The following is a 41,208-nucleotide window of genomic DNA, read 5'->3' on the forward strand; positions in this document are numbered from 1 at the left end:
AAAAACACTACCGCTAACAATGCCATAAAGCGATGGAAACGGATGACCATATCCAAGCCAAACGGACGACATATCGATTTCAATCGCGCAACGATAAGGGGTTGCAACCCGAGTAAAGCCAGTCCGGCCAAACCGAGCGCTTTCGCGAATTCTTCGGCGAAATTGTCCCCTCCTGGCACAAACGCGCCGGCCACGACAAGGGGAATAATGGCAACCCCAATATAGGCCGCGATAAGTAGGACTCCTCGTAGCATAGGCTCTCCTGTGTTCCTGATTGACGGATTCTCACACTCTATGCCCTCTGAGAACGATTCTGGCAAGCGTCTCTCCAAAGCTGTGTGAGAATCAGGAATCGCTTGCTTTTCGTGAAGGTCAGCCAGTTGCCAAGCGCACAGAAACAATGCACGTAGAGCGAAGACGGCTTGTGGCAGCAACCTCCCGACATGTCGGCATGGTCTTTCCAAGACGTCTTCGTCTGTTATGCTGTTTTGATTTTATGCAAAGGATACCTTCATGACATCACCATTGATTCGAATTGCCGGATTGCTGCTTCTTACGCTCTGTTTCGGCTGTAACTCCGCCTATTACACAGCTATGGAAACATTGGGAATTCCCAAACGAGAGCTGCTGAGTGACAATATCACCAAAGTTCGAACAGCTCAGACCGAAGCCGGTCAGGAATTCCAATCGGCATTGGAAGCATTCCTCAGCCTGACCGGATACCAGGGGGGCGACCTCGAAGCCATGTACGAACGCATGAGCGACGCCTATGAAGACAGCGAATCGAAAGCCACGGAAGTTCGCCAGCGCATTCGGGCCGTCGACAATGTCGCCCAGGCGTTATTTGATGAATGGGAAGACGAACTCAATGAATATGAAAACTCCTCACTGCGCCGCCAAAGTGAAACCAAACTCAAACAGACCCGCCGGCGCTATGACGAGCTCTTGCGGTCCATGGAACGCGTAGAAAATGCCATGGTTCCCGTCTTGGCTGCCTTCAAAGATCAGGTGCTTTTTCTCAAACATAATCTGAACGCACGAGCGGTGAGCGCTCTTTCCACGGAAGCATCGAATATAGAAGCCAACGTCGCCGACCTCATCAAAGACATGAATGCGTCCATTGCCGAGGCCGATCGCTTTCTTGGCGAGCTGAACGCGAAAGAGCAATAATCTCGGGGGTTGCTTCCCTCATGCCCTCAAAATTCGCGTCACGACAGGCACTTTACAAAATTCTCATTCCCTCCTACATTCTCTATGAGAATTTCACTGTGAGGTGCCCGTGACGACAACCAAACCCCACATTCCGCAATGGGCTCTCTGCCCGGAAAACCGCATTGCAACTGCATCGGATGTTCTTGAAGTATGTCGAGATCTTCAACGGCTTGTGAGAATTCTCACTCGCTTAACAGGGATCGACCTCTTCATCATCAATGCCGAATACGTCTGTGTCGCTGGTTCAGGATCGTATGAAGCCGCTGTTGGCTGCATGAGTCCACGCGACACGGCAATTGGATACAGCCTGGCGAGCGGCCGACCGACCATGGTGGCCGACCCCCGCGCCCACGACGCCTGTCGCGAGTGCTCACAACGGCTGACCTGCCGGGACGTCGCCAACTACACGGCTCCCATTACCGTTCATGAACGCACTGTCGCTGCAGTGCAGGCGGTGACGTTCGACGCCGCCCAATGCACGCGTCTGGAAGACAAAGCCGCCGACCTTGCCGAGGCGATAACCTTATTTCTTGTCCAAACCTGTGAGGCTGATGCTCGACTGTTCACGGCGTTGGCCGGTTCAGCGGAAGAAACCGATAGCGCCGGCCTGGAGCGTATTGTGGGTGAAAGTCAGGCTATGCGTGCTCTCAAGGATGATATTATCCGCTCTGCCCCGTTGGATTCCACGGTATTGCTGCAAGGCGAATCCGGGACGGGCAAAGAACTTGCCGCCCAGGCCATTCACGAACTCTCGCCACGAGCTGCCGGTCCATTCGTTGCGGTCAATTGCGGTGCCATTCCCGAATCCATCATTGAAAGCGAGCTGTTCGGCTATGTCTCCGGCGCCTTCACCGGTGCCCAACGTGGTGGAAAGCCCGGATTATTCGAGCATGCCGCTGGCGGCACCTTGTTTCTGGATGAAATCGCCGAACTGCCCCTGCCGTTGCAGGTCAAGCTTCTGCGCGTGCTCCAGGAACGCAAAGTCATGCGTTTGGGGGGCCGCAAGGAACACGCCTTTGACGTCCGCATCATTGCAGCCGCCAATGTGGATGTTGCCGAACAAGCCCGCAAAGGCCGCTTTCGTCAGGATCTCTATTACCGATTATCTGTCATTCCTTTACGTGTTCCTGCTTTACGTGAGCGTGAGGGGGATGTGGACTTGCTTGTCTATCATTTTGCCAGACTCTACGCCCGTCGTCGGGGTGAACCCCCACCGCCGGTCGATCTGGAACTCATGGAACGGTTCAGGGCATATTCCTGGCCGGGCAATGTGCGAGAGCTGAAAAATTTTGTCGAATATGGCGTCAATTTCCGTAAAGGCCGAAGTCTCGACTTGAACACACTGGCCGCCCGGTTTGAAGCAGCCGAAAATGTGTCAACGATATCGACGAGAGAGTACCGTATTCTGGACAACGGGCTTGTTTGCCCTGGCCATCCTCAACATCCAGCGCTATCAGATACTATGCCCGATGCTGCAGTGCACAACACCGCAAAATCGGCTCCCGACGATACCACGGTGTCCGAGCAAGACACCATCCGTGAAGCTCTGGCCCGCTTGGGATCGGATTTGGACGGGAAACGACGCGTTGCCGAAGAACTCGGCATGAGCTTGGCGACGCTCTATCGTAAGATCAAACGATACCACCTGCTTGATGCCTATCGTTACGATATCGGCAGCCAAGCCACCCACCGATAATAGATCCCCATCAACATCTATAAAAAACGCCGGGAACGTCATTTCGTTCCCGGCGTCTTGCCGCATATTATTGCAGAGGCGCGCTTTTAAACGTGCGTATGACCACCAAGATATGCGGCTTCGAGACGATTGTCCCGCGCGAGTTCATCAGCCGGCCCTTCCATGATAATGGCGCCACCTTCCATAATGTAGGCATAATCCGCCACGGAGAGTGCAGCTTTCGCGTTTTGCTCGACGATCAGAATCGCCGTTCCTGCCTCTCTAATACGAACGATGAGGTCGAAAATACATTTGATAACCAAAGGAGCCAGGCCAAGCGACGGTTCATCAAGTAACAACAATTTCGGTCGTCCCATGAGTGCCCGGCCAATGCACAACATCTGTTGTTCTCCGCCGGACATGGCACCGGCTTGTTGTTGAAAGCGATCTTTCAAAATCGGAAACAGATCAAAGACACGATCAAGATCTTCCTGAAAGTGTGCTTTGTCCTGGTGATAGGCTCCCAAGATGAGATTTTCCTCCACTGTCATATTGGAGAAAATTTGACGTCCTTCCGGAGCCTGACACAAGCCGAGCTTGACGACTTTATCCGATCCAATATTGGCGATATTTTGCCCCTGAAATACAATTTCTCCGGCAGTCGCCTGATAAATATTGGAGATTGCCCGCATCAACGTCGTTTTCCCCACGCCGTTGGAGCCAAGTACAGCCACTACCCCGTTTTCTTCAACCTTCACATTGACGGCACGCAAAATTTGCTGAACCCCCATGCGAACATCAAGATTTTTGACCTCTAGAATTGACATTCTTCGCCTCCCAGGTAGGCCTCCAGGACGGCCGGGGCTTTCTGAATAACAGCAGGGGTGTCGTCAGCAATCTTTTTTCCCAACGCCAGAACCATAACCCGATGACAAATGCTCATGACAAGCCCCATGTCGTGCTCAACAAGGAGAATCGGTAAACCTTCATCGTTGAGCTCACGGATAAAACCGGCCAATTGCGCAGTTTCTTGCTCATTAAGACCGGCTGCGGGTTCATCAAGAATCAATAAATTGGGATTGGTTGCCATGGCACGGGCAATTTCAAGATATTTCCGCCGACCATACGAAAGGTTGGCCGCGAGCTCTCCGGCCTGGGTATCCAAGCCAACGCGTTGCAGGATATCCCAAGTACGACGGCTAATGGCGTTGTCCGTCGTACACCGAAACGGCCACAGGGCACGCCGCAATGAATGCCCGAGCGAACCAACCGCTCCAATGGACACATTGTCGAACACCGTCATATTCGGCATGATGCGCAAATTTTGAAATGTGCGTCCAATGCCGCGCTTGGCGACCTGATAGGGCTTGAGGCCTGTAATGCGCTTCCCCATGAAGCGGACTTCCCCTTCGCTCGGCGGGTAAAACCCGGTCAGGCAATTGAAGAAGGTACTCTTCCCCGCGCCATTGGGTCCAATGAGTCCGACGAGTTCTCCCGGATTCATGATCATATCTACACTATCCACGGCCGTCAGCCCGCCGAATCGCCGGGTCAGGGCGCGAGTTTCCAGAATCATCTCGGCCATTACTTCCACCCCACAGACTGACGGCCGCCAATCCAGGCCGCGTTGAATTGACGTCTTGCCATGTCAATGGCCGATACTTCACCGAACAGTCCTTTCGGTAAGAGCAGGATGGACAGAAACATGACCACCCCGACAGCAACCATGCGCATATCGCCCAAGCTCCGAGCAACCTCGGGCAGCAAAATGAGCAACAGAGCGCCAAGCAGCCCACCGGGCAGCGATCCGAGACCACCAACAACAACCATGGCTAAAATCAAAATGGACTCGCTGAATTGGAAACTGTCCGGGCTGATATACCCGGCACTGTGAGCCATGACGGCTCCAGCCAAACCGGCAAAAAACGTACTCGCCGCAAAGGCTTGAATTTTGAGTTTGACGACATTGATACCCATGGCTTCAGCACACTGATCATCTTCACGAACGGAACGGAGTGCATTGCCGAAATAGGAATTTGTCATGCGCCAAAGTAGGTAAATCGAGATACAGGCCAGGACGGCAATAATGTAATAGATGGAAAGCAGACTACTGAATCGGTATCCAAAAATCGTGATCGGTTCATAAATCTGCACGCCCATGGGGCCGCGGGTCAACGAAACCCAGTTCAATAAGGAAACGTGGATAATCTCCCCGACCCCCAATGTCGCGACGGCAAAATAAATGCTGATAAGCCGCATTGTTGGGAGAGCGACAAGAACCCCGGCCACCCCAGCGGCCAATCCGCCCAATGGCAATGTCACAAGAAACGGCAGCCCGTAATTCGATGCAAGCAGTGCTGCTGTATAGGCTCCGATGCCATAAAAAGCGGCATGCCCCAGACACAACAAGCCTGCGGTTCCCGTAATCAGATTCATACTTGCGGCCAAGATGCAAAAAATCAATGCGGAATTGGCCAGTTGGACATAATAGCTCTTGCCGAGGGCCGAGAGGATGGCCGGAACCACGGCAAGAACGAACAGCAACAGTCCTGCTGTCAACAGCCGTGACCGCCAGGGGCTCGTGGTGGAAATGGAATCGGTCATATCGTACGCCTCGGAGTTACACTCGTTCCCGTCGGGCACCGAAAATACCCTGGGGGAAGAAGATCAAGGTCAGAATAAGGAAGCTGTACGCGACCATGTCGCTCCAGCCCTGGGTCATAAAATCGGTCGCCAACGCTTCGCATACACCGAGAATCAACGCACAGATTACGGCTCCGGGAATGCTCGACAAACCGCCCATGACCATCGCCACAAAGGCTTTGATTGAGGGCGCAAAGCCCATGGTCGGGAAAATGGCTCCATAATAGAGTCCGACCATGATACCGGCGGCTCCACCGAGCATGCTGCCTACGGCAAACGTGGCAATAATGGTCTTATCCACGGACAAGCCCACGTATTTGGCTCCCAAAGGATTGTTGGAAATGGCTCGAATGGAAAGGCCGATTCGTGTGCGGTAGAGAATATATTGCAGGCCTCCGAGCATAACGATAGACGATCCTAGAATGAGAAATTGCCCTGTCGAAAGGGATATCGATCCCAACTGAATAGGCTCATTGAGTAAGTATTGGGCCGGGATCGTTTGCATCTCGGCACCGAAAAAATGCTGAATGAGTTCTTTGATGATGATGGAAACAGCCAGCGAAGAAAGCAATGTCGCTTCACGCATGGCTCTCGACTTCAGCGAGGCCTCGTCCTGAAAACGTCGAAACGGTTTGAATGCCAAGCGTTCCAGACCAATACCGGCCAATCCGCCGACGACAAGAGCCACGAGAATAACGAACGCCAGCGGCCAGCCAAGAAGATTGATACAGACCAGTCCCGCAAACGCGCCAATGGTGTACATTTCGCCGTGCGCGAAGTTGACCACGTTGAGGACGCCGAAGATGAGGGTGAATCCAATGGCAATGAGCGCATACACCATGCCCACGCTCAGGCCGTTGATGACTTGCATGAGAAAATATGTGTCCATGAGAAGCCCGTCGTGTGCTGTCGGCGGGCCTTCTCGGCCCGCCGGTGATGCCGGGAAAGATTCGCCTTAGTCGACGAGGTGGAAGGCACCGTCTTCGATGCGCATCCGAGCCAGGCCCTTGACCGGTTCACGGGTCTCGGGATCAAAGGAGGTGGAGCCGGTGACGCCGGGATAACCCTTGGTCGCAGCCAGAGCGTCACGCAGGGACTGTCGGTTCACGTCGGCACCCACACTGGCGATAGCGTCAAGCATAATACCGACGGCATCGTACGCCTGTGCTGCAAACATGCTCGGGTCGTCGCCATAACGCTTCTTGTATTCAGTCACGAATTCGACAACGTTCGCTTCAGGGCTGTCGGGCATAAATGTCGTCGACAGCAAAAGGCCGTTGGCGGAATCGCCTGCCAGTTCCAGCAGTTTGGGCGAGTATAGCGACGAGGTGCCGAAGAACGGGATATCGATACCGAGCTGCTTGCGCTGCTGGAGAATCATAGCCCCTTCTTCATACATCATACACAGATAGATAGCTTGGGGTTTGTCGCGGGCAACTTTGGTCAGGATGGAACGGAAGTCGCGGTTACCGGGGTTGAAATACTCGATGTCCGTTACTTCGCCACCAAGATCTTTGAGACCTTTAGCAAAATTCTCAGCTGCGGAAATCCCCCAGTCGTTCTGAATGGCGACGATGGCAAATTTCTTATATCCTAAGCTCGTAGCCCATTTCGCAACAAACGGCCCTTCAAAAGCTTGCGTCGTAATATTGCGAAATTGAAAATCCCCAATTTTATTGAAATCGGGATGCGATGCCGTTTGCGAAAGCTGGGGCATCCCTTCCATGGCATAAACACGGCCAGCGGCCATAGAAACGGTGGACGTGAAGTCGCCAAGCACACCAACCACCCGCTCATCATCGACGAACTTACGAGCAATATTGATGGCTTCTTTGGGATCGGACTTGGAATCTTCGTAGAGGATCTCTACGGTTGCTCCTGGCAATTTTCCGGATTTGTTAAATTTCTCAAGTTGAATTTGCGCAGCATTGCGAAATACTTCCCCATATTTCGCATGGCTTCCGGTCAATGGGAGTGAATATCCCAAAACGATAGTTTTTTCGGCCTGTGCAGCAGAAGCCGCAAATAGGATAGCCAAAGCGGCCAATGCAACAAAAAGACGATTTAGTTTCATGGTGTGCTCCTCCGATGATACGAGGTTGAACGGAGAGTCGTACCGGGCGGACCTTCGTCGCCGGACTCCCGAAAATGGGAGAAATTCCGTCATGGTGCTCGGATGGCAGTAAGCAATCGGCATGCCATGATGGGGCAACGGTGAAATCGGACCGGAACGCTTGCTTCGGGACATTGCGAAAGCCGCGAGAACAAAAGAACCACTGAAAGCAATTCTTCAAAAATGTCAATCGGGGGAGAGGGAAGGGAGACTTCTCAAAACGACCAATGTCAAATTGACAAAATCCTCAAATCTGGCTCTCATTTCTCATCTTGCTTGCGAATTTCGCATTATTGGCAGCCCAAAATGAGAAATGTTGACAAATTTTCACGAGGACCGACTCCCTGAACGGCTTCGGCCCTCGCGAAAAACAATACTTATTTTTTACGAATCTTCAGGTAGCACTTTTCTTTGCTTCCTTCGGGCAGCGCCGTCATTTCGAAACCAAAACCGGCGCCTTCAAACGTGCCGTAGTCAATAATTCCGGCAACTTCACACATCGTAGCGCATTCTTCGTCGGACAATCCCATCTTGCGCCAGGAGTTCTTGAGCGGGCAATTGTCGAACTCGATATCCAAGCCACCGTCGTCACACCGGGTCACGGTAGGGGCAAACATCTTGGAATCATCAGCAATATGGCCAATGAACGCATCACGCAGACCAGGAAAATCGCCAGCATCAGCATACTGCTTGAACTGCTGGCCGATTTCTTGACCACGTTTGTAAATGCCTTTTTTCATGACTTCTTTGGCTTTTTCCATACCAAATTCTTCGACCATGGCATCAAAAATAAATTTGTAGAGAATGCCCCGGTTTTCATTGGCTGCGTACAGCTCTTCACGTAATTTGGCTTCACTCATCTGTTCATACTCCTTGTCTCCGGCGAATTCTGAGCCGGTTGCGGTTTGTTCGTGTCCGCACCTCCTGCAAGAGGCACACCGGCGTTCTCGTTGCGCCGCGTTGGCACCATACTTGATAGGGTAAAGCCAGACAAGTCATGTCAAACCCGATTCCGCGGACCGTTTGCCGGGCCGCGCATATGAAAGGATGAAAATGGATCTGCACGCATTTTTCGCCAACGAGGTCAAACCCGCCCTCGGTTGCACCGAGCCCGGCGCCGTTGCGCTCGCCGCCAGCGCCGGTGCACGATATCTTTCCGGCCCCCCCAGGCATATCCATCTCCGTCTGTCGGCCAACATCTATAAGAACGGAAGATCGGTCGGCATTCCCGGTGCCCCCGGCCTCAAAGGCAATCTTCTGGCTGCGGCTCTCGGTGCCTTGGGAGGCGACCCGGACAAGGGACTCCAAGCGCTGGAAAATATCGATGAAACAATGATCGCCCAGGCAACGGCCATGCTCGAAGCCGGGAGCCTGACTGAAGAAGTTTTATCGGACACGCCAAACGTCTATGCCGAAGTCGAGTTGTTGCGTCAGGGAGAAAGCGTCACCGCTGTCGTGGCCCATGCCCACGATCAGGTTGTCGAAGTGAGCCGTAACCGTCAGACCGTCTATGAAGGGCAAGATGGAGAAACCGGTTCGGGACGTATCCCGGCGTATATCTCCGAACTCATGCGCGCAGATTTCAATGATCTGTGGGCATTGGCCGGTTCCATCGACGACGCAACGGTCGGCTTTCTTCTGGAAGGCGTTGCCATGAATCTCCAGGTGGCCGAAAAAGGACTCAAAGAACCATGGGGATTGGGGACTGGCTATGTTGCCGCCGCCAATCTGCCGCAAGACGATCTCGCCTGGATGATTCGGGCTTGGTCCGCGGCCGCGGCCGATGTTCGCATGGATGGTGGACGGTGGCCGGTCATGAGTAGCGCAGGCAGCGGAAATCACGGCCTGACGGCTATCATTCCCCCGGCACTGGCTGCCCGTGTTTGGAAACGCTCCAACCGGGAACTTGCCGAAGCACTTGCCTTGTCTCATCTGGTAACGGGCGCTATCAAAGCGAAAACCGGTCGATTGACCCCGGTGTGCGGATGTTCCGTCGCCGCCGGAGCCGGTGCGGCTGCAGCATTGACGCGCCTGGCCCATGGCACAGCCGAACAAGCCGAACAAGCCGTAGCCTATGTGTTGTCTTCTGTTATGGGAATGATCTGCGATGGTGCGAAGGCAACCTGCTCACTGAAAGTCGGAACGGCATCGGCCGAGGCCTTCATGGGAATGCTCTTAGCCACTCATGGCACGGCGCTCTCGTCGCCGCAAGGTATCGTGGGACCACAATTTACAGCCAACGCAAAAGCCGTGGGCGAATTATCCGGCGTAGGCTTTGCCGCCGTCGATGCCGTCATTTTACGTCTTTTGGAACGCCAAGCTGCTATACCGACACCGTCGTGTCCGACGCTGTCCGATCTCGACAAGACTGTCAGTCCAACTTAATGAGCATGAAAAAGGAGATACTTCCATGAGCGACATCGCATTTATTACTACCGACGGCGCCCCCGCCGCCGTTGGCCCCTATTCTCAAGCGACATGCACAGACGGCACCGTCTATGTGAGTGGTCAACTCGGCCTGATTCCGGAAACCATGAAATTGGCAGAAGGTTTCGAGGCCCAAACCAAACAAGCCTTGAAAAACCTTGGAGCCATTCTGAAGGCTGCCGGTTGCGGCGTCACCGACATCGTCAGCGTGGATGTCTTCCTCATCGACATGGGCGAGTTCAAAACGCTCAACGGAATTTATGCAGAATTCATGGGCGACCACAAACCCGCACGTGCTGCCATCCAAGTTGCCGCCTTACCTCTTGGCGGACTTGTTGAAATCAAATGCGTGGCACGCAAACCGTAACACCCCAATTTTCTTGTTGACGCGGCGTGTATGTCGATCATGTGACGATATACACGTCCGCGTTTATAGACGCTTCACCACGGCGCGACGAAGGAACAAAAGCACATCACGTGAAGTTTGTTGTGTACTGTTCCATTTCCGACCAGCACTCCTCTCCGACAATACCCCCTTTCACAACAGCAACATACATCTCAACACCATAACACGCTGAAATGTTATACTATCAATTGTCTCTTACCTGTCTTCTTTTTATGGCATGTCGATTGCTACTCTTACTATACCTTCAATGCGGAATGGTATCTCTTGAGACCCTATCCCCATGGTCATGGCTTGTGCTCCAAACGATGTCGAGATTATCCGCTTGAAGAGAAGACAGCCCACACACCCACCTCAATATGTGAGCCCGGAATCGGTCATGGACCGATTCCGGGCTCACTCGTGACGACATCAACATAACGACAATTCAATAATCGAGAGTTATCAGTCACTACACGATTCTCTCGCCGTTGGCGCTTCCAAGCTCCATAGGCATTCGAGAATGTAATTACTCCATCAGGAGTAAACGGTTGTGAAGATAAACGCTCGCGAGGCATACCCTTTTGTTACGTTGTCATGAAAATATCCTTCGGATACATGATATCAATAGTAACGGGCTCTACAAACATAACAATGAAGAGGTATCATGGCCAAGCCAACATATGTTTTCTCGGCCTGTCGTCTTATTCAGGAGTAACAAGAATCTTAATGTTCTCGTCTTTATTATTGATCAACTCAAGAAAACCTTTCTCAACGATGTCTTCCAAGCTGACCTTTCCGGTAATCATCGGATCAGCCTTAAGCTTTCCATTCGCCAACAACGCGGAAACGCCCTTGAAGTCGTCCAACGTATAGGCCAGTGTGCCGATGACCCGCTTGTCTGTCCCACTCAAACTAAAGAAGTTGAACGAACTCGGTTCTTCAAAAATACCAACGATAATTGCCCGTGCGCCATTGTGAATCACATCGATGGCCAGGGGACCGGTGAATTTGTTGCCAACGCATTCAAAGGATACATCCGCTCCGGAACCATTTGTCATGGCTTTGATTTCTGCCACAGCGTCGCATTCCTTCGGGTTGAGCACCACATCGGCTCCACATTCATAGGCCTTAGCTGTGCGAGCAGAGGACATTTCCAGAACAATAATTTTACCTGCACCAGCAGCTCTTGCCGCCATGAGGGTACCGAGGCCGATGGTTCCCGCACCAATGATAACAACCGTTTCACCAAGAATGGTTCCAGCTTCGCGTACGGCTTTGAAACCCGTTGCCAATGGTTCGATAACGGCGCCGGCTTCAAGCGAAACGCCTTCTGGCAAAATATAGCACAATTCCGCCGGGACGTTGACATAAGGAGCAAATGCGCCGTCATTGTGCAGACCGGTAAAAGCCAGTTTTTCACACACATTATAGCGACCAGCACGGCACATGATGCATTCACCACAGTGCTGGCAGGCATCGGGGGCAACGATATCGCCAACACGAATATTGCTGACGCCTTCTCCGACTTCCACAACCGTACCAGTAAATTCATGCCCCAGAATCAAACTCCCCTGTTTTCCTGTCAGCGGGTGAGGAGAATCGACGGGAATAAAGACCGGCCCAGCAGCATATTCGTGCAGATCCGATCCACAAATTCCGCACCAGGCGACTTTGATTTTGACCCACCCAGGCTGTGGAAAAGGAGGAACGGGAACAGTTTCAACGCGTACATCCTGTTTTCCATGCCATACAGCTGCTCGCATAGTCTCGCTCATAAGGACTCCCTTTTATGTATTTGATGATCATGGGGATTCATGCGGTTAAAGCACCGAGAATGCCCATCAACATTGCACTGACCGTGCCGTGTTCTTCCGGCTTGGCCGAACACAGAACGAGTCCCAGATCTTCAAACGTTCAGGGGAAACACTTCTCTTGTGATTGATTAACAAATCAAATCAGGGGGTTGAGTCAAAAAAAACGCTTTTTTTGGTCCACTAAGCATACCACACACTTAAAAACGATCTAACACACTAAAAATATTTAATATTCATGATGAATATTAAAAAAAATCCACCCCTGCGTCTCACATCGAAAAATACAAGAAGTATTGTCCAAATCGCTGTATATGAGCCTCAGTTTTTGTCATGAATCAGAACGTTTCATGTTAAATCGTTCATTTTTCGAACACGACGTATTCTCTTTTTCACTGACGAAAGACTCTCTCCGTCATAACCGAACCAGCACGCGCGCATCTATCTATAGAGCCTATATAAATAAGCACAAAACACCACACAACAAAATAAAACAAAAAACAATAAACGCTATCAATAAACACATTTACGCACTCACAACATAGCGACTCAAATAACAACACAAACATATACAAACATTCACCCCAAATAAAACACAGTATTTTTTCTGCAGGGAAAGATTTCTGAGACAATACAAACATTATACCTTCATGACTGGTTCACTCCATGCAACAAACTTCAAAAATGATGACGACATTGAACCATATAAATTTTGCCTACACTGATAGCCAAACGAACATGCCCCACGATGGCCATCTCTTTTATTGACGATTGAAAGAATTTCACTCTATAATTTCAAGACGTAAACCGTCCTGAAACGAGGGACATACATTTTTCTAAAGGATATCTCATGTATCGTATTGCTTTTCTCGTGCTTGCTCTCGCGTTCTTAACTTTTGGCCCAATGAAACAAGCATACGCCATGGACTCCATCAACTTCGGGGCCGTTCGCTGTTCCGAATTTATTGAGGAGCTTTCCGACATCTCTGATGACGATGCTGGTATCGTTTTGGTGTGGCTCGATGGTTATCTCAGCGGCGTCACCGGTGATACTGTTCTCCGCTTTGGCGCTCTCGAAGATATTGGCGAAGCATTGGTTAATGGATGCGCGGAATCGCCCAATTCCAAGGTACTTGATGTCGTCCGTATTGTCGGTATCCGCCACTAAATATCGAAAACACCCATGCACACATTACGTGCTCTTTTCCTCTTCGTCATATCGAGTTTGGCCGCGATATCTCCTGTTGCGGCCCAATCGTATGATATTCAAGACTACAAAAAGCTCGACATGTATCGACAGACATTCGAAGTCATCCCCGACGGATTCGTCCGTCTGACGTGGGAGTATACAACGGAACCCATCACCGCCTACAACATGATCACCCTTGATGCAGGCTGCTATTCAGAAGAAATTGATGTCGAAGAGAAAACTATCTCTATCGTCTCCAGGCAACCCATGGGTAAACTTATTGGAATCGACGTCAGCCTTCCGCATCAACAGCTCGTCCTTCATACTTTGGAAGCCAACCCGACCAATCAGAACTTTACCGTTCCCAGTGCGGTCGCATACCCCTTTTATATCCCATGCCAAAACTGACCCGCCCCACCCCACTTGACCGACTCTCGCCACTGGCCACTATCTCCCGCCATCAGACGTGGACACTCGTCGACAACGCACTGATCGATGAAAAACTTGCCCATGCGCGGGACAATCAACGCAAACGCGAAATCCATATCCTCCATGACGGCAACGACGACCCTCTTCATCGCATGATCAATGCCGTTTTACCCGGCAGTTATGTTCAACCGCATCGCCACGCCGCTCCGCCCAAGTCTGAAGCCATAGCCACCCTTCGCGGCGCCATGGGCTTCGTCGCCTTTGATGATGAAGGATTTGCACAGGACAGCGATTTCGCCATTGTTGATTCCCGCCGAGACACACTCGTCCTCGATATTCGCCCGGGTGTCTGGCATACGTTCTTTTCTCTGGCACCGGATACAGTCGTTTTTGAAGTAAAGCCCGGACCATACAGCGCTGCCGACGATAAAGATTTTGCCTCATGGGCTCCTGCACCAGATTCTCCAGATGCCATTCCCTATCTCAAGGCACTTGAAGACCGTTGTCGTCGCCTGTTCGGCCTTCCCCCGCGCAATTGGACATAAGGAGCTTCCTTTTCCAATCTCCCCCCCAAAAACGCAGTCCATCGACCTTTAACCGCTTCAACGTATTCCTCACATTCTCCGAGGGAAAAATCTCTTCGAACAGCTTACAGCAATGACAACCACCTCATATTGCTGCAGGAACAGTTCTTCATTCCACCAAATTCACCCCTGCACGTTTCGCCACGCCACGCACGTGCTGTTCCATAGCTTTGCGGGCCTCGACGGAATGCCTTTTCCCAATATGTTCCATGATCTGCTCATGCTCGCGTACGGTTTCATCGACGCTCTCATCAAAAACAAGTGGTAACGTTTGGCTTTCAAAGAAAAGGCCAAGGAATGGAGCAATCGCTTCGGTGAAAAAACGATTATTGGCCGCTTCAATCATCAGCGAATGAAAAGTGAAATCCAATCTCGAAAACTCTGCCCAGTCCTCTTCTTCCAAAGCCTTGCGCATGGCAGACACCACTACCCCCATATCTTCAATCTGGGCGGCTGTGGCATTGACCGCAACCAGACCAGCGATGGCAGGCTCGATAGCATAGCGGAACTGATACATTTGAGATTCCCTTCCAGAGAGAAGCGAAGGGTTCTGGAGTTGCACCCCGGAAGACACCGGCTGAACTCGTAGCTGCTCTGAGCTGGCAATAAAGACCCCTTTACCAGGCTGAATAACGAGCCGCCCTCGAGCCTCCAACATGACCAAAGCCTCACGAATGGTAGGACGACTTACTCCCAATGTTTCGGCCAAGGTCCTCTGAGAGGGAAGCTTCTCACCACTTTTCCATCCATTGAGCCGAATCAGGGATTCGATGCTCTCTACTGCGGTATCGGTTCTCGATTGCTTCCCACCAAAGGTTGCCTCGGAATGATATTGCGCTTTGAGGGTCATACTTTTTCTTCTCATCAGTCTAAAAGTTCACGTCAAACCAAACTGGTAAGACCAGATGGCCAAAATCTATAGACATTGTTTTCCGTATATTGTCCAGAAAAATAATACTACATTTTTGTAAGTACAAATAAATTACGGTCTTTATGCCAATATACGACTTTTTTTTGCGTAAAAAACATTTTCAATTGACAATTAGGGAAAAAAAGCACACCAAAAAATTGGTCTTACCGGACAGCCATCCTGGTACACACCAGGGGGGTACAGAAAGAGAGGCCAAGAACAGGTTCTCACAAAACGAGGCAACAGCACGGCAAGTGAGGTCCACGGTAAAGACCTTCAACGCCCCTGGGCGACGTCGGCAACGACCTGGCCTCCTCGACGAAAAAGATTCAAACCACGTACTAGCGGCGGGCAGATATGAGTAGTGTCGGAAAAGTAGAATTGTCGGCTATGGGCAAATTTTACGGGACAGTCGAGGCGTTACGAAACATCGAACTGACCATCAAAGCAGGTGAATATTGCTGTCTGCTTGGGCCGAGTGGATGCGGTAAAAGCACGGCTGTGCGAATGATTTCCGGCCACGAGGAAGTCTCAAGCGGTGACATTCTCCTTGACGGACGCAATATTACGGACGCACCTCCTGCCAAACGAAAGACCGCGCTGATGTTTCAGAACTATGCCTTGTTTCCACACCTCTCCTGTGTGGACAACGTCGCATTCAGCCTGAAAATAGCCGGGGAATCCAAGACGTCACGCCGAAGTCAAGCGATGGAACTGCTGGAACTGGTGCACATGGCAGATTATGCCGAAGCATTGCCAGACCAACTCTCCGGCGGTCAGCAGCAGCGTGTGGCTTTAGCCCGAGCGCTCATTACCAAGCCCTCAGTAATTTTACTGGATGAACCTCTCTCCGCTCTGGATCCCTTTCTTCGTGTCCAGATGCGCAAGGAACTCCGAAATATCCAGAAAGAGTTGGACATGACTTTTATTCATGTCACCCACTCCCAAGAGGAAGCCTTCGCTTTGGCGGACAAAGTGGTTGTGATGTCCAAGGGGACCATTCAACAGGTAGGCACTCCTCGCCAAATTTTTGAAACACCCAACACCCCCTTCGTCGCCAGTTTTATCGGTGGACACAATCTTTTTTCAGCCAACTTCGAAGCGCTCCCTAAAGAAGAAAAATATATGGTCAACTTGGAGAGCGCCACGACCTGCCGATGCGGAGCCCTTCCTCACCTCAAGGCATCTGGAACATATGGTTTTTCCGTACGGGCAGATCGCATCCGTTTCGGAGTGAAAGGCGACGCAGATGCGGACATGGTGGTACCGGCCACGGTGACACTGGCCGAGTATCAAGGCGGACACGTCATCGTGCATTGCAAGTCCAGCGCCGGCGAGATCATTCAGATCAACATACCCGATTACAAATATTTCGCGCTGCAACCCGACCCAGGACACGAAGTCCTTCTTGGTTGGGACTGTCGCGATATGAATATTTTCCCCCATACATAAAGCTACGGCAAGCCAACGAGTAACCGAAAGGAGAGCGTCATGGGTCAAGACAAGACAAAGAAAAACGGCACGATGAGTCGAAGAAAGTTCCTGGGTACGGCTGCGACGGCCGCTGTTGCAGTCGCGGCCACTCCGGTCATTACAGGATTCCCAACCATTTGGGCGCAGAACATCAAAAACGTTAAACTGCGCCAGTTCGGTACTGGCACGGCAAGTGTCAATGCCATTGCAGACAAAGTAAAAAAAGATCTCGGCTTTACCGTCGAGATGACTGCTCTGGATTCCGACGCCGTTGTTCAACGCGCCGTCACTCAGCCCAAATCCTACGACATCGCAGACATTGAATACTGGGTTTGTAAAAAAGTGTATCCCAGTGGCGTCATTCAGCCCATGGATACCTCACGTATCAAACTCTACGACAAAATATCTCCCCTCTTCAAAAATGGTAAATTGACCCCCGAAGCCCAAATTGCGCAGGGTACGGCTCCACACACGGTCGGCTTTGTCGAACACAAAGACGATCGTCAATTTGCTAAACGCGAAACAAAGTGGATGACCCTCATCCCGACGATCTACAACGCCGACACCCTTGGTATTCGTCCCGACCTCGTCGGTCGCGAAATCAAAAATTGGCGTGACATCATGGACCCCGCCTTCAAGGGAAAGACTTCTATTCTGAACATCCCGGCGATCGGTATTATGGATGCTGCCATGATCTGCGAATCCATGGGTGCCATCAAATACGGTGACAAAGGGAACATGACTCGCGAAGAGATCGACAAGACCATCGCAATCCTCAAAAAAGCCAAGAAAGATGGTCAGTTCCGCGCTTTCTGGAAGTCTTTTGACGAATCCGTCAACCTCATGGCTTCCGGTGAAGTTGTCATCCAGTCCATGTGGTCTCCGGCGGTCGCGGCTGTTCGAGCCAAGGGCATTCCTTGCAAGTATCAACCGCTGGAAGAAGGATATCGTGCGTGGGGCGGCGGACTCGGCATTGCCCGCCACTTGTCCGGTCTCGAACTGGAGGCCGCCTACGAATACTTTAACTGGTACATCTCCGGTTGGGCCGGTGCGTACCTCAACCGCCAAGGTTACTATAGCGCCGCTCCCTCTACGTCCAAAAAATTCATGTCGGAAAACGAGTGGGATTACTGGATCGAGGGCAAGCCCGCCACGGCGGATATTGTCAGCCCTGAAGGCGTCATCATGGAAAAGGCCGGTGCGGTCCGTGATGGTGGTTCCTACATTGAACGTATGAGCCACGTTGCCTGCTGGAACTCAGTCATGGACGAAAACAAGTACATGATTCGCAAATGGAACGAGTTCATCGCTTCCTAAGATAATATCAAGAGGCTCTCTGGGTTTTCAGGGGGCCTCACCCCAAAAGGTCTTGTTTCATGGCAAATGAACGAAGAGCATATTTCCAGGTTTTCCCTCTCTTCACGATCATGCTGGTCTTCTTGGTCATCCCGACTATCATGCTCGTGATTGTCAGCTTTTGGGACTACAATGCCTTTTCCATTATCCCCGATTTCATCTGGGATAACTACGAATTTCTGCTGACTTCTCCGGTAACCTGGCAGGCCTATACCAAAACGCTGTTCTATGCTGTCACCTCCTGGGCCCTGACTCTGCTCATCGGATTTACGGTGGCCTATTATATGGCGTTCCATCTCCGAACCACCAAATCACAGACAATCTGTTTTCTGTTGGCCACTGTTCCCTTTCTCACGTCAAACATCATTCGCATGATTTCGTGGATTCCCTTGCTGGGACGCAACGGGTTGGTCAACCAAACGCTTCAGACGTTGGGCCTGACGGATCATCCGTTGGAATTCCTTTTATACAGCGATTTTTCCGTGGTGTTGGCTTTTGTCCATCTCTACAGCTTATTCATGGTCGTCCCCATCTTCAACTCGATGATGCGAATCGACCGAAAACTCTTGGAAGCAGCCATCGACGCGGGCGCAACTCCCTGGCAGGTCATCACGCACGTCATCATCCCGTTGTCAAAATCCGGCATCACCATCGGCACGATCTTCGTCTTTACCCTTGTCATGGGAGACTTCATTACGGTTCGACTCATGAGCGGAGGATTAAGCGCCTCAGTGGGTGTACTCATCTACAATGAAATCACGCTGTTGCAATATCCAGCCGCAGCCGCAGGTGCCGTGACATTACTGGCGACAGTCATGCTTATGATTGCGATTCTTTTCAGGTTCGCCAACATCCGCAAGGATCTTTAGGAGATCATCGTGCAAAACTCCAATAAACGCCCGAAGAGCTTCTATTTCCTGACCGCCTTCTTCGTCCTGTTCATCCTGTTTCTGTATGGACCGACGCTGACCATTGGCATCCTTTCCTTCCAGGGGCCATCCGGCGGACTGACATTTCCCATGAATGGTTGCTCTTTCCATTGGTATTTCAAATTGTTCGAGCAACAGGCCGTCGGTGATTTCGGTGGATCCTTAACCCGCTCACTCCTTCTCGGCTTGGCGGTAATGGTCAGCACTGTGGTCATATCCTTGTCGGCAGGTATGGCTTTCCGGAAAAAGTTCAAAGGAAGCGGGGTACTCTTTTACTTAACGATCACCAGCCTGGTCATCCCGTCCATTCTCATCAGCCTCGGCATCGGCCTGCTCTTTAACCAATTGGACATCGAACCAACATGGTACGGCTCTGCCTTCGGGGCCCACCTTACTTGGACACTGCCTTTCGGGTTGCTGATCATGTTCGCGGTGTTCAACCGGTTCGACAAATCCTACGAAGCCGCGGCCATAGATATGTGCGCTACGCCATTCCAGACCCTACGCTACGTAGTAATACCGCTCATTCTGCCCAGTTTAGTCGGAGTTGGGCTGTTCGGTTTCACTCTGTCCTACGATGAATTCGCCCGGACGATCATGACATCGGGTTCGAAAAATACCCTGCCGCTCGAAATATTTGGCATGACGACGAACGTGACCACACCGGTACTGTACGCCCTCGGAACACTGACAACATTTATTTCCTTTGTGGCCATTGTTGGAACCCTGGTTGCTCTCCACATCCATAAGAAACACCGCCACTATCGAACGACCCTTGAGAGATAACGTCATGCACATCCTCATTATCAACCCCAACGCCAGCATCCCCATGACCCGCTCCGTCGAAGCAACGGCACGCCGAGTCTGTGCTGCTGATACCACCATCAGCGCTTGTTGCCCGTCCGAAAGTCCTCTCTCTATTGAAGGGCATTCGGATGGAGCACTGGGCACATACCACATGCTTCAATTGGTAGAACGCCGTGAACCCGCCGACGGCTATGTGGTTGCCTGCTTCGATGATACGGGTGTGGACGCCTTGAGAGAACGGGTGGCCGGTCCGATTTTGGGCATCGGTGAAGCAGCCATGCACGCCGCAACCATGCTGGCCTGTCGATTTACCATTCTGACCACCTTGGAGCGTTCCGTTCCCATCTTGGAAGATAATGCTCGCCGGTATGGTTTGGACGTGCGGTGCAGAGGCATACATGCTGCCAACCTTCCCGTCCTGGCATTGGAAGACGAACAGGACGACCGTGCATTCTCCGTCGTCTCCGAAGCGGCATCCGAATTATTGCTCAAAGACCGTAGCGATGCTTTGGTTCTTGGGTGTGCAGGGATGACCCATCTGACGCAACGACTCAGCGACAAGCTCGGCGTACCGGTTATAGACGGCGTCCCCACGGCGGTGAAGTTTGTGGAATCGCTGATCGGGCTTGGCCTCCAAACGGCCAAAACTGGTGGCTATGCCTACCCTCGGGAAAAGACATCTTCTCACTGCAAAGGCGACCATCATGTTTGATCTTGTGCTGCAAAACGCCCGACTTGTGACAGAAAGAACCATCTGCGATGCCACGATAGGTATCAATGATGGTCACATCGCCTGCATTGCTACAGTCAATGAATCTTTGGAAGGAGCACGTTACCTCGACTGTGCCGGCAAGCTCGTGCTGCCAGGCTTCATTGATCTGCATGTTCATTTCAATGAACCCGGTCTGACGCGGCGCGAAGATTACTGTACCGGTTCAGCCGGAGCGGCTGCAGGTGGTATCACCCTCTTTGCCGACATGCCTCTTTCCAATGCTCCCTATACGCTCACAACGGAAGACGTACGCGAAAAAATCGAAAGAGCTTCGCGTGGTTCCGTCGTGGATTTCGCCATATGGGGCGGATTTATTGAGGATAATGTGTCTGAAATGGCTCCCATGGTTGAAGCTGGGGCCTATGGATTCAAGATGTTTACGTGCGATGCGGGAGACGGTTTCCCCACACCCACACCCGAAACCATGCAACGCGGCTTTGCTCAAGCCAAGGAACTTGGCACATTCATCGGTGTGCATTGTGAGGATCAAGCCGCCATGGATCGCAACGCGTTGCTCTGCCCTCCCGAGATGGATGAAATCGACCGTTTTCTGGAAATCCATAATCCGGAGACAGAACTCTCGGCTGTCCGGGCAGCCATCAAACTGGCCAAACAAAGCGGGGCACACCTCCATGTCTGTCACGCAAGCCTGCCTGAAACCGTGGATCTCGTGACACAAGCCCGTCAACGTGGCGTGTCTGCAAGCGTAGAGACCTGCCCGCAATACTTGCTCTGTACCAGTGATGACTTGCACCGCATACGAGGCCCGCTGAAATGCACGCCGCCCGTACGCGACCGAAACGCGGTGGAAGGCTTGTGGCAACGACTTGCCGACGGTGCAGTGGATTTCCTGGGAACCGACCATTCTCCCGCGGAAACATGGGAAAAAAATCAAGCCTCCTTCGACGCGTGTTGGGGGGGCATCAACGGAGTCCAATACCTCTTCTCTTTACTCCACACGGAAGGAGTTGTCCGGCGCAAGCTGGATATTCGTCAACTGGTCCGTCTCTACAGTGCAGAACCCGCTCGATTCATCGGTCAGTACCCGAAAAAAGGGACTCTGGAAGAAGGCAGCGAGGCGTCTTTCGTCCTCTTTGATCCGAACGCTGAGTGGACCATCCAGGCGGACAAACAGCTCACCAAACATCAACAGACTCCCTATGACGGTATGCATTGCACAGGCCGCATTGAACAGACGTGGCTTCGAGGTGTTCCCGTCTGTACGTACGATTTCGATACCGGAAGATACCGACTGACAGGTGAGGCGGGCGCTGGAAAGCTCGTCACCCCCGTTAACAACAAAGGGAAAAAAGAATGAATAGATTGAGGACCAACCCCGAACGGTTGCGCCGCTTCCTCACGGAGATCGCCGCCTTCGGCGCAACACAAAACGGCGGTGTCACCCGGCTGGCTTTGAGCGACGAAGATCGCGATGCACGCAATCAGCTTAAAGCATGGTTCGAAGAGGCAGGCTGTGAAACGCAAATTGATCGCATGGGGAATATGTTTTTTGTCCGACCGGGCAAAAACCGGACTTTACCGCCTGTCTTGACCGGCTCTCACTGCGACTCCCAGCCCCAGGGCGGTCGTTTTGACGGCATTCTGGGTATCGTTGCCGGGCTGGAAGCTGTCTGCGCTCTCAATGATGCGGGAGTTACTCTGGAACGTGACCTCATCGTGGTCAACTGGACCAACGAAGAGGGCAGTCGATTCACTCCAGGCACGACGGGTTCGGGTGTTTTCGCTGGGAAACTCGATCGTCAGGCCATGTATGGTCTTACCGATCGCGACGGGCTCACCTTCGGCGAAGAGCTGGAGCGGATCGGCTATAAAGGTGAAACCGACTTCGATCCAAGACCACTGCACGCCAACTTCGAATATCACATCGAACAAGGTCCGGTGTTGGAACGGCAAGACAAGACCATTGGCGTACCTAAAGGCATTGTTTGCTTGCGATGGTACGATGTGGAAATCCAAGGAGTTCCCAATCACGCCGGCCCAACGCCCATGAACGAACGTCAGGATGCCATTTATGCATTTTCACGCATGGCCGGACAAATCTTTGATATCGGCCTGGCGTCCAAGGATGTGGTGACCACGGTTGGCGAGGTCCATCCCTCTCCGAACTCACGGAATGTCATTGCAGGACATGTCCACTTCACGATCGACATCCGGGGTTGGGACGAGACCGAAACCGATCGTGTTTGCAAGGCGATCGAAGAGGCAATTCAGAACAATGCCGAGGCGACCGGCTGCACGGTGGATATTCGGCAGACATGGGCCGTTGAACGCGCCCCGTTCCATCCGGAACTCGTCTCCCTCATCCATGACATTGCCGGTGAACTTGATCTCCCCGCTCTCGACATGGTTTCCGGGGCCTCCCACGATACCGTGTATATCAACCAGTTCGCCCCCAGTGCCATGATCTTCGTGCCCAGTATCGGCGGACGCAGCCACGCAGAAGTCGAGGAAACGTCCTGGTCCGACTGTGCTGCCGGTGCAGACGTGCTGCTCAACTGCATCTTGAAGACGGGCAACGACGCTGCAGACGTAACGTATTCCATCAGTAAATGAACCGACATACCGATAAGGAAATCACAATGAGCGAAATCGAATTCGAAAAAATCTATCGTGACGATGACGTTGACCTGAGCATTCTGGAAGGCAAAACCATCGCTGTCATCGGCTACGGAAGTCAGGGCCGGGCTCAATCCATGAACATGCGCGAAAGCGGCATGAAAATCATCGTGGGCGCTGGTGACCGCACCCGCCATTCGAGCTGGGATAAAGCTGAAGCTGACGGTTTCGAAGTCTACCCCATTGAAGAAGCTGTGGAAAAAGCAGACATTGTCCACATTCTGCTGCAGGATCCGGCGCAACCCTCCGTCTACTACGAATCCATCCATAGCCATCTCAAGCCCGGTCAGACGCTGAGCTTCGCCCACGGTTTCGCCGTGCTCTATGGCACCATTAAACCGCCCAAAGATATTGATGTGGTCCTGTTCGTGCCGAATGGTCCCGGCCCCGTCACCCGCCAGAAATTTAAGGATGGTTCCGGCATTTGGGGTTGTATCAGCGTCGATCAAGACGTCACCGGCCACGCAAAGGAAATCGCCTTGGCCATCTCCAAAGCCGTTGGCTCCACCCGAGTCGGCGTCGTCGATATGACCTTCCAACACGAGACCGAGGGAGACAACTACGAAGAGCAGGTACTGTACGGCGGGACTATCCACCTGATGCGGACCATCTACAATATCATGATCAAAAACGGGTATCCTCGCTCCTTTGCCTACGCCAAAGCAATCCGTTCCATTCGTTCTATTATTGATGATATCGACGCCGTGGGCATTGAGGCCTATCTGACCTCCCGTGCAAGCCGTACCTGCGAGTTCGCCGTGCGTCACAGCGGCCCCCGAGTCATCAATGAAAAGGCCATGGAAGAAATATTTGAGGAAACAGAACGTGGTATCTTCGCACGAAATTGGCTTCAGGAATTCTCGTTAGGAATGCCTACGCTGAATCGTATGCGGCGCACCTGGGCCGATTCCGACATGGAGCAGACCGGCAAAATCTGGCGCGAAAAATTCGGCAAATAAATAGCTTTTCCGGGAGCACGGGAAACGACCTCCCCCCTGCTCCCGGATTCCCTCAAGCAGGCCAAATAGAACGAGGTATATAATGCCTTATCCTGAAGGTTTTCTGAAAAACCGGTCTTCGTACGAGCCCGGAAAATATGCGGTTATCACTACCGAAGGACGCGTTATCAATGTGGTTCCCGGTATAAAAGGCTGCGCGCTTTCCATCCTGGCTTCCCCAAAACTCGGCGCCAATTTCGTGCAGATGGTCGGCACAGTCTCCACAGCAGGAAAGACAACCATTCCTTACGGTCAGGCTGAAAATATTGAAACGCTTCTCTTTGTAATGGATGGAGAAGGCTCCTTGGACGTTACTGTCGGAGGCAAAACCAAAACGCTCACAGCCGGAGGCTACATCTACTCTCCCCCTGGAAAGGGTGTCGATTTTGCTTCCAAAGGCGATGCGCCAGTGACCATCCTTCTCTACAAACAACGATTTATCCCGCACCCCGATCCAGAGGTAAAACAGCCTTGGATGGTTACCGGGTCCATTCGGAATATCGAAGAAAGTTTTTATGATCAGATGGAGAACGTCTTTGTCCGCGACCTGCTGCCCGTGGACGAGGCTTTTGACATGAACTTCCACACTCTTGCCTTCCTGCCCGGCGGTTGCCACCCCTTTGTGGAAACACACGTGCAGGAACACGGCATGTACATCTACCAAGGTCAAGGCCTGTATCTTTTGGATGAACAATGGCTGCCGGTCGAATCCGGAGATTTCATCTGGATAGCCCCGTTCTGTAAACAAGCCTGTTACGGAACCGGTCTGGAACGCATGGAATACATCTACTCGAAAGACTGCCACCGCGACGAAGCCATCTAATACCCTCCTCTCCATACCATCTCCGCAGTGTACAGCCTGTGTATACTGCGGAGATGATTATATCGATATTTTCTCTTCAACTCATCAAGTACTTTTGAGAAGACAATTTTGGAGAGTTTCCTTCTTCGATTCGAAGGATATTATCCTTCATGAGTACGCTTTTTCAATTCCTTCCCTACATTCCAACATGGAGCAACAGCGTCTCCCAGGCTATAGTACATGATACTATTCATATCAAAAAGAAGTGGACGTGCGGCTTTAACATCAATCGTATCTCCCTGCAGAACAGATTCATCTGCATGCGTCGCCACGATTGAACCGACAAATATTTCATGGGTTTCATAATCCAGAACATCATGAAGACGGCATTCCATGGCGATGGGACAAGCTGTTATCAGCGGCGCATACTTCAACTCTCCGGAGTACAGGTCGAACACATCGGATTTATCGGTTTTCTTCCCTGAAACAATACCGACGTAATCAGTTTCCACCACAAGATCTTCCCCCGGAATATTGACGCTGAACTCACCATGTTCCTTAATTCCCTGATTGGTATAGTGGCGTTTCGAAATGCCAAAGGACAGATATTGTGGTTGTCCATGATTAAAAATTCCAACATGCGCGATGACAAGAAAGTTGGGTTTCCCATTCACCATAGCCCCAACAATGGTTGTCAACGACGGATAAAGCGCATTGACCGCACCAAGGTTTCTCTTCATAGCCTTTCCTCTTGTTACCAATGATTTCGTCGAACACGATCCTCTTTGTATCGATTTTTGTACACGGAGGGTTGGTCGGGATAGCCAATAGGAATGAGGGAATGAGGAATGAGGTCTTGCGGAATCCCGAGCTGTTCACGACACGCCACCATGCGTTCCTCCATAGGATAGACTCCGGTCCATACCGCTCCTAAACCAAGACCATGCGCCGCGAGCAGCAAATTTTGCACGGCCGCGGAACAATCGATCGGCCAGTATCCGGGATATTTTTCAAACCCAGGGTCGGCGATGACTAAAATTGCCAATGTCGCCGTTTTCAACATGGCAACGTACGGATGAATCGTTGCAAGTTGATCTAACGTTGCTCTGTCGTCGATAACGAGAAATCGCCACGGCTGAGCATTGCCTGCACTCGGTGCAGTCATCGCGGCAGACAACATCGCATGAACCTGCTCTTCAGAAATAGGTTTTGATGTAAATTTACGGATACTGCGACGGGTATGAATGGCTTCGAGTACGTCCATGATGGAACCTCCAGGTTGGGGTGTATTTACCATACTCATTTTTTGGGATATTTGGAGCAAAACATCAAGTACGTACTTTGACAAAACAAAGTACCCTAAAAGTAACTTTGGAGTGTATTATGGCCTGCCCTAAGCGCAACCTTGGAGGACGACAATACTACTGTACCGTTGAACTGGCTTTGCAGGTTCTCGGGGGGAAGTGGAAACCCATCATCCTCTGGCATCTTGGCTGTGACGGCACATTGCGATTCAGCGAACTCAAGCGCATCATGCCCAATATAACACAAAAAATGCTTACTCAGCAATTACGTGAACTGGAAACCGACGACATGGTTTCACGAAAAGTCTATCCGCAAGTTCCCCCCAAAGTGGAGTACTCGCTGACAGAGCTTGGACGGAGCGTCATGCCGGTCCTTGAATCACTTGGAGCGTGGGGGAAACAGTTTGAAGACATCCATAGACAAGAAAAGCACCTTGCATTGCAAACCGAGACCAATTCTCCCAGCACTGAAAGCGTTATCCAGCCTACGTCCATACCGAATGTCGTGTAGGCACATATTCAAAAAGACCCCTTGTCCGCACACACCACATGAGCATGCTGACAAGGGGTTTTATCTCGAATTGAAAAACCGAACTATAAACGATTCAATGGAACATTCGCAAAAGCATCTTCGAATTCGTCATCCATTTCATCCAAAAACCGAGAGAGAGGATATTGACGGCCACAGGCCCTGCAGCGCAAAAAGGCAGACCGTCAATCTCGTCCAGGAACAAGTGACCCGCCGCATTCACACGGGGTAGTAACTTCCACCTGATTGCGCTTAGCCTGAATACGCTGGTATAGCGACATGAAATGCTCATCCTTTGCTAGACAATTTTAGCTCCGCTCAACATAAGAACAAACGCCCGAAAAATATGATTATCGAGACGGTCACGGATTTCGTCGCGCATAACTTTCAACGCCTCGTATGGTGAGAGTGCCTCGGCATACACGCGGTTGGTCGTTAACGCATCATAAATATCAGCAATTGTAACAGCTCGAACATGAAGAGGAATATCTTCCCCTTTGACACCTGACGGATAGCCTCCACCGCACATGCGCTCATGATGGGCAAGAATACATTGCATAGCCGCCGTCGACAAATGTTGATTGGCACACAACCCGACGCCCTTGATGGGATGCGTTTCAATCTGGCGACGCTCCGGTTTGGTCAACGGTCCAGGCTTTTGCAAGATTGCCGGATCGATTGCGACTTTTCCAATATCATGAAGTAGCGACCCGATGCTTGTCTGCAAAATCAAATCGTCAGGCAAGCCCATATTACTGAGTACGGTGGTCGTGTAGACAAATACCTGAACACTATGGCTAAAACTCTTATAATCGTGTGAAAGCAAGCTTTTGATATACTTGAGAGAATCCTTCTTTTTCAAAAGTGTTAGCGATTCTTCAGCAAAATGCGTCACACGTGAGAAAGCCGCCCCGTCAAGCCCTATTGGCATACTATTACAAAAAACCGTCTCCATAATATCCATGGAGGTATCGATCATGACTTTGTTACGTTCCTCAAGAGGCAGGGATTCATCATTGAGTATACGGCCAAGGTACTTTTCGCGATACGCATAAAAATCTCGCACTTGGTCCGCTTCAACGTAAATTGTATCAATGCCACGATCAAAAAGCGCTTGACGATGCTTGCTCGTAAAGCGCTCATTTTCTGTAGCATACAGGACGTAACGGCTACCCTGTTTTATGTATACTTTAAATGTACCGAAACCTTTCGGAGAGAGAAGCAAAGGAGAGACCGCTATAAATCGATCTTGTCTGCCCAACAGGGAGTCACGCGCGACCAACAGTCATCCTCCGCACTAAAGACCTCATATTCATATTCTCAGAAGAAGAGATCTTTTCTAGCGAAAATCACGTGCGAAGAAAAGCCCCACGTCTCATTCTCGACCCAGTACGAAAGGATACGCTTAAATAATTTCTGCGCCGCTCAGCACCATAACCAGCTTTTTAAAGACATCGGAATCGAATGCACCGGACATTTCATTGCGCATAACTCGCAATGCTTCAAACGGAGTGAGGGCTTCCCGATGTGGACGATTTGTGGTCAAAAGATCGTAGACATCGGCAATGGTGACCGCACGCACAGGTAAAGGGATAGCATTTCCCTGTAAACCGGCAGGAAAACCACTGCCATCAAGCTTTTCATGATGAAAAAGGATACAGTTGGAGGCTAGAGACGACAACGATGTAGATGCACACAACGCCACCCCTCTGGCTGGATGCGTCTCATAAATTTCCCGCTCAGCCGGAGTGAACGGGCCGGGTTTATTCAAAATGGACGTATCAATAGAAGACTTCCCGATGTCATGCATCAAGGCACCGATGCTCGCCTGGACGAGATCTTTTTCTGGCAAATTGAAAGTCTGAAGAATCGCGTTTGAAAAGACAAAGACCTGAACGCTATGACTATACGTCTTGTAATCGTGGTCTATCAGCGTTGCGATATGCTTGATTGATCCTTCCCGTGTGAGAAATTCCGCACTTTTTTCGACAAATCCAGCAATACGGCCAAACATTCTTTCTGTAAGTCCAGTGGGAAGTTTTAACTCGAACACATCTTTCACAATATTGATGGATGCATTATAAAAAACGGACGAACGTTCATCAACAGGAATAGCTTCATCAACAAGAATATCAGCTAAATTCGATTCAACATATCGTTCAAAGCAGGCTTTGTCTGAGCCACGAATATATATTTCCTGAACTCCGTAATCATGCAACCGCTGTCTATGCCGTTCTGTAAAACGTTCATTTTGTTTGGCATACAGAACATACCGCCCAGCCTGTTTAATATAAATTTCAAACTTCCCCATAGTCTTCGGGAAAATCATAAGGGGAGAGACTGGGTAATATAACTCTTGAAGTAATTGGCTTTTCATTGCAGACGCACCTGAGGACTGTAACGACATAAGAACCTCATGGGAAAGAGAGACAAAACAATTGCACGACGGCAATATTTCACCAAAGTGCTTCAAATCATTTTATTTACTAGCGAAGGAACAGTCATTCATCAAGCTTTTTTAACACAGCGATGCCTGTTGCTTCTTTTTCCAAGGAAACGACGCTTGAAAAGCGATCTAATTCGACACCAATATTGAAGTCAGATTCATTATATAGAGCCGAATCACCCCAAAATCGTTCCGCAGATTCAGACCCTCGTAAAAAACGAACCAGTGCATCCATGACATTGGGAAATGTTTCCAACTCATTTTTTAAATACATAGCGCACATGGCGTCTTCCGGACTATGTGTTCCACCAAGCCCCCCTGCCGGTATAAGTGTCACCGAGTCGACGCCCGCACCGTGCAGCCAACGCACGGTCGCCCCCATATTGACGAATCCGCATGTCAAAATGATGTCACATTGTTCATTTTCGACCATTTCAGTCATAATTACGGAACCCGACAAGGTGGAAAGAACGACGGTTTTTCCATTAAAACCCATTTCTCCACATTGCATCACTGCATGCGGAGAATTCGGCAGATCAAAAGCTTGATGTGATATCGCCTCATCGGCAGATTCCCCGACCAAAAGCCAATCGGGGTTAGCCTTGCGTAACGTCAAAGCCTGCGCAGGATCGGCAACGGCAAGTACACGTGCCGCTCCACGTTCGAGTACCGTCACCGCCGTTGTGGATGCATTGAACACATCAACAACGACCGCCACACCTGTGGCCATCTTTGCCCCTGTCATGCCATGACGTATCGTAATCTGCATCGATTTCTCTTCTGGGTTTGATTTTTGCATGATATATTCTACACGACGACTCAAGCAGGCCTTGCCCGAAAGACAGAAGCGTCCTATGATGTCATCATTATATCGTCAACGCTTGTCTGGATATTGCGTATGCGTACCGATACTTCGTTAACTCCACAGACTCCGGCTGAAACAGGCCGGCATCCCGATGCGGTGACATCCATGTTAATCCGCATGCGCCAAATCATCGAACTCGATCGCAGTTGCTATCCCGGTCGCTGTCAGATGGGCAGGCCACGCCGGCCACGTCATCGTGACCTTATGATTCGTCCCCATCTTTCCTCGCGCCGCATGCAATTCGCCCCCCCTGAGGAGCTCGCCGGTACTCTTGTCAACGCCTTAAGCTGACAACACACCACATCTTATTATTTGTTCGGCTTTTCTCCGAGAGACTTTACCCTCAAAACGCGATCACCTATTGATCACCGTCGCCCGATCCGTCATGCAACGGCCCAACCCGAGCCAACAGGAAACACCATGACTCAGCCGCAGGAACTCACCGATACTCAATTCGAACAACGTCAAAAAGATATCAATAATGCCAAGCGTATTGTTGTCAAAATTGGCAGCGCCGTTTTGACCGGTCAAAACGGTCTGGATACGTCCGTCATCGCGCACCTTGCCGACCAGCTTTCAGCTCTTGTCAAAACGGGCCGGGAATTTGTTCTTGTCTCCAGCGGGGCGGTGGCAGCTGGCCGTGGATTACTTGCCCAGGTCGCTCCCGGTCGGGATATCCCCGATCGACAAGCATCCTCGGCCATTGGGCAAAGTCGACTGATGCGGGTCTATGATGAATGCCTCGGCCATTACGGCATTGTCACCGCGCAGGTACTCGTTACTCGATCCGATCTTGAAGAGCGCGGCCGCTACCTCAACGTTCGTAATACACTCCGCACCCTTCTCAATTGGGGAGCCATTCCCATCGTGAATGAGAACGATACAGTAGGCATTCATGAACTTGTCTATGGGGATAATGACTGTCTGTCCGCACTATTACTTAATGTTATCGGTGCCGACTTACTCATCAACATGACGTCGGCCGACGGGGTGTTTGAAACCAATCCCGACACCGATCCCAATGCCCGCTGTCTAACGCACATTTCCGATATCGCCGAGATTGATATCGACACCATGTGCAGTGGAAAAACAAACGTCGGATCAGGTGGGATGTATTCCAAGCTCTTGGCCGCACGACGCGCCGCGCAACTCAGTGTGCCAACATTGATTCTTTCAGGGAAAAAACGGGGAGCACTGACACGAGCATTTGCCGGTGAACCCGTAGGCACATGGATCGTCCCGGAATCTAAAGCTATCTCTCGACGAAAATTCTGGCTCGCGTACAACATCGAACCCAAAGGAATGATCACGATTGATGACGGAGCAGTCAATGCCCTCCAAAATCGTGGAAAATCGTTGCTTCCTATCGGCATTACAATGATCGAAGGAGAATTCGATGAAGGAGACCTAATTCGCTTGATCGATAAAGACAGAGAGCAAATCGGCGTCGGGCTGTCCAATTATGGCAGAGACGAGCTCGAACGTATTAAAGGACTCCACTCTGAGGATATCGAAACAGCCCTTGGACATGTCCCCTATGCTGAAGCCGTGCACCGGGACAATATGCTCCTCGATGCAGCGGTCTAAAACGATTGTACACCTGTATTCGACCAGGATGAGAACCCAAAACACAACGTTCTCTTCCTGGTCGAACACTCTTATCAACAATTCTTCTCTCTGATTTTTTCAAATTCTTTTGTACAATCGTACGCTATTCCCCGTATGAACGCATGCACAAGGTACATACTTTGTACCAAGGATAAGGCTCGTTTTTTTCACGATTCACGTGTCACGATACCTCGTGTCATAGTAAATTTGTCATACGTTGTTCCGAATTCTTTTCAAAAGAGAACCACACTTCATGTTGAAAGAGGTTTTCACCTTCGACATTCTGCATACACGAGAACAAACGATGAAAATATGTCATATGATTGACTTCATATGTGCATACTCCGACTTGTCGAAGTAAACGATGAGGTGGTATCATTTCTCCCTCCCATTTCAAATGTGCTGTTGAAAAGTCGCCCTCTGTGCAAAGGTCGCCCTATTTTGCTGACATGCGGTTTTACTTGCCTTTTGGCGTGGCACGAGGCAGTAGTAAAAGACTTTTATGGGGTTGAAATTCATCCGGACAACCGTGGTGGGGAGTTGTTTCGGAATTATTGTTGCTGTGTGTATATCGCTCTTCCGCTATATCGTACCTATGATTCAGGCAAGGCGTAAGGTTCTATGGAAGCGTTGGGTATTTGCGTAGGCGCGTCCTCCGTGAGTGCGGCTATTGTCCAAGAATTAGACGATGGACCGAAAGTGTTGCGTGGCATCTCGCGCCCCCATGGGGGAGATGTCGCGCCGGTCGTGTCTGCTGTTATTCACGAACTGAGCCAATCCCACAATATCGCGGCAGCCCACTGTGCAGTCACAGGTCGAAGGTTTCGACGATTATTACGCCTTACTTCGCTCAGTGAACCCGAAGCAGTCGAACGCGCTGCTTCCTGCCTGTTCCCTGCAACCGATCCCATACACACCATCATTAGTGCAGGTGGAGAGACATTTGTCATCTATCGCCTCGATCAGCATGGCCGAATCATCGACATTTTGACCGGCAACAAATGTGCGTCGGGTACAGGCGAATTCCTTCTCCAACAGCTCGGACGCATGGGATTATGCCTTGATGATCTCAAAACATTCCAAGGCCATGTCGAGCCTCACCCGGTTTCGGGCCGTTGCTCGGTATTCTGTAAATCCGATTGTACCCATGCATTGAATAAAGGTGTCGATCGCCAAGCCGTTGTCGCAGGCTTGGCCCGCATGATGGCGGGAAAATGCCTGGAACTCTTCAAAACCATCCCCAAGAACCGAGCCGCCCTTATCGGGGGATGCTCACGCAATCGCTTCATGGTAGAAGCCTTACACGAATCCATCGATCAACTTGTTCTTCCGGATGATGCGCCATGGTTCGAAGCGGTCGGTGCGGCGCTCTGGGCTCTTGAGCACAAGCCTGGCACACTCGCCGCAGCCGGAGAACTATTTCGGCCCAAAACGTCGAGCTTTTCCACCTTGCCCCCATTACAACAGGCGATGCCCCGTGTGACGTACGCATCACGCCCGCACGTCACACTCCAGGACGGTGACGCCTGCCTTGTCGGGCTGGATGTCGGTTCTACGACCACCAAAGGTGTTGTCATCAGTCTGGTCGATGCCAGTATTGCCGCTGGAGTGTACCTCCGGACCAAGGGGGATCCTGTTGCCGCCGCAAGACAGGTCTACACAGAATTGAGCCAACAGATCGACGCCGATATCGACATTATTGGACTCGGTGTCACGGGATCGGGACGCACGATTGCCGGACTGCACGCGAATACCCCGGCCGTCATCAATGAAATTGTGGCTCATGCCACGGCAGCCGTACATTTTGATCCCGATGTCGACACAATTTTCGAAATCGGCGGACAGGATGCGAAATACACGCATATCGTTCACGGCGTTCCATGCGATTATGCCATGAACGAAGCCTGTAGCGCTGGCACAGGATCGTTTCTCGAAGAGGCTGCCCGCGAAACCCTCGGGGTCGATGTCACCACAATCGCCGACATGGCACTGGCAGGGCTGACGCCTCCCAATTTTAATGATCAGTGCGCCGCCTTCATTTCCTCAGACATCAAACTGGCGACGCAAGAAGGCATGGTACTCGACGATATCATGGCCGGATTGGTCTATTCCGTCGCCATGAACTACACCAACCGGGTCAAAGGAAATCGTCCAGTTGGCAAAAAGATTTTTATGCAGGGTGGTGTCTGCTACAATCGCGCCGTCCCTGCAGCCATGGCCGCGTTGATTGGAAAAGATATCGTCGTTCCACCCGACCCCGGTCTTATGGGTGCTTTCGGGGTCGCTCTGGAAACGGCCAAGCGTATGAAACTTGGTCTGGTGCCGCGAGGCCGGTTCCATCTTCAAGAACTCGCGGAGCGCGACACTCGACGCAAACCATCATTTATTTGTCCCGGCGGTCCCGAAGGCTGTGACCGTAAATGTGAAATCGCACGTATTGAAATAGCCGGTACGACGCACCCTTTCGGTGGAATTTGCAATCGCTATGACAACACCGTCGCCAAAGCAACCAACGATGCAAGTCGACTCGATACCATCCGTCAACGTCACCGATTTCTCACCCACATGCTTGCTCCAGAGGACAACCGCCCGACCGTTGGCATGAATCGCAGCTATCTCACCCATTCGTTTCTCCCATTTTTTACTGCCTTCTTCGACCATCTCGGCTACCGGCTCGTACTCCCGGAAGCCTGCGACTCGCAGGGCGTGGACGCACGCGGTTCCGCAATATGTTTCCCCGGAGAACTTGCACACGGATTTATGGCAAACCTCCTGCGTCAACGCCCCGATATTCTTTTCCTTCCTCATATCAAAGGCATTCCGACCACGGCACACACAGAACGCGCCTGCACGTGCGTTTTAGTCCAGGGAGAACCGTACTACCTGCGAAGTGCCTTTCCGGATTTACGACAGTCTCACCACAAAATTTTGACTCCTGTTCTCGATTTCTCCGGCGGTTTTCAAGCCGAATCGTCCACCCTCACCAATCTCGCGAGACAACTCGGCGCGAAACCAAGCCAAGCACAAGCTGCTTTTGATGCAGCCTGCCAGGCACAAACACAATTCAGCGAAAACCTCTTTACGCTTGGGCGCCCCATTCTTGAGGGACTCGCCCCCAACAAAGCGCACGAAACGCCCCCTTGCGACGACTTCGGCATCGTGCTTTTCGGGCGCCCGTACAATGCGTTTGCCCCGGAAGCGAATAAAGGGATTCCCGATAAATTCGCCATGCGCGGCGTACCTATTATCGGCGTGGACATGCTTCCCCTGCATGAAACCAGCCTCCCCGAAAACATGAATATGTATTGGGGAACTGGACAAACACTTCTCCGAGCCGCCCAGTATACCGCCGCCCACCCGAATCTCTATCCTGTTTACATTACAAACTTTTCATGCGGACCAGATTCTTTTCTCGTGAGTTATTTTCGAGACATCATGGGGAGCAAGCCTTCCCTTGTTCTTGAACTGGACAACCACACGGCCGATGCCGGTATTGAAACCCGCATTGAAGCGTTTCTCGACATCATTGCCGCAACACGTCGATTGTCTGCAACACAACATAACCAAGCCGTCAGCGTACCACGCCGATTTCATCCGGCTCGTATCGATCGGCATGGCAAAACTGCAGCTATCCTCACCACCTCAGGGGATGTCGTCCCACTCCATGATTCCCGCGTGCGGGTTGTTTTTCCCAGTATGAACCCCTACAGCTCGCCTTTGGCCGCAGCCGGCATGGCACGCGCCAATGTTGCTGGCGTCGCCTTGCCTCCTGCCGATGAACGTATTCTCAAACTCGGCAGAGGCAACAGTTCATGTAAAGAATGTCTCCCGCTTCAGCTTACCGCAGGATCACTCCTCGAGTATGCGCGCACTCGGCCTGCAGACGAAATTACCGCTTATTTTATGCCCAGTGCCTGCGGACCGTGCCGTTTTGGGCAATATCATGTTTTTATGTCGCGCCTTATTGAACATCATGCCATCCCGAACCTTGCCGTTCTTTCCCCCACCCCGGCGAATGGCTATCTTGGGCTCGGGAACACGCTGACCCTGGCAATCTGGCAGGCGATCATCATCGGTGACCGCTTCAGCCAAATGCGAAATGCTCTTCTCGCGGCAGCCGTCGATGTACCGACAGCACTCACCCTACTCGACGAACGATTTGAACAAACACGCCGTTCCATGGCGAAAAGTTGGAAGGAAACGGCCATTTCACTCGCTGAAACAGCCGAACAATTCAGCGCTATCCCTTTACATACTCCGCTGGAGAAGTTACCTCATATCGCCTTAGTCGGAGAAATTTTTGTTCGCCACGACCCTATCGCTTTACAACGCATCGTTGAACGACTCGCCGAACAAGGGTTCGTGGTCCGCACGGCTCCCATTGCCGAGTGGATTAAATATACAGACTGGCTCATCGGTTCGCGCACCGACGGCGCTCCGAATCTCGGATTTTCTTTACGCCGATTGGCCAAGACATATTATGATCGGTGTGTACGTCGGCTGCTTTCTCGTTCAGGACTCATCGACACGACCACACCGAAAACAGCTGATATCGTCAAGGCTGGCAGTCGCCATCTTTCTCCTCAGCTTACCGGCGAGGCTATCCTGACTGTCGGCTCGGCATTTCATGACATTCTTAAACCGGCTAGTGGTATTATTTCTATCGGGCCCTTTGGTTGCATGCCGTCCCGATTGTCCGAAGCGATTTTATCTCGAACCTTCACTGCCGATGAACTTGACCATGTGACATCTCAAAACGGAAATAGACGCATTCTCACCCCTGGAGAACCTCTCCCTTTTCTTGCTATCGAGACAGACGGTTCACCGTTTCCTCAAATTATAGAAGCACGGCTCGAGGCATTTTGCCTCCGGGCTAGCCGGCTCCACAGGCGGATGCGCCAACACCGCCCCAAGACGCAGAAAGAGGTTGTATGAACAGACTCAAACAGATCACAATCCGTGGATTCAAAAGTCTCAGGCAGGTGAATCAACTCAAACTTGATGATGTCAATATCCTCATTGGCCCCAATGGATCGGGAAAATCCAACTTCATCGACTTTTTTAAAATGCTCAACTGGATGACGAGTGGCAAGGGGAACCTTCAAACCTTTGTCAACAAATCGGGCGGTGCGCATTCCCTGCTTTTTGATGGACCGAAAACAAGCAAATCCATCGAAGCACACTTGCTTTTTGCCAGTGACCAGGGGGAGAACGAATACCATATCAAGCTCAAACAAGGCCCGCAGGATAGTCTCGTTTTTGAAGAGGAAAAATACCGTTATTCAAGTGCCCGCTTCGAAGGCAAAGCCGAATGGACAAACCTTGGCTTCAATCATCGGGAACTCCAATTGCTCGGACGCACCGATCCCACGGCTCGTTATGTATTGGGCGCACTCCGGAAATTCGTGGTCTATCAATTTCACAACACCTCGGATACCGCCCGCATGCGAAACCGTTGGAACATGGAAGACGACAGTTTCCTCAAACGCGACGGCGCCAATATCGCCCCATTTCTTTATAGACTTAAACGTCAGCGCAAGGGACATTACGAGCGTATCCGCGATTGCATACGGCGCTGCCTTCCCTTTTTCGACGATTTTTTTCTTGATCCGGATGGAGATTCCATCGGGCTTCGCTGGCGAGAAAAGGAATCCGGCTATATATTGGGACCGCATCAGGCTTCAGACGGCATGCTTCGCACCGTCTGTCTCGCGACGCTCTTCCTGCAGCCCGAAGAATGGCTTCCTTCGGTTATGATTATTGACGAACCCGAAATGGGCTTGCATCCATTTGCCATCAATACAGTAATCGATCTCATCAAAGAGGTGTCGATCAATACGCAAATCATTATCGCCACCCAATCACCGTCATTTGTCGATCGCTTCGATGCAGACCAACTCATTACGGCCCAACGCAAAGACCGCGAAACCGAATTCGATCGACTCGACATGAATCATCTGCAACATTGGATGCATACTTATAATAGCGTCAACGCCTGGTTGGATTATTACGAAATCGATGACTGACGTCCGCAGTCAAAAGACGCCAGAAACGTTCCGGGCGGAGCACACACGAAACGAAATGATGATTTCTTAAGGCGATTTTGCCCTTCGCCTTGCGGCATCACGGGGATTTCTATACAAGCCAAGACAGGAAGAAGGTGCAATTCACCATGCAATACACCATTCATCGTTGTCTACGCCATGATGCGTATACCCGACGCTTGCCTCTTATGGTTCCGTTTGTTGTGGCTGCGTTCCTGCTCCTCTGGCTATCCTCGGCAATGGCAGGCTCCGCACTGACCAACTACGGCGACAACGCATCCAATGACGGCGTCTATCCAACGACTTCCCCCACGCCCGTCAATCCATCCTTTCCCATCGCACCACGCATTCCCATTGAAGATCTCATGAAGTCGGGACAAACACGCCCGTCCACCTCAACACTCAACGAAAAAGATCTTCTCGAAAGCCCCAGCAGTACCGCGCATTCTCCGTATATGGCCTCGTCCCCTAAAAAGGCAACGCCAACGCCCGCACAGGGCACGTCGAAACAGACCTTTGCCCCCGCCACGTCCCACCCCGGCGCAACGGGGAAAACACAAACATCCCCGTCTTCCACGGCAACATCAACGCCGACGCCAACGACGGATTCAAATTTCTCTCGAAAAACGGTTTTCGAGTACATGCTCGGGAAGAAAAATGAACAAGGTCTCGACACGGCGTCCACCACGCCGACACCGACTCCCGAGTCTGCAGAAGACAAAACAGCGACGTCTTCGTCAACACCCGTCGCACCGACATCGACTTCGACCACCACTTCGCTTCCTGACGCGGTGGGGACACAATATTCACTCGATTTCAATGGGCTCGCCATTGGCACGCCACTCCCGCAATACGGCATAGATCTGGCCGTCGTTCCGGCTGACAATACGACCTTGGCCATGGGACTCAATGGAATCAATCAATCAGTAGCTGTTTTTGATGGACACAGCCTCGCCCATTTCAGAATGTCGGCGACTGTGTTTTACAATTTCCCCGATTCCGCCGATGAAGAGACGGAAACACTCATCACTTTCGACCTCACCGAAGGCGTCACGCGACAACTGCGGGCCAAGCTGACAACATCCCCGGACGATGGGAAAACATGGGCACTTTTTGCCCTTAAAGGTGGCACCTACGCGCCGGATATGCTCTGCGGTCCCCAGAAAATACTCTGGAAAGAAGGCAAACCCAAGACCATAGTGTTGGAAAAACAACAGGGAGCCCTGCGCTACTTCGTCGATGACCAACTCGTCTGCGGCTCTCCAGTCTCGGATTCCGCTGTGATGCGTGACTTCACGATCCATCTTTCCACAGGGGCGCTCGTCTATTCCGTTGAACTGGATGCCCTTCCCAAAACCCCCACCCAGACAACGGCCGAACCGACACGCAAACCCGTCGAACAGCATGGTGACAACACGTTCTATCGTATTTCCATGGCAGGCAAAAATCCCGGCGATCCGTACACGATGTATGGCTCCAATCTCATTGTCCTGCGTGACGACCAAGGGAAATATTTGGGCAGTGCGTCAAAAGATGGGTCGAATATCGCTTTTCCCGTGACCACCACCGATGCCTTCGGCGTCGATATCCTCACCAGAAATATGTTTCCGCTGTCCGACCGCGTCGGCTGGACCGACCGTTTCGACCTCTTCACGCTCATTTATAAAAATGGCATCAAGGAATCCTACTCGCTCAATGTGATGGAAGATGAAAACTATCAGCTCATGGGGCGATATTTTATTTCACGAAGCGGCCCCAATTATACAGGGTACACAAGCTCTACAGATTGGTTGCCCTGGGTCAATGCCGTCGATTTCAACGAATTCAAAGTCCTCAAGGCCAATGGTGTTATCCGGCTTTTCTATAACGGGCAGTTCATTCGCAACGAACCCACCAGAGGAGACTCCCTGATTCGGGTTCACATTCCTTTGCGCTACGGCGACAGGCTTTACGATATCATCGTCGCCTCCAATTTGTCCGTTGCCGAGGAAAAGGAGAGGAGCCAGTGATTCAACGCATCGTTTTCGGTATTCTCGTGGTCGTCATCTGCATTCTTGGCGCCCTGCTCTATCGGCAAGTGCAAATCCTTCCGATCTCCGAAGATCATATGACGCGCGAAAACCTGGCTGGCCTCGTTGCCTCCTATATGCCGGCCCAGCAACAGGACGCTTCGTCAGAGGCTTTCGGGACCCCCGCGTCACCAGGATCAACCCCGATGACTGCGACACCGACATCGGATATGTCGTCCTCGCAGAGTGGAATTTCAGCGTTTGAGAGCACCCACGAGACGAACAAGGCCGGTGGCTCTCCATCGCAAATGCCCTCGCAAAGTCAAACACAGACGCAAACGCCATCGTCTTCAATGACACCGACACCCACTTCGCCAGACCAATCCTCCGTCACGGCAACACCGACGCCACCAAGCTCGGTTGCAGAAGAAGGTATGGCCAATGCCGGCTATATTGTGCGGCGAGATGTGGTCTCCCCGCGCACCCGCATCAACCGGATTGTTGAAAACCTGGAATGGGAAGCATTAAAAGATGTGAATTCTCTGCCGGCCGATCGTGTGTGGCGCCCCAAACGTCCTGACGCGACGGCCAAACCAACGGCCACGCCGACACGAACCGCGGCCGCAACACCGACCCCGTTCGTCCCCAAATCAACACCGACCAAGCCCACGCCGACGACACCGACAGTTTCCGGCAAAAATGCCATTCGAACTATTCGTGTCGAAGTAACGAAAGACGGCGCCGTCCTACAAGGCACGACAGCCATGCCCATCGACCGTGTGACCATGTTCACGGTCAGCGCACCGCCCAGACTGGTCCTCGACCTCCACGGCGTCTTTGCCAACTACAAACAGACCGTCAACGTCCCGCAAAATTCCATTTTCAAGAATGTACGCACCGGACTGCACAAAACAAAAATGCGTATCGTCGCTGACCTCGTCTCCGACAAAGCCGCCGTCGTCCCCTTAACACGCCAAACCCGCGCCAACGAATTCGCCGTCACCATGCAATTGCGGGAGTAGTTATGTAACAGGATAACTCTCTGGATTGAAGACACACCAAAGACAGGTATCTATTTGAATTCTTTGCAGAAAACGCTCAAAAGAAGCGGAAGGAAAAATCAAATAAAGAACTTGTGAACTCGTCACATCCCCAAGATCTCCGATTGAACCCCACTTGATACCGAAGAAATTCTTTTCACCAACACAGTTAAAAAGGTTTGCGGAAGATGGGTGATGGGGAGGGGGGTCT

At 51.5% G+C, this 41,208-nt stretch carries 39 protein-coding genes (1 of these 39 only partly in view); 23 read left to right on the forward strand and 16 right to left on the reverse strand.

Annotated elements, in window-relative coordinates; all coding sequences use genetic code 11:
• Positions 1 to 254: the 5' end (the start) of a ferredoxin reductase family protein gene (locus G451_RS0107315; RefSeq protein WP_027183731.1), read on the reverse strand. 1,051 nt of this gene lie to the left of the window's left edge; 254 of the gene's 1,305 nt are visible here — the first part of the coding sequence; it begins with the start codon at positions 252 to 254; the stop codon falls past the left edge of the window.
• A 259-nt stretch (positions 255 to 513) separates the two neighbouring features.
• Between G451_RS0107315 and G451_RS0107320 the strand changes: the two genes are divergently transcribed.
• Entirely contained in the window at positions 514 to 1,170 is a 657-nt protein-coding gene (locus G451_RS0107320; protein ID WP_027183732.1) for a DUF2959 domain-containing protein, read from the forward strand.
• A gap of 109 nt (positions 1,171 to 1,279) precedes the next feature.
• Positions 1,280 to 2,908, forward strand: a complete 1,629-nt coding sequence (locus G451_RS28190) for a sigma 54-interacting transcriptional regulator (protein ID WP_051261263.1) — start codon at positions 1,280 to 1,282, stop codon at positions 2,906 to 2,908.
• 86 nt (positions 2,909 to 2,994) lie between these two features.
• Here the strand turns inward: G451_RS28190 and G451_RS0107330 are convergent, their stop codons facing one another.
• From G451_RS0107330 to G451_RS28195, 6 genes are all read right to left on the reverse strand, one after another.
• Positions 2,995 to 3,714: an ABC transporter ATP-binding protein gene (locus G451_RS0107330; RefSeq protein ID WP_027183733.1), complete on the reverse strand. Its 720-nt coding sequence runs from the start codon at positions 3,712 to 3,714 to the stop codon at positions 2,995 to 2,997.
• On the reverse strand, positions 3,702 to 4,472 hold the full coding sequence (locus tag G451_RS0107335) for an ABC transporter ATP-binding protein (RefSeq protein WP_027183734.1): 771 nt from the start codon (positions 4,470 to 4,472) through the stop codon (positions 3,702 to 3,704). The genes G451_RS0107330 and G451_RS0107335 overlap by 13 nt, the downstream gene beginning before the upstream one ends.
• Positions 4,472 to 5,491: a branched-chain amino acid ABC transporter permease gene (locus tag G451_RS0107340; RefSeq protein ID WP_027183735.1), complete on the reverse strand. Its 1,020-nt coding sequence runs from the start codon at positions 5,489 to 5,491 to the stop codon at positions 4,472 to 4,474. Before G451_RS0107340 ends, G451_RS0107335 begins: the two co-directional genes overlap by 1 nt.
• A gap of 16 nt (positions 5,492 to 5,507) precedes the next feature.
• Positions 5,508 to 6,419, reverse strand: coding sequence for a branched-chain amino acid ABC transporter permease (locus tag G451_RS0107345; protein ID WP_027183736.1), 912 nt, complete (start codon positions 6,417 to 6,419; stop codon positions 5,508 to 5,510).
• A gap of 66 nt (positions 6,420 to 6,485) precedes the next feature.
• A complete protein-coding gene (locus G451_RS0107350; RefSeq protein WP_027183737.1) occupies positions 6,486 to 7,604 on the reverse strand; it encodes an ABC transporter substrate-binding protein in 1,119 nt (372 codons plus the stop codon).
• 416 nt (positions 7,605 to 8,020) lie between these two features.
• Positions 8,021 to 8,503 (reverse strand): L-2-amino-thiazoline-4-carboxylic acid hydrolase, encoded by a 483-nt coding sequence (locus tag G451_RS28195; protein ID WP_051261264.1) that lies wholly within the window; start codon positions 8,501 to 8,503, stop codon positions 8,021 to 8,023.
• Between the two features lie 193 nt (positions 8,504 to 8,696).
• Here G451_RS28195 and G451_RS28200 point away from each other — a divergent pair, with 193 nt between their 5' ends.
• Together G451_RS28200 and G451_RS0107370 are read left to right on the forward strand one after the other, a co-directional pair.
• The gene (locus G451_RS28200; RefSeq protein ID WP_084448432.1) at positions 8,697 to 10,028 is read left to right on the forward strand and encodes an L-cysteine desulfidase family protein; all 1,332 of its coding nucleotides are present in this window, start codon (positions 8,697 to 8,699) and stop codon (positions 10,026 to 10,028) included.
• Between the two features lie 25 nt (positions 10,029 to 10,053).
• The gene (locus G451_RS0107370) at positions 10,054 to 10,437 is read left to right on the forward strand and encodes a Rid family detoxifying hydrolase (RefSeq protein WP_027183739.1); all 384 of its coding nucleotides are present in this window, start codon (positions 10,054 to 10,056) and stop codon (positions 10,435 to 10,437) included.
• Positions 10,438 to 11,156: 719 nt separating this feature from the next.
• Here the strand turns inward: G451_RS0107370 and G451_RS0107375 are convergent.
• Entirely contained in the window at positions 11,157 to 12,230 is a 1,074-nt protein-coding gene (locus tag G451_RS0107375) for a 2,3-butanediol dehydrogenase (RefSeq protein ID WP_027183740.1), read from the reverse strand.
• A gap of 886 nt (positions 12,231 to 13,116) precedes the next feature.
• Here G451_RS0107375 and G451_RS0107380 point away from each other — a divergent pair.
• From G451_RS0107380 to G451_RS0107390, 3 genes are read left to right on the forward strand one after another with little or no spacing between them, the layout of a single operon-like run.
• Positions 13,117 to 13,434 carry an HdeA/HdeB family chaperone gene (locus G451_RS0107380; protein ID WP_034641193.1) on the forward strand — a complete coding sequence of 106 codons (318 nt, stop codon included), beginning with the start codon at positions 13,117 to 13,119 and terminating at the stop codon, positions 13,432 to 13,434.
• Positions 13,435 to 13,449: 15 nt separating this feature from the next.
• On the forward strand, positions 13,450 to 13,863 hold the full coding sequence (locus G451_RS0107385; RefSeq protein WP_027183742.1) for a hypothetical protein: 414 nt from the start codon (positions 13,450 to 13,452) through the stop codon (positions 13,861 to 13,863).
• Complete coding sequence (locus G451_RS0107390) at positions 13,851 to 14,429, forward strand: WbuC family cupin fold metalloprotein (protein ID WP_027183743.1); 579 nt, start codon at positions 13,851 to 13,853, stop codon at positions 14,427 to 14,429. The genes G451_RS0107385 and G451_RS0107390 overlap by 13 nt, the downstream gene beginning before the upstream one ends.
• A gap of 148 nt (positions 14,430 to 14,577) precedes the next feature.
• On the opposite strand, the gene G451_RS0107395 is transcribed toward G451_RS0107390, so the two are convergent.
• A complete protein-coding gene (locus G451_RS0107395; RefSeq protein ID WP_027183744.1) occupies positions 14,578 to 15,318 on the reverse strand; it encodes a FadR/GntR family transcriptional regulator in 741 nt (246 codons plus the stop codon).
• A gap of 417 nt (positions 15,319 to 15,735) precedes the next feature.
• On the opposite strand from G451_RS0107395, the gene G451_RS28205 reads away from it, so the two are divergent.
• The 9 genes from G451_RS28205 (at position 15,736) to allE (ending at position 25,173) form a co-directional block, all read left to right on the forward strand.
• Positions 15,736 to 16,830 (forward strand): ABC transporter ATP-binding protein, encoded by a 1,095-nt coding sequence (locus G451_RS28205; RefSeq protein WP_051261265.1) that lies wholly within the window; start codon positions 15,736 to 15,738, stop codon positions 16,828 to 16,830.
• Positions 16,831 to 16,869: 39 nt separating this feature from the next.
• Complete coding sequence (locus G451_RS0107405; RefSeq protein WP_027183745.1) at positions 16,870 to 18,168, forward strand: ABC transporter substrate-binding protein; 1,299 nt, start codon at positions 16,870 to 16,872, stop codon at positions 18,166 to 18,168.
• A gap of 59 nt (positions 18,169 to 18,227) precedes the next feature.
• The gene (locus tag G451_RS0107410) at positions 18,228 to 19,076 is read left to right on the forward strand and encodes an ABC transporter permease (RefSeq protein ID WP_027183746.1); all 849 of its coding nucleotides are present in this window, start codon (positions 18,228 to 18,230) and stop codon (positions 19,074 to 19,076) included.
• Positions 19,077 to 19,085: 9 nt separating this feature from the next.
• Positions 19,086 to 19,922, forward strand: coding sequence for an ABC transporter permease (locus tag G451_RS0107415; RefSeq protein WP_034641195.1), 837 nt, complete (start codon positions 19,086 to 19,088; stop codon positions 19,920 to 19,922).
• Between the two features lie 4 nt (positions 19,923 to 19,926).
• On the forward strand, positions 19,927 to 20,655 hold the full coding sequence (locus tag G451_RS28210; RefSeq protein ID WP_034641197.1) for an aspartate/glutamate racemase family protein: 729 nt from the start codon (positions 19,927 to 19,929) through the stop codon (positions 20,653 to 20,655).
• Positions 20,648 to 22,033, forward strand: a complete 1,386-nt coding sequence (gene allB / locus G451_RS28215; protein ID WP_051261266.1) for an allantoinase AllB — start codon at positions 20,648 to 20,650, stop codon at positions 22,031 to 22,033. The genes G451_RS28210 and allB overlap by 8 nt, the downstream gene beginning before the upstream one ends.
• Entirely contained in the window at positions 22,030 to 23,289 is a 1,260-nt protein-coding gene (locus tag G451_RS0107430; protein ID WP_027183748.1) for a Zn-dependent hydrolase, read from the forward strand. Before allB ends, G451_RS0107430 begins: the two co-directional genes overlap by 4 nt.
• 26 nt (positions 23,290 to 23,315) lie before the next feature.
• Positions 23,316 to 24,311, forward strand: coding sequence for a ketol-acid reductoisomerase (gene ilvC, locus G451_RS0107435; RefSeq protein ID WP_027183749.1), 996 nt, complete (start codon positions 23,316 to 23,318; stop codon positions 24,309 to 24,311).
• 82 nt (positions 24,312 to 24,393) lie between these two features.
• Positions 24,394 to 25,173, forward strand: coding sequence for a (S)-ureidoglycine aminohydrolase (gene allE, locus G451_RS0107440; RefSeq protein ID WP_027183750.1), 780 nt, complete (start codon positions 24,394 to 24,396; stop codon positions 25,171 to 25,173).
• A 140-nt stretch (positions 25,174 to 25,313) separates the two neighbouring features.
• On the opposite strand, the gene G451_RS0107445 is transcribed toward allE, so the two are convergent.
• Both G451_RS0107445 and G451_RS0107450 read right to left on the reverse strand, forming a co-directional pair.
• Complete coding sequence (locus tag G451_RS0107445) at positions 25,314 to 25,892, reverse strand: flavin reductase family protein (protein WP_027183751.1); 579 nt, start codon at positions 25,890 to 25,892, stop codon at positions 25,314 to 25,316.
• A gap of 14 nt (positions 25,893 to 25,906) precedes the next feature.
• Positions 25,907 to 26,416: a nitroreductase family protein gene (locus G451_RS0107450; RefSeq protein WP_027183752.1), complete on the reverse strand. Its 510-nt coding sequence runs from the start codon at positions 26,414 to 26,416 to the stop codon at positions 25,907 to 25,909.
• Between the two features lie 119 nt (positions 26,417 to 26,535).
• Between G451_RS0107450 and G451_RS0107455 the strand changes: the two genes are divergently transcribed.
• Complete coding sequence (locus G451_RS0107455; protein WP_027183753.1) at positions 26,536 to 26,967, forward strand: winged helix-turn-helix transcriptional regulator; 432 nt, start codon at positions 26,536 to 26,538, stop codon at positions 26,965 to 26,967.
• Positions 26,968 to 27,050: 83 nt separating this feature from the next.
• On the opposite strand, the gene G451_RS35310 is transcribed toward G451_RS0107455, so the two are convergent.
• The 4 genes from G451_RS35310 to G451_RS28220 form a co-directional block, all read right to left on the reverse strand.
• A complete protein-coding gene (locus tag G451_RS35310) occupies positions 27,051 to 27,158 on the reverse strand; it encodes a dual CXXC motif small (seleno)protein (RefSeq protein WP_425387484.1) in 108 nt (35 codons plus the stop codon).
• A 125-nt stretch (positions 27,159 to 27,283) separates the two neighbouring features.
• Positions 27,284 to 28,267: an HD-GYP domain-containing protein gene (locus G451_RS0107460; protein ID WP_027183754.1), complete on the reverse strand. Its 984-nt coding sequence runs from the start codon at positions 28,265 to 28,267 to the stop codon at positions 27,284 to 27,286.
• A gap of 123 nt (positions 28,268 to 28,390) precedes the next feature.
• Positions 28,391 to 29,392: an HD-GYP domain-containing protein gene (locus G451_RS0107465; protein WP_245587787.1), complete on the reverse strand. Its 1,002-nt coding sequence runs from the start codon at positions 29,390 to 29,392 to the stop codon at positions 28,391 to 28,393.
• Positions 29,393 to 29,486: 94 nt separating this feature from the next.
• Positions 29,487 to 30,200: a 2-phosphosulfolactate phosphatase gene (locus G451_RS28220; RefSeq protein ID WP_051261267.1), complete on the reverse strand. Its 714-nt coding sequence runs from the start codon at positions 30,198 to 30,200 to the stop codon at positions 29,487 to 29,489.
• 129 nt (positions 30,201 to 30,329) lie between these two features.
• Here G451_RS28220 and G451_RS0107475 point away from each other — a divergent pair, with 129 nt between their 5' ends.
• The 6 genes from G451_RS0107475 (at position 30,330) to G451_RS0107510 (ending at position 40,979) form a co-directional block, all read left to right on the forward strand.
• On the forward strand, positions 30,330 to 30,587 hold the full coding sequence (locus tag G451_RS0107475) for a hypothetical protein (protein WP_156921546.1): 258 nt from the start codon (positions 30,330 to 30,332) through the stop codon (positions 30,585 to 30,587).
• A gap of 129 nt (positions 30,588 to 30,716) precedes the next feature.
• The gene (proB, locus tag G451_RS0107480) at positions 30,717 to 31,883 is read left to right on the forward strand and encodes a glutamate 5-kinase (protein ID WP_034641199.1); all 1,167 of its coding nucleotides are present in this window, start codon (positions 30,717 to 30,719) and stop codon (positions 31,881 to 31,883) included.
• A gap of 642 nt (positions 31,884 to 32,525) precedes the next feature.
• Positions 32,526 to 36,839 (forward strand): acyl-CoA dehydratase activase, encoded by a 4,314-nt coding sequence (locus tag G451_RS0107490; RefSeq protein ID WP_027183759.1) that lies wholly within the window; start codon positions 32,526 to 32,528, stop codon positions 36,837 to 36,839.
• On the forward strand, positions 36,836 to 37,930 hold the full coding sequence (locus G451_RS28225) for an AAA family ATPase (RefSeq protein ID WP_034641202.1): 1,095 nt from the start codon (positions 36,836 to 36,838) through the stop codon (positions 37,928 to 37,930). The genes G451_RS0107490 and G451_RS28225 overlap by 4 nt, the downstream gene beginning before the upstream one ends.
• A 146-nt stretch (positions 37,931 to 38,076) precedes the next feature.
• Positions 38,077 to 39,957: a hypothetical protein gene (locus G451_RS0107505; RefSeq protein WP_027183761.1), complete on the forward strand. Its 1,881-nt coding sequence runs from the start codon at positions 38,077 to 38,079 to the stop codon at positions 39,955 to 39,957.
• Positions 39,954 to 40,979 carry an AMIN domain-containing protein gene (locus G451_RS0107510; RefSeq protein WP_027183762.1) on the forward strand — a complete coding sequence of 342 codons (1,026 nt, stop codon included), beginning with the start codon at positions 39,954 to 39,956 and terminating at the stop codon, positions 40,977 to 40,979. Before G451_RS0107505 ends, G451_RS0107510 begins: the two co-directional genes overlap by 4 nt.
• Here the strand turns inward: G451_RS0107510 and G451_RS34780 are convergent.
• A partial coding sequence (locus G451_RS34780; RefSeq protein WP_027183763.1) for a hypothetical protein occupies positions 40,980 to 41,208 on the reverse strand: 229 nt, incomplete at its 5' end.

The organism is Desulfovibrio inopinatus DSM 10711 (assembly GCF_000429305.1).
Taxonomy (GTDB): Bacteria; Desulfobacterota; Desulfovibrionia; order Desulfovibrionales; family Desulfovibrionaceae; genus Alteridesulfovibrio; species Alteridesulfovibrio inopinatus.

Coding starts and splice junctions, on each gene's coding strand:
- G451_RS0107320 (WP_027183732.1), top strand. CDS start 514: ATGACATCACCATTGATTCGAATTGCCGGATTGCTGCTTCTTACGCTC.
- G451_RS0107330 (WP_027183733.1), bottom strand. CDS start 3,714: ATGTCAATTCTAGAGGTCAAAAATCTTGATGTTCGCATGGGGGTTCAG.
- G451_RS0107335 (WP_027183734.1), bottom strand. CDS start 4,472: ATGGCCGAGATGATTCTGGAAACTCGCGCCCTGACCCGGCGATTCGGC.
- G451_RS0107340 (WP_027183735.1), bottom strand. CDS start 5,491: ATGACCGATTCCATTTCCACCACGAGCCCCTGGCGGTCACGGCTGTTG.
- G451_RS0107345 (WP_027183736.1), bottom strand. CDS start 6,419: ATGGACACATATTTTCTCATGCAAGTCATCAACGGCCTGAGCGTGGGC.
- G451_RS0107350 (WP_027183737.1), bottom strand. CDS start 7,604: ATGAAACTAAATCGTCTTTTTGTTGCATTGGCCGCTTTGGCTATCCTA.
- G451_RS28195 (WP_051261264.1), bottom strand. CDS start 8,503: ATGAGTGAAGCCAAATTACGTGAAGAGCTGTACGCAGCCAATGAAAAC.
- G451_RS28200 (WP_084448432.1), top strand. CDS start 8,697: ATGGATCTGCACGCATTTTTCGCCAACGAGGTCAAACCCGCCCTCGGT.
- G451_RS0107370 (WP_027183739.1), top strand. CDS start 10,054: ATGAGCGACATCGCATTTATTACTACCGACGGCGCCCCCGCCGCCGTT.
- G451_RS0107375 (WP_027183740.1), bottom strand. CDS start 12,230: ATGAGCGAGACTATGCGAGCAGCTGTATGGCATGGAAAACAGGATGTA.
- G451_RS0107380 (WP_034641193.1), top strand. CDS start 13,117: ATGTATCGTATTGCTTTTCTCGTGCTTGCTCTCGCGTTCTTAACTTTT.
- G451_RS0107385 (WP_027183742.1), top strand. CDS start 13,450: ATGCACACATTACGTGCTCTTTTCCTCTTCGTCATATCGAGTTTGGCC.
- G451_RS0107390 (WP_027183743.1), top strand. CDS start 13,851: ATGCCAAAACTGACCCGCCCCACCCCACTTGACCGACTCTCGCCACTG.
- G451_RS0107395 (WP_027183744.1), bottom strand. CDS start 15,318: ATGACCCTCAAAGCGCAATATCATTCCGAGGCAACCTTTGGTGGGAAG.
- G451_RS28205 (WP_051261265.1), top strand. CDS start 15,736: ATGAGTAGTGTCGGAAAAGTAGAATTGTCGGCTATGGGCAAATTTTAC.
- G451_RS0107405 (WP_027183745.1), top strand. CDS start 16,870: ATGGGTCAAGACAAGACAAAGAAAAACGGCACGATGAGTCGAAGAAAG.
- G451_RS0107410 (WP_027183746.1), top strand. CDS start 18,228: ATGGCAAATGAACGAAGAGCATATTTCCAGGTTTTCCCTCTCTTCACG.
- G451_RS28210 (WP_034641197.1), top strand. CDS start 19,927: ATGCACATCCTCATTATCAACCCCAACGCCAGCATCCCCATGACCCGC.
- allB (WP_051261266.1), top strand. CDS start 20,648: ATGTTTGATCTTGTGCTGCAAAACGCCCGACTTGTGACAGAAAGAACC.
- G451_RS0107430 (WP_027183748.1), top strand. CDS start 22,030: ATGAATAGATTGAGGACCAACCCCGAACGGTTGCGCCGCTTCCTCACG.
- ilvC (WP_027183749.1), top strand. CDS start 23,316: ATGAGCGAAATCGAATTCGAAAAAATCTATCGTGACGATGACGTTGAC.
- allE (WP_027183750.1), top strand. CDS start 24,394: ATGCCTTATCCTGAAGGTTTTCTGAAAAACCGGTCTTCGTACGAGCCC.
- G451_RS0107445 (WP_027183751.1), bottom strand. CDS start 25,892: ATGAAGAGAAACCTTGGTGCGGTCAATGCGCTTTATCCGTCGTTGACA.
- G451_RS0107450 (WP_027183752.1), bottom strand. CDS start 26,416: ATGGACGTACTCGAAGCCATTCATACCCGTCGCAGTATCCGTAAATTT.
- G451_RS0107455 (WP_027183753.1), top strand. CDS start 26,536: ATGGCCTGCCCTAAGCGCAACCTTGGAGGACGACAATACTACTGTACC.
- G451_RS0107465 (WP_245587787.1), bottom strand. CDS start 29,392: ATGTCGTTACAGTCCTCAGGTGCGTCTGCAATGAAAAGCCAATTACTT.
- G451_RS28220 (WP_051261267.1), bottom strand. CDS start 30,200: ATGCAGATTACGATACGTCATGGCATGACAGGGGCAAAGATGGCCACA.
- G451_RS0107475 (WP_156921546.1), top strand. CDS start 30,330: ATGCGTACCGATACTTCGTTAACTCCACAGACTCCGGCTGAAACAGGC.
- proB (WP_034641199.1), top strand. CDS start 30,717: ATGACTCAGCCGCAGGAACTCACCGATACTCAATTCGAACAACGTCAA.
- G451_RS0107490 (WP_027183759.1), top strand. CDS start 32,526: ATGGAAGCGTTGGGTATTTGCGTAGGCGCGTCCTCCGTGAGTGCGGCT.
- G451_RS28225 (WP_034641202.1), top strand. CDS start 36,836: ATGAACAGACTCAAACAGATCACAATCCGTGGATTCAAAAGTCTCAGG.
- G451_RS0107505 (WP_027183761.1), top strand. CDS start 38,077: ATGCAATACACCATTCATCGTTGTCTACGCCATGATGCGTATACCCGA.